Below are 56,857 nucleotides of genomic sequence, written 5' to 3' on the forward strand. Positions count from 1 at the left end.
CAGCGCTGCATCGACTACGCCCGCGGCCGGTTCGACGCGATCGTTCCCGAGGAGGAGCAGCGCAATCTGCCCTACGACAGGGCGCTGGAGCTGGGCTGCGGCACCGGGTTCTTTCTGCTCAACCTCATCCAGTCCGGGGTCGCGCGGCGCGGTTCGGTGACCGATCTGTCGCCGGGCATGGTCAAGGTCGCCACGCGCAACGGGCAGTCGCTTGGCCTGGACATCGACGGCCGCGTCGCCGACGCCGAGGGCATCCCGTACGAGGACAACACGTTCGATCTCGTCGTCGGCCATGCCGTGCTGCACCACATCCCCGACGTCGAGCTGTCGCTGCGCGAGGTCGTCCGCATCCTCAAACCGGGCGGTCGTTTCGTATTCGCCGGCGAGCCGACGACCGTCGGCAACCGCTACGCGCGTGAACTGTCCACGCTGACGTGGCACGCCACCACGAATCTCACCAAGCTGCCTTGGCTGAACGGTTGGCGCCGCCCGCAGGCTGAGCTCGACGAGTCGTCGCGGGCCGCCGCGCTCGAGGCCGTCGTCGACCTGCACACGTTCGATCCCGCCGATCTGGAGCGCATGGCCACCAACGCCGGTGCGGTCGAGGTACGCACGGCGAGTGAGGAATTCACCGCCGCCATGCTGGGCTGGCCCGTTCGCACGTTCGAGGCGGCCGTGCCACCCGGACGACTGGGCTGGGGCTGGGCGAAGTTCGCGTTCAACAGTTGGACCACGCTCAGTTGGGTGGATGCCAACGTGTGGCGCCGCGTGGTTCCCAAGGGCTGGTTCTACAACGTGATGGTCACCGGAGTCAAGCCGTCGTAGCGTTCGACAGCGACGCGGTCGCGTTCCTGCGTTCGGAGGCGGGTAGACACGCGTTGCGGCAGGTCGCCGGCCACCCGCTGACCGGGGCCACGTTGGTGAGCGACATCGCCTCGCTGCGAACACAATTCGGTGACCGCGCCGCGGTGCTCGTCGAGACCGTCCAGCTGCGCCGACGCGCGGCGGCCAAGTTCGACGACCCGTCGGACTGGTTGTTCACCGACGAGGCTCTGCAGCAGGCCACCGCGGCGCCGGTGGCCGCCCACCGGGCTGCCCGGCTGCGTGGTGCACGTGTGCACGACGCGACGTGTTCGATCGGCAGTGAGCTTGTGGCGCTGAGGGATACGGCCGAGCAACTGGTGGGCAGCGACATCGATCCGGTGCGCCTGGCGATGGCTGCCAACAACGTCGGTGGCGTGGACCTGTGCCGCGCCGACGCATTGCGGCCCATCACCCGCGACGCGGTCGTGATACTCGACCCCGCCCGACGCCAGGGTGGGCGGCGCCGGTTCGACCCACGTGCCTACACCCCGGCCCTCGACGCCGTCCTCGAGACGTACCGAGATCGAGACATGGTTGTAAAGTGCGCTCCCGGAATCGATTTCGATCAAGTCGAGCAATTGGGTTTCGCCGGTGAGATTGAAGTGACCTCCTCGGGAGGGGGAGTGCGCGAAGCGTGCCTGTGGTCTTCGGGGCTCACCGAATCCGGCGTACGGCGACGGGCCACCGTGCTCGACCGTGGCGAGCACATCACCGACGTCGAACCCGATGACTGTCCGGTCGCCCCCGCCGGTCGCTGGATCGTCGATCCCGACGGAGCGGTCGTGCGGGCCGGACTCGTGCGGCACTACGCGGCACGGCACGGGTTGTGGCAACTCGATCCCGACATCGCCTACCTGTCCGGTGACCGGCTGCCGGACGGGGTGCGCGGGTTCGAGGTGCTCGAACAGCTCGCCTACCACGAGCGGCGGCTGCGGACGGCGCTCGCAGCCCGGTCGGTGGGCGCGGTCGAGATCCTGGTCCGCGGGGTCGACGTCGACCCCGACGCGCTGAGGGCGCGGCTGCGGCTGCGGGGTCAAGAGCGCCTCGCGGTCGTCATCGCCCGGCTGGGATCCGGGGCGGCCAGTCGGGCAACGGCATTCATTTGTCGGCCGTCCTGGTGACCCGCCAGTAGGCTTGAATCCGATGCGCCGGTGTCCGGCGTGACCTGACCCCTTACGAGGACGACTGAGGATGCGAATTCCCCCTGTGCTGGCGCTGATCGCGGCCGGTCTGCTCGGAGGCTGGGGCGGCTTGCCGACGGCGGCCGCCCAGACCGCATGCGCCGAACTCGGCGGCACGGTTGACCAGGATCAGGTGTGCCAGGTGCATACCGCCAACGCCGCCTACACGCTGGACTACACGTTCCCCGAGGGCTACCCCGATCAGCAGGCCATCACCGGCTACCTGATCCAGACCCGCGATGGCTTCGTGAACGTCTCGGACATGCCCGGTTCCCGTGACCAGCCGTACGTGTTGGACGCCAGGGGAACTGCCTACACGTCCGGCGCCCCCGGACTGCCGCCGCGCACCCAGAGCCTGGTGTTCGAGGTGTATCAGAACGTCGGCGGCGCTCACCCTCAGACCTGGTACAAGGCGTTCAACTACGACCTGCTGACCCGCGCGCCGATCACGTTCGACCGGCTGTTCAAGCCCGGCACCAGGCCGCTCGACGTCATCTTCCCGATCGTGCAGCGCGAACTGCAGAAGCAGTCAGGCGTCGAACAGGCGATACCGCAGTCCGTCGGGTTGGACCCCACGCACTATCAGAACTTCGCGATCACCGATGACTCGGTGATCTTCTTCTTCGGTCAGGGCGAACTGCTCTCCGAAGCGGCCGGAGCGACCCAGGCATCGGTGCCACGCTCCGCGCTGGCGCCGATGCTCGCTTAGGCGGGTGCCGGCGGCTCACACCGTCGTCGAAGCACGCTTCTTGTCGCCAGTGGGATCGTAGGACTCCCAGAACGCAGCGCCGGTGATCCCGAGTTTGAGCGGGTCGAAAACAGGGTCCAGGCCGGCCTTCTGCTGTTTCTCGTAGTCCCACAACGCGGCTAATGCCGGCTGCTGCAGGATGATGATGCCGATGATGTTCAGCCACGCCATCAATCCGACGCCGATGTCACCGAGTGTCCAGGCCTCTGTGGCGGTCGAGGTCGCCCCGATCACCACCGACACCAGGATGAGCGCCTGCAGCAACATTGTGGCGTTCGATCCCACGGTGCCGCGGATAACCGGGACCGGTATCGAATTGGCCTTGCCGAGAATGAACCGCAGGTTCGTCTCGGCCATGTAGTAGTAGGCGACCAACGTGGTGAAGCAGAAGAACGCCAACGAGATCGCGATGAACGAGGCACCGGCACCGCTCCACAGAGAATCGAAGCCGACCTGTGCGAAGGCAGGTCCCACCGCGGCATCGGACGGCAGTAGACCACCGTCTGCGAGCACTGCACCCGTCTCGCTCTCGCCTTCGAAGACACGGTAGGCGCCTGTCGAGAGGATCAGAAAACCCGTGGCCGAGCAGATGAAGAGCGTGTCGACGTAAACCGCGAACGCTTGAACCAGACCCTGCTTGGCCGGGTGGGACACCTCGGCGGCAGCGGCCGCGTGCGGTCCGGTGCCCTGGCCGGCCTCGTTCGAGTAGATCCCGCGTTTGACACCCCACATCACGGCAGACCCGATGATGGCGCCGAAGGCCGAGTCCAGGCCGAATGCGCTGGCGAAGATCATCCGCAGTACCTCGGGGATCTCACTCGCGTTGACCGCGACGATGACGAGGGCGAGGGCGATGTAGACCACCGCCATGAACGGCACGACGATCGACGCGAATGCCGCGATGCGTTTGACGCCGCCGATGATGACGAAGGCCAGCACGATCACCGTGCCGACGCCGACCCACCAGGTCGAGAACCCCCATGCCGAATTCATCGCCACCGCCATCGAATTCGACTGAACACTGGGCAGGAGTAGCCCACAGGCCAGCACAGTGACAGCAGCGAAAACCATCCCGTAGACCTTGAAGAACCCCGCGCCACGCGTATGCGCCAGTGCGCGACTGAGGTAGTAAGCAGGTCCGCCCCGGTACTCACCCGTCAACCGGTCGCGAGTTTTGTAGATCTGGCCAAGCGTGCATTCGATGAACGATGTCGACGCGCCCAGGAAGGCCACTGCCCACATCCAGAACAGCGCGCCAGGACCGCCGAACGCGATCGCGGTGGCGACTCCCGCGATGTTGCCGGTGCCGACCCGACCGGCGAGCGACATGGTGAGCGCCTGAAACGACGACACCCCGGATGGCGACTTCTCGCCTTTGAGCATCAGCCGGATCATCTCCGGCACTTGGCGGACCTGCAGGAACCGCGTCCGAATCGAGAAGTACACGCCCGCGGCCAGGCACAGATACACCAGTGCGCTGCTCCAGACGTAGCCGTTCACGTTGTCCAGGAATTCCGACACAGGTCGGATCCTGGCATGTATCTGACGGTTGACTGTTAAGAATCTGTCAACTCAAAGTTAGATCTTCTGCTCAGGCTGGCGCGAAGCCGTACACCTGGCCGTCGCTCGTGGCGGTGACGACGCGGCGGTCGTGGCCGATCGAGACGCCGACCGGCCAGCCCGTGGCCTCGGGCAGGGGATAGGTGTTGATCGTGCGTCCATCGGCACTGTCGAACACCAGCAATGCCTGGCCGTGTCCGCCCTCGCGGGCCACGGTGTATCCGACGCCGCCCGCGCGGCTCGACGTGGACAGCGGTGTGACGTCGTCGCGCGTCCACACGACTTCGCCGCGGTCGCCCTCGTCTCGCACGGCCAGGAGTTTCGCGTCCGGTCCGCCGCCCGCCACGATCAATCCGTCGGGAGACACGGACGGCGGAGTTTGAGCCAGATAGTCCAGGGGCACCGACCATTTCGCCGAACCGTCGGCGGTGTTGATCGCCCACAACCGTTCGTCACGTCCGTTGACGTAGGCCGTCGCGCCATCCGCGGAAAGCACCGGGCTGGCGAACGGACCCCGGCCCACGGCATCGCTGGTCCACTCGCGCGCCAGCAGCGGCGTCTGACCGGGCCGGTACTTCAGCCCGACCAAAACGGGCGCCTCCGCTCCTGGTTCCCACAACGTGAGCACGATGGTGCTGCTCGCGGCGGAGAACGCCGGTGCGGCCGCCACCGGGCAACGGGACCGCGCCAGCTGGCAGTCGCCAAGGCCGCGCTGCGGATCGGTCGGGTCGACGCCCGACACAAGGTCCAGCGGTGTGCCCTCGACCGTTCCGCGATGCGCGTCGAACACCAGGACCTGACCGAGATGGGTGATCACCAACAGTTGGCCGTCGGTGAGAATCCTCGGCGTCGTCGGCATGCCGATCACCGGCTGGCGCCACCGGATCCACTGGGTGGGCGGGAATGACAGCATCGCGCCCGGCTGGCCGACGTACACGTTGTCGAAGCCGTCGAAAAGCGGGCTCGACCAACCGCCGCCCTGTACCAGACGTGTGCACCAGCGTTGCCGGGCGTTGTTGTCGGCTTCCCAGACCATCAGCGAGCAACCGCCCGCACTCTGCGCGTTGACCGCCAGGTACTGGCCGGAGCCGAGTGCCACCTGCGCGGCCATGTCACCCTTTGCCGACCGGCTCCACTCGAGCCGCAGATTGTCGGCGCCCGGAGTCGTCGTGAAGCTGCTGTTGGCGGCGTCTCCGTACTGCGCCGCCCATCCTGAAGCGGCGTGCGCCTCGACCCAGGAATCGGTGTTCTCACAACCGGCGAGCAGGCCCGTGAGCAGCGCAGCTACCGCCAGCGCAAGGTATCGCCGGATCACGGTGTCCTTTCGTCGGGAAGCCGGACTGGGCCGCATGGATCGACCACGTGAGGGTAACCCGGCGGCCCGGGTGCGCTCGCGTAGGCTTTCCGGCCATGACGACGATGTGGGGCGCACCGATTCACAAACGGTGGCGTGGGTCCCGGCTGCGCGACCCGCGCCAGGCCGACTTTCTCACGATGGCATCGCTGAAGTGGGTCATCGCCAACCGCGCGTTCACCCCGTGGTACCTGGTGCGGTATTGGCGGTTGCTGAAATTCAAGCTGGCCAACCCGCACATCATCACCCGCGGCATGGTGTTCCTCGGTAAAGGCGTGGAGATTCAGTGCACACCGGAGCTGGCTCAGATGGAGATCGGCCGCTGGGTGCACATCGGCGACAAGAACACCATCCGCTGCCACGAGGGTTCGCTGCGGATCGGCGACAAGGTGGTGCTCGGCCGCGACAATGTCATCAACACCTACCTCGACATCGAGCTCGGTGACTCGGCGCTGATGGCCGACTGGTGCTACGTCTGCGACTTCGACCACAAGATGGACGACATCAACGTTCCGATCAAAGACCAAGGCATCGTCAAGAGCCCGGTGCGCATCGGCCCGGACACCTGGATCGCCGCCAAGGTGACGGTGCTGCGGGGCACGACGGTCGGGCGAGGCTGCGTGCTCGGTGCGCACGCGGTGGTCAAGGGCGACATCCCCGATCACTCGATCGCGGTCGGATCGCCCGCCAAGGTCGTCAAGAACCGCAAGCTGGCGTGGGAGACGTCGGCGGCGCAGCGCGCCGAACTCGCTGCGGCGCTGGCCGACATCGAACGCAAGAAGGCGGCGAGCAACTAAGCTCACAGCGGTGCAGCAGTCCGGCCAGACCCCAGAGCCCGACGACGAGCCGGACTACCGCTTCACGCTCGCCAACGAGCGGACATTCCTGGCCTGGCAGCGCACTTCGCTGGGACTGCTCGCGGCCGCGGTGGCGGTCATCCAGTTCGTTCCGGACCTGGGCCTGCCCGGCGCCCGCCACATTCTGGGGTTGGTGCTGACAATGCTGGCGACGGCGACCGCCGCGGTCGGGCTGTGGCGCTGGCGCCAGGTCGATCGCGCGATGCGGGCCGGCACTGCGCTGCCACGCCATCCCACTCCGAGCTATCTCGCGGTGGGATTGTGTGTGATCGGCCTGCTGGTCCTGATCGCCGCGGTGGTGAGGCTGGTCACGAGTTGAGGACTTTCGAGCAGACCGTGCCCGCACAGCGGACGGCGTTGTCCTGGACGCGGACGTCGTTCGCCGTGCTCGGCACCGGGGCCGTGCACATGCTGCACGACATCCAGGACCATCGGGCCGGCTTCGGGTTGGTAGCGGCGGGCGTGGCCGTGGTGATCTCGCTGCTCACCTATCTGATCGGGGTCCGCAGGCAGCGCCTGCTTGGCCGTGACCCGCTGCCGAAACGACTGGCGGCCACCGTTGAGGTGCACGCGGTGACGGCGGCAGTGCTGATTCTCATTGCCGTATCGGTGCTTTCGTTGCCGCTGTAGTCAGCACTCGACACCAAAGGTTTCGCGAAAGGCGGTGCGCCCCGCGTCGGTGACCGTCAGAGCGCGGCCGCGCGGTGCGCGCCTGAGCCAACCGGCCGACAGGCTTCGGTCGAGCACGGCCCGGCCGAGCCGGCCCGACAGGTGATGGCGTTGTTCGGTCCAGTCCACGCAGTAGCGGACGAGTGGTCTTCGGCCCGAAGGCAATTCGATGCCGATGTCGGTGAGAAAGTCCCGTCCGGTCGCGGTGAGGGCGTACTCGACGTCGTGGCCGGGGCTGCTGAGCGCGTCGTGCATATCGCGGTCGGGGTGGTAGTGCCCGTCGCCGCCGACGAGGACCTCCCGGTCGATCAGGCTGCCCATGATCTGCACCCCCAGCCGTCCCGCTATGTGGTCGTAACAGGTTCGCGCGCTGCGCAACCGCGCCGCCCTGGTGCCTTCGCGCAATGAGGTCACCGGACGTGCCGGGGCGAGTCTGCCGAGTTGCTCGAGCAGCGCGCCGACCTCTGGACCGGCCAGCCGGTAGTAACGGTGGCGGCCGTGGGTCTGGACCGAGAGCAGACCGGCATCGGTGAGTTTGTGCAGGTGACTGCTTGCGGTGGGGCGGCTGACGCCTGCCTCGTCGGCGAGGACGCTCGCGGGCAGGGCACGACCGTCGTCAAGGGCAAGCAGCACTTTGCATCTGGCTGGGTCGGCCAGCAGCGCGGCCACTGCCGCGATGTCGATGTCGGCCGCCGACGGTAGTTCGTGCGCCTCATGCACGGCATGCCTCCGTTTCGCGTGTGCGGACCATCGCCGTCACCGCGATCGCGGCAGCCAGCTGGCACAGCCCGCCGAGCAGCAACGCAGCGCGCACGCCTGCGTCGCCGCCGATCGCCGCCATGGTGCTACCCAACACCGCCACACCGACAGTGATACCCAGCAGCCGGGCAAGATTCACCACGCTCGCTGCCATCCCGGACTGCCGCACCGGCGTCGCCTCCATCGCGAGCGCGACGGCCGGACCGGTGGTCAGTGCCAAACCTGCCCCGGCAAGGACGAACGACGTTTCCAGCAGCCAGATCGGCGATGTGGCGCCTGCCGCGGCGTAGAGCAACAGACCGCAGGCCATCAGCACCAAACCCGCAGTCATCGTGGTGCGCGAGCTGGTCCTTCTGGTCAGGCTGGTCGCCGCCGGGATCAGCAGCAGGTAGGTCACCGGCATCGGAAGGAACCAGACCGCGGTCGCCAGCGCACTGAGCCATCGAAGTTGTTGGAAGGCAAAGGTGTTGACGAGCAGCAGCCCGTAGATACCGAACGTCATGACGAATGTCGCGAGCAACGCGGCAACGAGTCGGCGGCTGCCGAACATGTCCAGCGGCAGCATCGGGTTTCGGCTACGGCGTTGGCGCAGGAAGAACCCCGCGACCGCGAGCACCGCCACGATCGCGACCGCAGCGATCCGGTCCGGCGGCCACGCACGTCCTTCGATGAGAGCGACGGTCAGCGAGCCGAGGGCCAGCACCGCGAGCAGTTGTCCCGCCGGGTCGATGTGAGCGGCGGCCGGATCTCGGGATTCCGGCAGGTGACGGTAGCTCAGCAGCAACGCGAGCACGCCGACCGGTGCGTTGAGCCAGAAGATCCAGCGCCAGCCGGCGGTGTCGGCGAGGACACCGCCGAGCAGCGGTCCGATCGCGGTGCTGCTCGCGGCGGCCATCGCCCATGCTGCGGTCGACCTGGCCCGGTCCGCGGGATCAGGGAACGCGGCCGCCGTGATGGCCAAACCCTGCGGCAGCATCATCGCGGCCCCGACGCCCTGAACGGCTCTGGCGGCCAGGAGGAATGGCGTCGTCGCGGCAAGCGCGCACGCCAGGGATGCGGCGACGAAGGTCACCAGGCCGATACGCAGCAGCCGGCGCCTGCCGAATCGGTCACCGAGCGAACCCGCGGCGAGCAACAGTGCGGCGAACGTCACGTTGTAGGCGTCGATCGTCCATTGCGCAGCGGATACCCCGCCGCCGAGCTCGGTCCCGATCGCGGGCAGTGCCAGGTTGACCGCGTTCGCGTCGACGAGGCCGACGAAAAGCCCGAGGTAGGCCGCGATCAGAGTGAGTCTCTGGGAACGCGTGAGTGCCATACCCGCACGCTAGGCGCGGAACGATTCGACGCCGGTCGAAGTGTTTCAGCGGTCGGGCAGTGCGTGCTCGACGATCGGACGACGGGGATGCGGTTCGCGTTCGCGGCGCTTGGCCGCCAGGTACACCTGCGAGGTCTCGGCTGCGACGGTGTGCCAGTCGAAGTCTGCGGTGAGCCGTTCCCGTGCCGCCACCGCGCGCCGTTGTGCCGCGTCGGGGTCGTCGAGAACCGCGCGCACGGCAGCGGCCAATCCGGCCACATCCCGTGGTGCGAACGACATCCCGGTCTGGCCGTCGATCACCGCCTCGCCGAGCCCGCCGACGTTGGAGGTGACGAGCGGGGTTCCGGTCGCCGCTGCCTCGAGTGCGACGATGCCGAACGGCTCGTAGTGACTGGGGAGGACGGCCGCGTCGGCCTCCTGCAGCGCCCGTACCAAATCGTCGTGGCCGAGACGCCCGACGAAGCGAGTAGCCTTGAGCACCTTGTGTTTTCGGGCCTGCTCGATGAGCCACTGCTGCTGTGTGCCGTCGCCGGCGATGGTCAGCGTGGTACCGGGGTGGGCGCGGCGGATCCGGGGAAGCGCCGCGATCGCGTCGTGCACGCCCTTTTCGTACTCCAGCCGACCGACGTAGAGCAGCTGGGCCGGGCCCTGACGGGGTTTCCGTCGCGCGAACGGCCAGAGCTCGGCGTCGATCCCGTTGCGGATCACGCGGATATCGGCGAGGTCGGGGCCGAAGAGCTCGGTGATCTCGTCGTTCATCGAGGCCGAACAGGTTATGAGGGAATCGGATTCACGCACCAGCCACGACTCGACGGCATGCACCTGACGGCTGATCGGGCCGGAGACCCAGCCGGAGTGTCGGCCGGCCTCGGTGGCATGGATCGTGGAAACCAGTGGTACATCGAAGAATTCGGCCAACGCGATGGCGGGGTGGGCGACGAGCCAGTCGTGGGCGTGCACGACATCGGGCAGCCATGGGTTGCCCGAACGGTCCCTGACCGCCAGCCCGGTGCGCACCATGGCGTGGCCCATCGCGAGCGTCCAGGCCATCATGTCGGTGCCGAATTCGAACTCGTGCGGATCCTGCGCGGCCGCGACGACGCGGACGCCCTCGCTGACCACGTCGGTCGACGGGTGGGTGCTCGGGTCTGTGCCGGAGGGGCGGCGGCTGAGCACGACGACCTCATGGCCGTCGGCCGCGAGCGCGGTCGCCAGGTGATGCACGTGACGGCCGAGGCCGCCGACCACAACGGGCGGGTACTCCCATGACACCATCAGGATTTTCACAGTTGCGTGCCTTTGAGCCGGTGCGAGCGACCGCAGAATGCCGGGATTTTGCGGCGTGTCGGTGTACAGACACGGTCGCTCGCGGAGCGGGGGTGGGGAGAGGTGGTCATTATCTCGGCAGCCGCCGGGCGTCGAGGGCGCCGAACAGGCCGTCGGCTTTGTTCCAGCCGTCGGCGAGGCGCTCGGCGTGCTCGCGGCGGCCGGCCGCGAGCGCGTCGGAAATCTCGCGGGTGGCGTGGGCGTGCAGGTGCGCGCGGTAGCGCGCGTAGTCGGCCGCCGAATCCTTGCTGACCATGAACGGCCAGTCGCTGGAAACGGTCAGCAGTGTTTCGCGCAGGATCTGGTCGGCGACGCGGTCACGCGGGGTGGGCGACCCGATCGCGGCGTGCTGCGTCAGGGCTTTGTCGACGGTGCTGAGCGCGCTGTCGACGACTTCGTTGTTGAGTTGCACGAGATCGCTCACCGGCTCGCCGTTCCAGACCTGCCAGTCTTTGCCCGAACCCCATGAGCTGGGCGGCAATTCGACTGGGGCGCCAACGAATCCGTCATCGATGGCATCCGACAGCGTGCCGACCCGCACCCCGGCCTCGGGCAGCGCTCGCAGCACGCGCTCCAGCCAGACCGGGCCCTCGTACCACCAATGGCCGAACAGCTCGGTGTCGAATGCGGCGACCACGTGGGCGGGCCTTCCGATCCGTTCGCTTTCCGCCGTGAGCCGCCTGCGCACGACCTCGACGAAATCGGCGACGTGGTCGTCGACGGCGCGGTCGGCGCGTTGCGGGTCGTAGGGTGCCTTCTCCTCGGAGGGCACATTGCGTCCCGTGACACGTGCGGGTTTGAGCCCCGTCGTGTGGTCGTAGGTGTGGAAATCACGGTAGGCGGCATGGCCCGGATACCCCGACTTCGGTGACCACACGCGATAGCTGACCTGCAGGTCACGGCCGAACGCGATGACATCGGAATCACCGACCGGGCGCCCAAGCGCCGTATCGCCGTGCAGTGACGGACCGTCCACCATGAAATGGCCGACACCCGCTGCGGTATAACCGGTTTCCATGCCCGGCGCATACGCACACTCGGGCGCCCAGATGCCCGTGGGGGTGTGCGCGAAACGCTGCCGGGCGTCGGCCAGCCCCTCTCGCAGTGCGAACTCACGAAGCCGCGGATTGAGCAGCGGCTGGAACGGGTGAGACAACGGGCCGCCGAGGAGTTCGATGGTCTCGGCGTCGATGAGCTCGCGCAGCAGCGGGCTGGCGCCGTGCCGCCAGCGGCCGGTGAAATCCTCGAGTGCGGAACCGGCCTCGTCGTATTCGCGAGCGCCGAACTCCCGCAACGCTTTCGGGTCGCGCAGCGTGGTGGCCTCGAGTGCCCGCAGCTGCCAGTTGGCCAGCCAGTGATGCATGCCGGTCAGGCAGTACGGGTCGTCGAGCTGTGCGGTCACGACCGGCGTCATGCCCAGCGTGATCAAGTGCCTGCGATTCTCGGCGGCCAGCGTGCGCAACACCCGCAGCAGCGGCAGGTAGGCCGCCGCCCATGACTGGTAGAGCCATTCTTCCCCGACCGGCCAGCGGCCGTGATGGGCCAGCCACGGCAGATGCGTGTGTAGTACGAGCGTGAATAATCCGGGGACCGGATCGGGGTTCGACGGCTCGGTCACGGGCGCACCGCGATCGCGACGAGGTCGAGACTGTCGTCGATGTTCCGCTCACCGGCGGGCGTGAGGTCGAAGTCGTCGGTACGCACCGCGGCGACGTCGGCGAGCAGCTGGTCGGGCCACGGCGCATCGGCCACCGCGCGCTGCACCTGTGCCTCGATGATCGAACCGCCGTGGCGCTCGTCCATCACGGTCAGGCCGGCACCGTGAAAGACACCGAGCATCGATTCGAGCGTGAACCCGGCCGTCACCAGCAGTTCGGTCAGCTCGGCGGCGTTGAGTTCGCGCGTGTGGAACGGGTTGAGCGGCGTGTCGCGGCCGGGGGAGAAGGTGATGCGGTTGGGCGTTGAGACCAGGAACACGCCGCCCGGCCGAAGCACGCGGTAGCACTCGGCAACGAATTGCGCTTGGTCCCAAAGGTGTTCGATGACCTGGAAGTTCACCACCACGTCGACCGAGTTGTCGGCGAGCGGCAGCTCGGCGAGGTTTCCGTGGCGGATGTCGACCCGCGGATAGCGGGCCCGGACATGGGCGACCGTTGCCTCGTCGTAGTCGAGACCGATGACATTTCGGGCCACATCGGCGATCAGGTCGGCCCCGTATCCCTCGCCGCATCCCGCTTCCAGGACATCCCGGTCGATGCAGCGGTCAGCCAGCCGTTGGTAGACCACTTCGTGACGACGGAACCAGTAGTTCTCCTCGGCCAGGCCGGGGATGGTTCGCTCGCCGGTCAGGGGTAGGGCGTTCCCCGGGTCGCCCACGAATGCGCTCATTGGAAGGCAGGCTAACCCAGGCTTACCCAAGGTGAAGGTGTTGGTGGCGGATCCACCAACACTTGCCCGTTGTGGCGGTGTGATAGGGGCGCCCGGAATACGAACTTCGACCAGCTATGGTGTTCCTGCGAACCACCAAAAGTTACCGACGGGTAACATGGTGCTAGTAGCTTAGAACGTGATATGGGCCGGTTACCGGCCTCATCGAGGAGGACGAACCAGAGTCATGACGAACATCGTGGTCCTGATCAAACAGGTCCCAGACACTTGGTCGGAGCGCAAGCTTTCCGACGGCGATTTCACCCTCGACCGTGAGGCTGCGGACGCCGTGCTCGACGAGATCAACGAACGTGCCGTTGAAGAGGCACTGTTGATCAAGGAGCGTGAGGGCGGCGACAGCACCGTGACCGTGCTGACCGCCGGTCCGGAGCGTGCCACCGAGGCGATCCGTAAGGCCCTGTCGATGGGTGCCGACAAGGCGGTGCACCTCAAGGACGACGGCCTGCACGGTTCCGATGTCATCCAGACCGCATGGGCGCTGGCCCGCGCGCTGGGCACCATCGAGGGCACCGAGCTGGTCATCGCCGGTAACGAGGCCACCGACGGTGTCGGCGGCGCGGTTCCCGCGGTCATCGCCGAGTACCTGGGCCTGCCCCAGCTCACGCACGTGCGCAAGTTGAACGTCGAGGGCGGCAAGGTCACCGCCGAGCGCGAGACCGACGAGGGTGTGTTCACCCTCGAGGCGTCGCTGCCGGCCGTGGTCAGCGTCAACGAGAAGATCAACGAGCCCCGCTTCCCGTCCTTCAAGGGCATCATGGCCGCCAAGAAGAAGGAAGTCACCGTGCTCACGCTTGCTGAGATCGGCGTGGAGGCCGACGAGGTCGGCGTCGCCAACGCCGGGTCGAAGGTGCTGTCCTCGACCCCGAAGCCGCCCAAGACGGCTGGCGAGAAGGTGACCGACGAAGGCGACGGCGGCACCAAGATCGCCGACTACCTGGTCGCTCAAAAGCTCATCTAGCCCATTCACGAGACGCGAAAGACATAACGAGAACCCATGGCTGAAGTACTTGTGCTCGTCGAGCACGCCGATGGCGCACTGAAAAAGGTCAGCGCCGAACTGCTTACCGCCGCCCGGGTGCTGGGTGAGCCTGCCGCTGTTGTGGTGGGCAAGCCGGGCTCGGCGGCGTCCCTCACCGACGGACTGAAGGCCGCCGGCGCGGCCAAGATCTACGTCGCCGAGTCCGATGACGTCGAGAACTACCTGATCACTCCCGTGGTGGACGTGCTGGCCGGGCTGGCCGAGTCGGCCGCGCCTGCCGGCGTGCTGATCGCCGCCAGCGCGGACGGCAAGGAGATCGCCGGGCGTCTGGCCGCCCGCATCGGTTCGGGCCTGCTGGTCGACGTCGTCGAGGTCAAGGAGGGTGCGGTGGGTGTCCACAGCATCTTCGGTGGCGCGTTCACCGTCGAGGCGCAGGTCACCAGCGACACCCCGGTGATCACCGTGCGTCCGGGCTCGGTTGAGGCCGTCCCGGCCGACGGGGCCGGTGAGGTCGTCAACGTCGAGGTCCCGGCCCAGGCCGAGACGGCGACCAAGATCACCAAGCGCGAGCCCGCCGTGGCCGGCGACCGCCCGGAGCTCACCGAGGCCACGGTCGTGGTCGCCGGTGGCCGCGGTGTCGGCAGCGCCGACAACTTCTCGGTCGTCGAGGAGCTGGCCGACTCGCTCGGTGGTGCCGTCGGTGCCTCGCGCGCCGCGGTTGACTCGGGCTACTACCCGGGCCAGTTCCAGGTCGGCCAGACCGGCAAGACCGTCTCGCCGCAGCTGTACATCGCGTTGGGTATCTCCGGTGCGATCCAGCACCGCGCCGGTATGCAGACGTCGAAGACGATCATCGCGGTGAACAAGGACGAAGAGGCGCCGATCTTCGAGATCGCCGACCTCGGCATCGTCGGTGACCTGTTCAAGGTCACCCCGCAGCTGACCGAGGCCGTCAAGGCTCGCAAGGGCTGACGCGTCACAGCAGTTCGACAAGACCCCGGTGCACCTGGTGCGCCGGGGTTTTGCGTTGTGGCCAACCCTTGGTTTTCGTCGGAAACTACGGACTTTCCGGGGTTCGGCACTCCACCCTCGAGTGCGAGTGTGGTTTCAGGCAACAAACACACCGAGGAAGGCATCCGCACATGAAGATCACAGTTTTCGGCGCTACCGGTCAGATCGGTTCGAAGGTGGTGGAGCTGCTCACCGAGTCCGGCTATGACGTCGTCGCCGCATCGCGGCAATCGGGGGCCGATGTCCTGACCGGTGACGGGCTCAAGGAAGCGCTCGACGGGGCCGAGGTAATCGTCGACGTGGTCAATTCGCCGTCGTTCGCCGACGACCCGGTGATGGACTTCTTCACGACGTCGACCCGCAACCTCGTCGAGGCGGCCAAGGCCACCGGGGTCGGACACTATGTGGCGCTGTCCATCGTGAACGCCGACGAACTGCCCGCGAGCGGCTATATGCGCGCCAAGGTTGCCCAGGAGAAGGCCATCGTCGCCTCGGGGCTGCCCTACACGATCGTGCGGGCCACGCAGTTCCATGAATTCGCCGAAGCGATCACGGGATCGCTCGTCGTCGGCGACGAGGTGCGGGTTCCCGACGCGCGGATCCAGCTCATCGCCGCACCCGAGGTCGCTGCCGAGGTGGCCAGGGCCGCACAGACCGCTGCGATCAACGGCGTGGTGAACATCGGTGGGCCGGAGAAGCTTTCGTTCGCCGAGATGGCTCAGACGGTCCTGGAAAAGCAGGGCGACGACAAGCCCGTCGTCGTGGACCCGAACGCCACCTATTTCGGCACGTCCGTCGACGACAACAGCCTCGTCACCGGTGACGACGGCAAGCTTGCCGGCATTCGCTTCGCGGACTGGATCGCCGCGCGGTGACATGGAGCTCGGCGAGGTAGTCCGCGCGCGCCGGTCGATCCGGAGATTTCTCCCGGACCGGCCGGTGCCGCGCGAGCTGGTCGAGGAGGCGCTCGCGCTCGCGATGCGGGCGCCGTCCAACTCCAATGTGCAGCCTTGGCGGGTGTTCTTCGCGGCAGGGGCTCGGCGGGACCGCCTGGTCAAGGCGCTGTCGGCCGAGGTGCGGGCACGGCGCCCGCAGTCGCTGGGGTTGCCTGCCAGTTTCAACCACCTGCGTGCGGAGCTTGGCGCGCTCGTCTATGGGTCGATGGGTATCGCGCGTGCCGACGCCGCCGCACGCTGGCAGGCACAGCTACGAAACTGGGAATTCTTCGGGGCTCCACTGGCCGGGGCGGTGTGCATGCACCGCGATCTGGGCCCTGCCGACGCGATCGGCGTCGGCATGTTCCTCCAGACGTTTCTGTTGGCGCTGACCGAGCGCGGTATCGGCAGCTGCGTGCAGGTCTCGATTGCGATGTGCCCTGACGTGCTGCACGACGTACTGGAGATTCCCGACGAGTTGACCGTGCTGTGCGGGGTGTCGATCGGCTATCCCGACCCGGACTTCGCCACCAACCACCTCGACATCCCCCGAAATCTGGTTGAGGCGAACGTGGTGTTCCACGACAACTGAGGGTGACGAACCTCACACCGAACAATTCGTCACCTGCCGCTCACAGACACGTCACGCGCGCGATGCCGTCCAGAGACCCGGCTGGGCGACCGTGCTGGCTATGAGCGCTGCATCCGTACTCATCGCCGCTGATCATGCCGACGGCGCGGCGCCCGACGCGCCGCGCTACACCTTGCTGCTGTCCACCGACACCGAGCTCATCGAGGCAGCCCAGCGGCTGCGCCACGACGTCTTCACGTCCGAGCCCGGATTCGCCCTCAGCGGGGCGGTCGACGGCCGGGACGCCGATCGGTTCGACGAGCACTGCGATCACCTGCTGGTGCGCGAAGACAGGACCGGTGAGCTGGTGGGCTGCTACCGCATGTTGCCACCGCCGGGTGCCATCGCCGCAGGCGGTCTGTACACGGCCACCGAGTTCGACGTCCGCGGGCTCGATGCGCTGCGCCCGTCGTTGGTCGAGATGGGCCGCGCGGTCGTACGTGCCGATCACCGAAACGGCGGTGTCGTGCTGTTGATGTGGGCGGGCATCCTGGCCTACCTGGACCGCTCCGGATACGACTATGTGACGGGCTGCGTTTCGGTTCCGGTCGCAGGCAACGCGGACGGACCGCCCGGCACCCAGATCCGCGGGGTTCGTGACTTCGTCCGGCGCAGGCACGCCGCACCGGACGAGTACACGGTGTACCCCTATCGGCCGGTGGTGCTGGACGGAAAGGGGCTCGACGACATCGACCCGCCGTCCCGGACGACGGTGCCCCCACTGATGCGCGGATACCTTCGGCTCGGTGCCCAGGTGTGCGGGGAACCGGCCCACGACCCGGACTTCGGCGTTGGCGACTTCCCGGCCCTGCTGGACAAGCGCAAGGCCGACGTCCGCTACCTCAAGCGCCTGCGTTCGGTCTCGGCGGCAGCCGACATGGCCGACGGCATGACCGGGGAATCGCGATGACCACCGCCGGGTGCGAACACTCGTGGCTGCCCAGGGCCTCGTGTGACGCGAGTTGCGTGCACGCAGGCAGCGCGGACGCCGGCCGCCGGCCGGTGGTGTGGGTCCGTACGACGGTCCGGGTCGCGATGGCGATCCTGCTGGCGCCCGGCGTGCCGCTGCTTGCGGTGCCGATGCCGGGCCGTTCCCACATCCAGCGGTTCTACTGCCGGCTGATGCTGCGCTGCTTCGGCGTGCGAATCTCGGTGTCGGGCGGGCCCATTCGCAATCTTCAAGGCGTGCTCGTGGTCAGCGGGCACGTGTCGTGGCTGGACATCTTCACGATCGGTGCCGTGCTGCCCGGCTCGTTCGTCGCACGCGCCGACCTGGTCGAGTGGCCAGCGGTGGGCCGCCTCGCCCGCATCATGAAGGTGATCCCGATCGACCGCGGCAGCCTGCGCCGGCTGCCCGCCGTGGTGCACACGGTGGCCGAACGCCTGCGGGCCGGCCACACCGTGGTCGCCTTCCCCGAGGGCACCACGTGGTGCGGGCTCGCCTACGGACCGTTCCGGCCGGCGATGTTCCAGGCCGCGATCGACGCCGCCCGCCCGGTGCAGCCGCTGCGACTGAACTATCGGCACCGCGACGGCAGGCCGTCGACCACGCCGGCGTTCGTCGGTGAGGACACCTTGCTTCAATCGATCAAACGCGTCATCACCGCACGTCGCACCGTGTGTCACATCCATGTGGGGTCGCTGCAGCTGCCCGGTGACGACCGGCGGGCACTGGCGGCGCGTTGTGAGGCGGCGGTGCGCAGCGAGCAGTTGCTGCCCAGCGCCCCGGCGCACGTGTTGGCGGCCTGACCCGGCGATCGGGGACGGCCGCAAAACGGCGGCTATTCTGGAGAGGTTATGACCTCTACCTCGACCGCGTCCTCTGGCCGGCAGGTCTACCTCGATCATGCCGCGACGACGCCGATGCACCCAGCCGCCATCGAGGCGATGACGGCTGTCCTGGCGAGCGTCGGCAACGCCTCGTCGCTGCACGGATCGGGCCGGTTGGCCCGCCGCAGGATGGAGGAAGCGCGCGAGGCCCTGGCGCAGCTTCTCGGTGCCCGGCCGTCGGAGGTGATCTTCACCGCAGGCGGTACCGAGAGCGACAACCTCGCGGTCAAGGGCATCTACTGGGCGCGGCGTGACGCCGAACCGGCGCGGCGCCGGATCGTCACGACGTCGGTCGAGCATCACGCCGTGCTCGACGCCGTCCAGTGGCTCGTCGACCACGAGGATGCGGAGGTGACGTGGCTGCCCGTCGATGCCGAAGGAGCCGTCTCGCCTGCCGCCCTGCGTGAGGCGCTTGCCGGTGACGATGTCGCCCTGGTCTCGATCATGTGGGCCAACAACGAGGTCGGCACCATCATGCCCATCGCCGAACTCGCGGCCGTCGCCGCTGAATTCGACGTTCCGATGCACAGCGACGCGATCCAGGCGGTCGGGCAGATCCCGGTTGACTTCGCCGCAAGCGGGCTTGCGGCGATGAGTATCGCCGCGCACAAGTTCGGCGGCCCGATGGGCGTCGGTGCGTTGTTGCTGCGCCGTGACACCGCATGTGTGCCGCTGCTGCACGGTGGTGGCCAGGAACGTGACGTGCGTTCGGGCACACCGGATGTGGCCGGTGCGGTGGCGATGGCCACGGCGGCCAAAGTCGCGATCGCGGGCCTTGCCGACAACAGTGCCCGCATCCAGGCTTTGCGCGATCGCCTGATCGAGGGCGTGTTGTCGACCATCGACGACGCCTACCTCAACGGTGCCCGTGGCGCCGACCGGCTGCCGGGCAACACACACTTCACTTTCCGTGGCTGCGAAGGGGATTCGCTGCTGATGCTGCTCGACGCGAAGGGTGTCGAGTGCTCGACCGGCTCGGCCTGCACCGCCGGGGTGGCGCAGCCGTCGCACGTGCTGATCGCCATGGGCGCCGATGCGGCAAATGCCCGCGGGTCGCTGCGACTGTCGTTGGGGCACACCACTACCGACGCCGACGTCGAGGCCGCGCTGGAAGTGCTGCCCGCGGCGGTCGAGCGGGCCAGGCAGGCGGCGCTCGCGAGTGCGGGAACGGTGAGCTGATGCGGGTTTTGGTCGCGATGAGCGGCGGGGTCGATTCGTCGGTGGCCGCCGCCCGGATGGTCGACGCCGGCCATGAGGTGGTCGGCGTGCACTTGGCGCTGTCGTCGGCGCCCGGCACGCTGCGCACCGGGTCACGAGGCTGCTGCTCGAAGGAGGATGCGGGTGATGCCCGCCGCGTCGCCGACATCCTCGAAATCCCCTTCTATGTCTGGGATTTCGCCGACCGTTTCAAGGACGACGTGATCGACGACTTCATCGAGTCCTATGCGCGCGGTGAGACCCCGAACCCGTGCGTGCGGTGCAACGAGAAGATCAAGTTCTCCGCGCTGGCGGCCAGGGCGCTCGCGCTGGGCTTCGACGCCGTCGCCACCGGACACTACGCACGGCTCTCGGAGGGTCGGCTGCGCCGGGCCGTCGACGCCGACAAGGACCAGTCCTATGTGCTCGGCGTCCTGACCGCCGAGCAGCTGCGGCACGCGCTGTTCCCGATCGGCGACACCCCCAAGCCGCAGATCCGGGCCGAGGCTGCCCGCCGCGGCCTGGCCGTTGCGGAGAAGCCCGACAGTCACGACATCTGCTTCATCCCGTCCGGCGACACCCAGGCGTTCCTCGGCGCGCGAATCGGCGTCCGCCGCGGCTCGGTTGTCGACACGAGTGGGACGGTGCTCGCCGAGCACGACGGTGTCCACGGTTTCACGATCGGCCAGCGCAAGGGTCTCGGAATCGCCGGGCCGGGCGCCGACGGCAGGCCCCGCTATGTCACATCGATCGACGCGGAGAGCGGCACGGTGCGCGTGGGATCCGTCGAGGACCTCGAGGTGCGGGAGCTCGTCGGCGACAAGCCCGTTTTCACCAGCGGGACGCCGTTCACCGGCCCGGTCGAAGGCCAGATCCAGGTGCGCGCGCACGGCGGTATCACCGATGCCGTGGCCGAACTGCGGGACGGCCGGCTCGTGGTCAGCCTGCGCGTGCCGCTGCGCGGTGTGGCGCCCGGGCAGACCATGGTGCTCTACCGGCCGGACCCGGCCGGTGACGAGGTCATCGCCAGCGCGACCATCGCGCGGTGAGCGCGTGAGCATTTTCGCGGCAGCGACCGGAGTCGGGTCCTGGCCGGGCACCACGGCTCGGCAAGCGGCCGAAGTCGTTGTCGGAGAGTTGCATACGCTGTCACATCTGGTGGAGCTTCCGGCTCGCGGGCTCGGCGCGGATCTGATCGGCCGAGCCGGAGCCCTGCTGGTCGACATCGGCATCGACACCGTGCCGCGCGGCTACCGCATCGCGTCGGGCCGCAGCACTGCGCTGCGCCGCGCGGTCAGTCTGCTCGGCGAGGACATCGACGCGTTGGAAGAGGCGTGGGAGCGGGCGGGGCTGCGGGGTAGCGGACGCGCGGTCAAGGTGCAGGCGCCCGGCCCGATCACCCTCGCCGCCCAATTGGAGCTGAGCGGGGGACATCGCGCCATCACCGACCGTGGCGCGTTGCGCGATCTGGCGGCCTCGCTGGCGGAGGGGGTCGCCCTGCACCGGGCCGAGGTGGCCCGCCGGCTCGATACACCGGTCGTGGTGCAGTTCGACGAACCCTCGCTGCCCGCCGCGCTGCAGGGCAGGCTGACCGGCGTCACCAGCCTGACACCGGTGCATCCGGTCGACGAGCCGCTGGCCATGAGCCTGCTCGACGCGTGCGTCGCCGCGGCGGGAGCAGACGTCGCATTGCACAGCTGTGCGGCCGAGCTGCCATGGAAAGCGTTGCTGCGCAGCAGCATTCACGCCATATCCGTCGAGGTGTCGACGCTGGCACCCGGCGATCTCGACGGCGTCGGCGAATTCGTGGACTCGGGCCGCACGGTGTTGCTTGGTGTCGTGCCGGGCAGCGCACCCGAACGTAAGCCGTCGTCGGAGGAGGTCGCGAAGGCAGCGGTGGCGCTGACGGACCGCCTCGGGTTCTCCCGCGCCGTGCTGCGCGACCGGATCGGCATCACGCCGGCATGCGGACTGGCAGGCGCCACCCCGCAGTGGGCACGCACGGCGATCGAGCTCGCGCAGAAGGCCGCTGACGCATTCGCCGAGGATCCCGACGCGATCTGATCCAGAAGCAACCGAAAGGTTGCGCTTCGCGCGGTTCGGTCTTACGCTGAGAAGCAACTGAAAGGTTGCATATGAGTACTGATCGTATCGAGAAGGAAGTCCTGCTGCGTGCGCCCCTGGATCGCGTGTGGCGGGCCATCAGCGACGCCGATGAGTTCGGGCGGTGGTTCGGAGTCCGCTTCGACGGCCCGTTCGTCGCGGGCACATCGGTCACCGGGGTGATCACTCCCACCGAGGTGGACGAGGAGGTCGCCGCCATGCAGGAGCCCTACACCGGCCAGGCCGACACCTGGCAGATCGTCGCCGTCGAGGCACCGCACCGGCTCGCGTTCCGCTGGCATCCCTATGCCGTCGACCAGGATTCCGACTATTCGGCCGAGCCCACCACACTCGTCGAGTTCAGCCTGTCCGAGGCCGCCGACGGGGTGTTGCTGCGCATCGTCGAATCGGGATTTGACGCAATTCCGGCCGAACGCCGGGCCTCTGCCTTCGAAGCCAACAGCGACGGTTGGGCACACCAGACCGAACTGGTGCGCAAGTATCTGGCATTGCACGAGTCGGTGTGACCGCCGTCGACGAACACGCGCCACTCTTTGACGCGCTGGGCGATCCCAACCGATTGCGGATCGTCACCCGACTCTGCGACGGCGGCCCATGCTCGACCGCGCAACTGACCGAGGTCATCGCCGTCTCACGGCAGGCCGCGACCAAGCACCTGCTGTTGATGGAGGCAGTCGGTCTGGTGAGCAGCCATCGTCAAGGCAGAGAACGGATCTGGGAGATCCGGCCCGAACCACTCGCCGAGGCCAGCGACTACCTGACCGCACTGTCCCGCCGCTGGGACCGCGCGATCGACCGGTTGCGTGCCTACGTCGAGGACTAGCGGGGCGCTGTTTGGGTGCGTGCGCGTTTGCGTGCGTGTTGTGAGTGCCCGTTTGTCACGCTGGCGTGGCTGTGGGCGTCGGCCGTCACTCTGGCGTGACATTGGCGGGCGGGCCTTCTCGTGTGCGGGCGTGTTTGTCACGCTAGCGTGGCTGTGGGGTTGGGCCGTCGCTCTGGTGTGACATTGGCGGGTGGGCCGTCTCGTGTGCTGGTGTGTTTGTCACGCTAGCGTGGCTGTGGGCGTCGGCTGTCACTCTGGCGTGACAATCGCGGGCACACCCAGGCAATCGCGGACAGGCAATCGCGGGCCGGCCGCGTTGGACGCTCACCCGGCCATGAACCAGAGCCCCCGCGAAACTACTTGCCGCGCAATTGCCGACGGAGGATCTTGCCCGCCGCCGATTTCGGCACGGCATCGATGAACTCGACTTGCCGCACCTTCTTGTACGGGGCGACCTGGTCGGCGACGAACGCGATCACTTCGTCGCCGGTCAGGTCGGCGTCAGGTTGTTTGACCACAAAGGCTTTCGGCACTTCCTCGCCGGATTCGCTGTCGTGCACGCCGATGACGGCGGCATCGGCGATGCGCGGATGGGTCAGCAGAACCGCTTCGAGTTCGGCGGGCGGCACCTGATAGCCCTTGTACTTGATGAGCTCTTTGAGCCGGTCGACGATGTAGACGCAGCCGGTGGCATCGACTTTGGCGAGATCGCCGGTGTGCAGAAAACCGTCGGCATCGATGGTTTGGCGGGTCGCCTCTTCATTGCCGAGGTAACCGGCCATCACGTTGGGGCCCTTGAACCACAGTTCGCCGGTCTCGCTCAAACCTTCTGCCGGAACGCCGATCTCGGCACCGGTATCCGGATCGACGAGCTTGCTCTCGGCATTGGGCACGGTCCATCCGCATGAGTCGAGTGGTGCCACCGTGCCGATCGTGGCGAGTCCGCCGTCGTGCGGGGTGATGTGGCTGACGGGGCTGAGCTCGCTCATGCCGTAGCCCTGTACGACGTTGCACCCCAATCGTTTTGCCACGGCGTGGCCGAGTTCGGCGTCGAGCGATGCCGCACCTGACATGATGCCCCGCAGGGACGAGAGATCGTACGAGTCGACGAGCGGATGCTTGGCCAATGCGACGGCCACCGGGGGAGCGATGTAGGCGTACGTGCACTTGTGGCCGGCGATGTTGCCGAGGAATTCGGCGAGATCGAACGACGGCATGATGATCAGCCGGGCCCGCGCATGCAGTGCGGCGTTGAGCAGCACGGTCATCCCGTAGATGTGGAAGAACGGCAGCACGGCCAGCAGGCGGTCGTCGGCCTGCATGCCCTGCAGCGGCCGGATCTGGGCCACGTTGGCGGTCAGGTTTCCGTGAGTGAGCATGACGCCCTTGGGATTTGCCGTCGTGCCCGAGCTGTAGGGCAGCACGGCCAGATGTGTCGCCGGGTCGAAACTCACGTCGGGCGCGCGATGTCCGTCGGGCAGGCCCGCGCCGTCGAGGACCACCACCTGGTCCCCGCTCAGACCGGCTCCGCTCGCACCTTCGACGGCCTGCGGCAGCAGCGCGTTGACCGTGATGAGCATTTTCGCCTTGGCATCGGTCAGCTGCTTGGCGATGTCCTTGGCGGTGAACAAGGCGTTCACCGTGGTCGCGGTGGCGCCCGAGCGCAGGATGCCGTGGAAGGCGATCGCGAACGCCGAGCTGTTCGGTGACAGCAGGGCGACCACGTCACCGGGTCCGATGCCGCGCGCCGCGAGCGCACCGGCGAACGCATCGATGCGCTTCACCAGCTCGCCGTACGTGGTCTCGGCGCCGGTCCTGGCGTCGACGAGGGCGATCCGGTCGGCGTCGGCCGCGGTGAGGTCGGCGAATAGATATTCGTAGACGCTCACCGTGGGGATCTGGACATCGGGAAAGGGGCTGGCGAAACTCAAGGGTGCCTCCGGTCAGCGTTCGTCGAGTTGTTTGATGAGCTTCTTCGGTGCGACCAAGCGGAACGAGGCGTCGACGAGTTCACGCACTTCGGCCCAATCGACCTTCGCCGCAGTGAAATCCAGGCCCAGCCACCCGAACGGCCCCATATAGGCGGGGAAGTAGAAGCGGCGGTCCTGTTCGAGCGCTTTGCGGTCGCTGTCGTCGACCTTGACCAGCACTGAGTGCGGGTAGGCAACCATCTCGCCCGGGGTCTCGGTCTTGGCATTACCGCCGTACATGGCGAACATCTTCGGCGCACAGAACACCGGCCGCCCCCACGACACCTTCTCGAACGCCTCCGGGAAAGCCAACGTGATGGCACGCAGCTCAGGCAGCCCGGGATCGTCGTCGCTGAACATGATCGGGTGCGGCATGTCGTCAGAGTAGCGGCATGAAGCAATACCGCAGGTACTAAATTAGGGTAGCCTTACCTCATCACGACTCTGGAGGTGCTCGATGCCCACTACCTGGTTGGATGGCCTGGCCCGGCAAACGCGCCGCGCGACAGGCACCTTTCCCTACCCTCATCAGGCCGCTTTCTTTCTGAACAACCCACTGCGGCGTCTGACCGGCAGTCACGACCGGGCGGCGAGAAGTCTTGAGCTCACCGGGTCGGAGCGGGTCCTGGAACTGGGCCCCGGCCCCGGATACTTCAGCGTGGCGATCGCCCGCAGGCTCACCACCGGCCGCCTTGACTTGTTCGACATCCAACCCGAGATGCTCGACAAGGCCAGACACGCGCTCGACCGCGCCGGCTGCTACAACAACGGGTTCCACGTCGGCGAGGCCGATGCCGGGCTGCCGTTCGACGACGACACCTTCGACGTGGCGTTCCTGGCCGCGGTGATCGGTGAAGTACCCGACAAGCCGGCGTGCCTGCGATCGCTGCATCGCGTCATCAAGCCAGGCGGCCTGTTGGTGTTCCGGGAGGGATTCCCGGACCCAGACCGGCTCAGCGTCAACGAGTTACGCGATCTCGCCGAATCCGAGGATTTCGTCTTCCAGGATGCCGGCGGTGATCGCTGGCATGACATCGTGCGGTTTCGGCGCCTGCCGTTGGCCTGACCCGTCCCGGCCTGTCGCAGGGCTCGGATAGCCTGCCAGAGTGAGCGCGAAGCAAACCGGAGATCCCGAGACGGTGCTGCCCGAACAGCCCGACGCCGATGTGCGGCGACGCTGGCAGGAACTGGCCGACGAGGTGCGTGAGCACCAGTTCCGGTACTACGTCAGAGACGCGCCGATCATCTCCGACGCCGAGTTCGACAAGCTGCTGCGTGAACTGCAGGCCCTCGAGGATTCACATCCCGAGCTGCGCACCCCGGATTCGCCCACGCAGCTCGTGGGTGGCGCCGGGTTCGCCACCGACTTCGCCCCTGCCGAGCATCTGGAGCGAATGTTGTCGCTGGACAACGTCTTCGATTCCGATGAACTGACTGCCTGGGCCGCCCGTATCAGCGGCGAGACCGGGGATGCCGCCCACTACCTGTGCGAGCTGAAGATCGACGGCGTCGCGTTGGCGCTCGTCTACCGGAACGGTCGGCTCGTGCGGGCGGCCACCCGTGGTGACGGCCGCACCGGTGAGGACGTCACCCTCAACGCCCGCACGATCGACGACATCCCCGAGCAGCTCACCGCATCCGACGAGTTCCCGGTGCCGGACGTCCTAGAGGTGCGCGGTGAGGTCTTCTTCCGGGTGTCCGACTTCGAAGACCTCAATGCGGGACTCGTCGCCGAGGGCAAACCACCGTTCGCGAACCCGCGCAACAGTGCCGCCGGCTCACTGCGGCAGAAAAACCCGGCGGTCACCGCGCGGCGCAAGCTGCGGATGATCTGTCACGGGCTCGGCCGTGTGGAGGGCCCCCCGGGGTTTACGTTCAAAACCCTGCACGACGCCTATCTAGCGCTCGGCGCGTGGGGGCTACCGGTCTCCGAGCACACCGTCCGGGTGTCCGGCGTCGCCGAGGTCGCCGAACGGATCGCGTACTGGGGCGAACACCGCCACGACGTCGAACACGAAATCGACGGCCTCGTCGTCAAAGTCGACGAGGTCGCGCTGCAGCGCCGGCTGGGCTCGACCTCGCGGGCGCCCCGCTGGGCCGTGGCCTACAAGTACCCGCCCGAGGAAGCCACCACCAAGCTGCTCGACATCCGGGTCAGCGTGGGGCGCACCGGCCGCGTCACGCCGTTCGCCTACATGGAGCCGGTCAAGGTCGCCGGCTCGACGGTCGGACTCGCCACTCTGCACAACGCCACCGAGGTCAAACGCAAAGGCGTGCTGATCGGGGACACCGTGGTGATCCGCAAAGCCGGCGATGTGATCCCCGAGGTGCTCGGGCCGGTCGTGGACCTGCGCGACGGTTCCGAACACGAGTTCGTCATGCCCACAACGTGTCCCGAGTGCGGGACGGTGCTGGCGCCGGCCAAGGAGGGCGACGCCGACATCCGCTGTCCGAACACGCGCAGCTGCCCGGCACAGTTGCGGGAGCGGGTTTTCCACGTCGCCGGGCGCGGTGCGTTCGATATCGAAGGCCTGGGCTACGAAGCCGCGACCGCGTTGCTGCAGGCCGGTGTCATCGCCGACGAAGGGGACCTGTTCACCCTCACCGCCGACGAACTGCTGCGCACCGAGCTGTTCACCACCAAGGCCGGCGAGTTGTCCGCCAACGGCAAGCGCCTGCTGGCCAATCTCGACAAGGCTAAGGCGCAGCCGCTGTGGCGCGTCCTCGTGGCCCTGTCCATCCGCCACGTCGGACCGACCGCGGCGCGCGCGCTGGCGACCGAGTTCGCGAGCCTGGACGCGATCGTCGAAGCCTCGGAGGAAAGGTTGGCCGGCGTCGAGGGCGTCGGGCCGACGATCGCGGCGGCCGTCGTCGATTGGTTCACCGTCGACTGGCACCGGGCGATCGTCGACAAGTGGCGCGCGGCCGGCGTGCGGATGGCCGACGAGCGCGACGCCAGCGTGGAGCGCACGCTCGAAGGCCTGTCGATCGTGGTCACCGGTTCGTTGCCGGGCTTTTCGCGCGACGAGGCCAAGGAAGCGATCATCAGCCGCGGCGGCAAGGCCGCCAGTTCGGTCTCGAAGAAGACGGCCTACGTGGTCGCCGGGGATGCTCCCGGATCGAAATACGACAAAGCCGTCGAACTCGGCGTGCCGATTCTCGATGAGGACGGATTCCGGCAACTCCTGGCCGAGGGTCCGCCGCCAGCTTCGGAATAGGCCGGGAGTTTCTGTTCTCGCACCGACGGTCGCCGACCCCGCGGCAAAGTTGCTGAAATCGGCGGACGGCGATTGTTCACCGTACCGCCGGTCCGGAAAATTGATGTCGGCGCGCCCAGCAATGGCTGGTTACAATGCCTCCGAGCGATGGAAAGTTCCGGGCTTGTTTGTGCGCAGTGATCAAGTTGCGAGAAGTGGGGTTTGCCGGTGAGGCGCTGGCCACGGTTGGGGGTTCTGCTGTGACGAATTGGCCAGGAGGACAGGGCTACGGAGGCCCCAGCCCGATCGGCGGTTCGGGTGGTCAGGGGGGTGGCAACCCGCCCGGCGGATGGGGTGCCCAGCCGCCGGTCCCGCCGCCCGTGCCGCCGCAGCAACCGCCGCCCCAGCAGTGGTCACCGCAGCAGCCGCCGGCCTGGGGTCAGCCCGGCCAGCAGGGCTGGCCCGGTGGGCCCCAGCAACAGCCGGGACCCCAGTTCGGTTCGCAGTTCGGCGGCTTCGAGCCCGCGCCGGGCGGTCCGCGACGAAACCGCAAGGCCCTCCTGGTCACCATCGGCGCGGGTGTGGCGGTGTTGCTGGTGATCGTGGTGGTCGGCGTGATCGCGTTGACCGGCGGCGGGGGAAGCGGCGGGTCCAGCGACTCCGCAGGCGCGACAGTGCAGGGCTACCTTGAGGCGCTGGCCAAGGGCGACGCGGAAGCGGCGCTGAGTTTCGGGCGCGACCAACCCGCGTCCAAGGAACTGTTGACCGATGAGATCCTCAAGCAGCAGATCGAGAAGATGCCGATTTCGAACATCCGGATCCTGGGTGACGATTCGAAGAGCAGCGATATCGGTTATGCCCAGGTGCACGTGACGGCGAATTTCGGCGACCAGGTCTCCGACTCCACGTTCTCGATGAGAAAAATGGGCGGCAAGTGGAAGCTCGATTCCGCGGCGGCGCGGCTCGACTTTTCGAGCCAGGCGTCAAGCAAAGCAGCGAGCAGCCTGACGGCGTTCGGTAAACCGGTCGGCACATCGGTCGTTTATGTGTTCCCCGGTTACGTCGAATGGGGCTCGAACAACAAGAATCTCGCCGTGGAGGGCAAACCACTGCTGCTGGATTCCTTGACGGGCTACGCCGGCGGCACCTTTCCCACCTTCAAGTTGAGCGATTCGGCGCATCAAGAAATCGTCTCCAGCATCAAGGGTCTGCTGGACGGGTGCGCGCGCTCCCGGCAGCTGTCGCCGCCGGACTGCCCGCAGAGTCTGTACGAGTACGGAGCGGTCGACGGCACGGTGGAGTGGCAGGCGCCGAGCGCCGACGACGCCCAGATTTCGTTCTCCGAGTATTCGATGTCGGCCAGCATCTCGATGTCGGGCAGCTTCGGCTATTCGGTGCAGGGTCGCGACGGCGCCCGGTTGACCGGCACGGAGACCTTCTCGATCTACGGGGACGCCGACCTCAGCCAAACCCCGCCAACAGTCAAGTTGAACTGAGCGTCAGTCAGCGCCATTCGGCGGTCCGACCATGCACCGAAAGTGAACAGATGACGACAGCCGCGCGTGTTCAACCCAACCAGCACGAGATGGCGAACGCCCATCGCATAGTCAACGCGATCGCCCAGGTGTTCTCCAGCAAAGTCGTCGGGCAGGAGAATCTGCGCGAGTCGCTCCTGATCGGCGTGCTCACCGGCGGTCACATTCTGTTGGAAAGCGTTCCGGGGCTCGCCAAGACAACGGCCGCCCGGGTGGTGGCCGATTCGATATCCGGTGGGTTTCAACGTATTCAGTGCACTCCCGACTTGCTGCCGAGCGACATCATCGGGACGCAGATCTACGACTCGTCCTCGGGCCAGTTCGTCACCCAACTCGGCCCGGTGCACACCAACATCGTCCTGCTCGACGAGATCAACCGCTCCAGCGCCAAGACGCAGAGCGCCATGCTCGAGGCGATGGAGGAACGGCAGACGACGATCGCAGGCAAGCTGTACCCGATACCCGAGCCGTTCGTGGTCATCGCCACCCAGAACCCGGTCGACCAGGAGGGCACCTATCCGCTCTCTGAGGCGCAGACCGACCGGTTCATGCTGAAAGAGGTACTGCGGTATCCGACGCCGCAGGAGGAGGCCGAGGTCATCTTCCGTATCGACGCCGGTGTCTACGATCGCGGCGAGAAGCCGAGACCGGTTGTGGGCCTTGAGGATATGCGGCGTCTGCAGAACGTGGTGCGCAGCGTCCACCTGGACCCGGTGCTGGTGCACTACATCACCCAGCTCATCAACGTCACCCGCAACCCGCAGCAGTTCCTGCCACCGCAGATGGCGAAGCTCGTGCAGTACGGCGCGAGTCCGCGGGCCAGCATCGCGTTCAGCCGGGCAGCGCGCGCGCTGGCGGTTCTGCAGGGCCGCAATCATGTTCTCCCGGACGACATCCAGAAGTTGGCCCACCGCGTGCTGCGGCACCGGCTGATCCTCGGTTTCGAAGCCGCGCGGCTCAACGTCACATCCGAGACGATCATCGACGCGGTGTTGCAGTCGGTCCGAGTGCCCTGACCGGACATGGGCAAGTACCTCAATCGTGCCAAGCAGTACTTCGGTACGGACGCCCGGGGCCTGCTGGAGGGCGGTCGGTACGCGCTACTGCACACCAGGACACTGGAACTCGACGACCTGCGGCCCTATGTGGCCGGTGATGACGTCCGCGACATCGACTGGAAGGCATCCGCCCGCGCGGGCTCGGTGCTGATCAAGCGGTTCGTCTCCGAACGCCATCACAAGATCCTGCTCGTCGCCGACGCCGGGCGCAACATGTCGGCCTTGACCCCCGCCGGCGAGGTGAAACGCGAGGTCGCGACCAACGTGATGGGCGCCATCGGCCTGATCGCGACGGGACGCAGCGACGAAGTCGGCATGGTCTACGGGGATTCCAGGGGCTCGGCCAACATCCGTAACCGGCGCGGGGAAACCCATATCGAGAGCATGCTCGAGCATTACTACGGCCACAGTTTCGGCGACGTCGGCCCCACCGACATCGTCAGCCAGCTCGAGTTCGTGGCCCGCGCGCACCGGCGCCGGTTGTTGCTGATCGTCGTCTCCGACGAACCCGATATCAGTCCCCGGCTCGATGAAGTACTCAAACAGCTTGTCGGACAACACGAAATGATCTGGTTGATGGTCACCGACATGCCGGCGGTCGGAGCCGACGACGGCGAGCACGATGGGTTCGACGTGGCCACCGGGCGGTTCGTGCTCAACGGAGCCACCCTCGGGCCGCGCGTCGTTGCCGCCTACCGGGCCGCTGAACAGGCCCGGGTCGCGCAGCTCGACGATTTCCTCGCCTCGCACGAGATCTCGTTCGCGCGAATCGGAAGCAGCGTGGAGATCCGCGACCGGATCGTCGAGATGAACGAGGTGTTCAGCAATGCCGTCCGATGACCTGTTGCGGTTCGTCGGCGGGCCGCTGCCGTTCTCGTTGTGGTGGTTGTGGTTCGGGCTCCTGCTGATCGCACTCGTGATCGCCTGGTGTGTGGGTGTTTACGTGTGGACGATGTCTCCGGCGCGGCTGCGGACCATCCCCGTGATCGGCAGCCTGCACGGCAAGCTGGTGCGGCAGCGATTCGCCCGAACCGTGCGACGCACGAACGAGCAGTTCTTGGCCGGCGGCCTTTCGCCGCAACAGGCCGGCGCCAACGTCAGCCGCACAGTGCGCAGCTTTCTCTTCGTCGCGACCGGAGTGCGCGCCCAGTATCTGCACGCCGGCGACATCGCGACAGGTGAACTCGCTGCCGCAGGCCCACTGTTGCACGCGCTCAACGATGTTCAGTTCAACCGCGGTGCGCGGGCCGACATGGTCGCACTCGGCCGGTCCGCCGAGGAGTTGATCCGGTCATGGACCTGAAATGGTGGCCGGTGATCATCGCCGGCGTGGTGTGCCTGCTGGCCGCCGTCGCCGCCGCCGCATTGCTGCCGATGGCGAAGGTCGAGCGGGTGCTGCGACCGTTGGCGCACGTCGACCGGCTCACACGGCTGCCCGAGTACGCACGGGTGTACCGCATCTACTTCCTGTCGATGATCATCACCGGGGTGCTGTTGTTGGCCACGTTCGCCGCGGCTCTCACCGCGAGCGCCCGTCCGGTCGGCGCGTCGACCACGACGAAGGAATTCGACACCGAGCATCCCGAAGACATCATGCTGTGCGTGGGTGAGCCGGTTACCGACCCGACCACCGCCAACTTCCTCAACTACTACGCGCAGCAGGCGAAGTCATTCGACACCCAGCGGATCGGGCTGACGTCGTCGAGCCTGCGGGTCGTGCCGCTGACCCGCGATCACGAGTATGCCGCCCAGCGGTTCGAGTACTTCGCGAAAATGGCGCGGATCCAACAGGATCTGGACACGAACCGCGACGTATCGGATGCTGATCGCGCCGAATTGCAGACGGGGATCGAGAAGTTCGCCCAGTCGATCACCTACGTGGACTATGCCCGCAGCGTCGAGGACATCCTGGCCTTGTGTCTGACCGGTTTCCCGTCGTTCGAAGGCAAGAGCCAGCACCGCAGATCACTGGTGTACATCGGGTACAGCGCATTCCGGTCGCCCGACGAGCAGCGGGCCCAGCTCTACACCGAGCAGGCGATCAAGGACATGGCGACGAAAGCCGGTGTCCAGATTAACGTCATCTCGCGATCGGATGTGGCCGAGAGTTCACCCGAGGCCAACAATCGGCTGCAGTCCATCTCCGAAGCGACGGGTGGAAAGTTCTCGCTCTACAACCCGGCCGGTACCGCACAGACCGAGGCAGGGGAGGACGCCACCCTGACGCGGCTGCTCGACGAGATCCGCGACAACCCACCGGAAGTCGTGTTGTCCAGCGGGCGAGTGGTGACGAGCGAGTCGTGGGACGCGCCGCGCGATGCGCTTCTCGCCGCGGTGGTGGCAGCGGTGCTGCTCTGCGTGTCGTTGGCGGTGCTGCGTCGATGACCTTCGATCCGATCCTGTCCCCGATGCTGCTGTTCGTCGTCGGCATCGTGTTGATCGTCATCCGGATGTTCGCGTTGTACCGCGTCCTCGTCCGCACCGGGACCGGTCAGTACCGGCGTGTCGTGCTGCGATGGTGCGGGCTCACCCTTGCGGTGCTGATGCTCGTCTTCGCCGCTGCGCGGCCGGGATTCGATCTCGACGACGGCGAACAGCCCGAACAACCGCAGGGCACGTTGGCGGTGGATCCGAACCTCAACGTCTTTTTTCTGGTGGACCGTTCGGTCAACTCTCGGGTGGAGGACTTCGGTGACCGCGAAACTCGGATGACCGGCATCCGCGCCGACATCGAGTCGCTGATCAACGAGTACCCGCGCGCGCGATTCGGCGTGATCTCCTTCGCGTCGAAGGCGGTGCTCGACTGGCCGCTGTCCGACGACTCGTGGAGCCTGAACTCGATGGTGCACGGGATGTCGCCGTACACGTTGGTGGCACCGGACGCAATGTACCAAACCGACCCGACCGCCGCCAGAGACGTTCTGAAACAACAGCTCGAGGCGGCCGCGACCCGCTTCCCGGATTCCAAGAGCCTGGTGTTCTATTTCGGGGAGGGTGGCGGCGGAAGCCGCGTGGACGACGCACCGTTCGACCTGCCCGACGGCGCCGTCACCGGTGGGGCCGTTCTGGGCTACGGCACCCCGGCGGGCGGGCCGATACCGCAGGGCTGGGTCGACGGCACCAAGGTGTACCAGAGTGATCCGGGCACCGGCGCGCCGCTGAACTCCGTTCTCGACGAATCGAAGCTCAAGGAGATCGCCGAGGAGCTCGGGGTTCCGTATTTCCATCGCGAAGCCGGGCAGCCGATCACCGCGGTACTGCCTGCGGTGGATCTGTCCACGTCGTCGGCTGACGACGAAAACGCGGTCAAGGCATCGAAGTTCGTCGAGCGGCGCGAACTGTTCTGGGTGTTCACGATGCTCGCGGCCATCTTGGTGCTCGTCGAGATCGCCTTGACCATCCGCGAGTTCAGGCGGAACCGGATGTCGCGCAAGGACGTAACCGCATGATGCTGAAGCAGGCCCCCGCGGCAGTGGTGAACGAGGCGTTCCGGCGGATCCGCACCGCATTCCGGTCCGGGCCGTCGCGGCTGCGGCTACGGCGGCGGCTGTACCTCTATGCGGCCCCGGTGCTCATCGTGCTGCTCGTGGTCGCCGCGAAGATGATCAGCGTGGTGATCGCGGGCAATTCTGCGATATCGGATTTCGACCGCCACGACATCGACGCGTTGCGTGGGGACATCTCGATCCTGGAGTTCGTCGACGTCATCGACCCGGCCAAGACGTCGTTCGCGACGGGCGACCTCATGGTGCTGGAGGGCAGGCTGGCCGACGCCGAGGCACGGTTTCAAGAATCGCTGTCGCGGACCGACGCCGCGGCGTCGTGCCCGGTGCGGGTGAACCTGGAGTTGGTACAGGAAACGTTGGGCGACATAGCCACCCGCAGCAACGACAGGGCGGCGGCCGAAAAGTGGTACAACACCGCGATCTCGGTCGTGAAGGAAGCCCCGGCACAGTGTTTCGAAGGCAACGACGACGCCAACGAAGATCGGCGCGCCATCCGGGCCGAAGCGCTGCCGCGCCTCGAGCAGAAGCTGAAGAACCTGGACCGGCCACCCCCACCGCCGCCGTCTCCACCGGAGACCATCACGCCGCCACCACCTCCGACCTCGCTGATCCCGACCTCGGCGCCGCCCCTGCCGGGTCTGGGTGGCGGTGGATCTCCGTCGCCGTCGCCCGGGGCGCCACCGTCGCAAGGTGAATCCCCCGGGGGGTCGCCATCGCAGGGTGAAACGCCGGGTGCCCAACCGTCACAAGGGCAGGCACCCGGTGGTCCACCGTCGGCCGGTCAATCACCTGACGGCGCACCGTCGCCGGGACAAGCGCCCGACGGCGCCGGCCAGACCCCCGGGGCAGCGCCACCTCCGGGCCCCGGGCCGAACATGCCGTCCCCGCAGGCGCCCGAGCCCACGATGACGCCCGGTCCCGGACCGAACATGCCGACGCCGCCGACCGCGGCCGGTGGCGATGCCCCGGTCGTCGGTCCTGAAGGGGGTGGCCCGGACGTGCTCAACCCGGTCAGCCCCGACCGGTTGCCGAGTGTCGGGGGTGGCAGCGCACCGGGCCAAAGGCTAGGTGTCGGACGGGGAGAGCCGCTCGACCAGCTGAAGGATCTGCTCGACAACGCCAACGCGCACGGCGAGAACCGGGAGTGATCGGCGCTCAGCGCAGGATGGTCGCCACGATGCCGGCGAGGTAGCCCAACCGCGCGACCTCCGAGGGCCGGAAACCGGGGCCACCGGGCCTGCCGAGCATCACCGCGGTGTCGTGATCGCCCAGCGGTGCGGCGGCCAGTGTGGTGTCCATGTCGCGCCACACCTGCGGCACCCAGTCCGCGGTGGCGTCGAGTGCGGCCGCTGTCCGTAACGGCAGCCACGGTGCGGATTCCGCCTGGGTTTCGGGCGCGCTGTGACTGGCGGCGACGCGCGCCACCCCGTTGCCCGACGAGTGGACGACCGTGCACCAGCCGACGCGCAGGACGCGGGGCGCTTCCTCGGCGAGGACCTGAAGCCGTGCGGGCTTGGTGTGCGCGGCGGCGATGTGGTCGATCAGCTCGAGTTCGCGGTGCGCCTCCAGTAGCCCCGTGTGTGGCCGGATGCTGTCGACGTAGACGCCGGACAGGTTCTCGGCCGCCGTGATGAGGGTGTCGGGCATCGCGCCGGCAGGCAGTTCGACCACCAGATCGTCGATGGCATAACCCGCACCGCGTTCGACGACGTCGAGCGAGAGAATGTCGGCGCCTACCGAGCCGAGCGCGACTGCGAGGGAGCCGAGGCTGCCCGGCCGATCCTCCAGTTGCACGCGCAGCAGATACGAAGGCACGCGCAACACTGTCGCACAGGGCAGGCGCCCGGGCATGACGGGCACCTGCCGCCCGATCCCGGTCTTCACGGCTTGACTAGGCTGCTTTGTCGTGTCGCAGATCTCCCGAGACGAGGTTGCCCACCTCGCGCGCCTGGCCCGGCTGGCGCTGACCGACGACGAGCTGGACAGTTTCGCCGGCCAGTTGGACGCCATCCTGGGCCACGTCAGCCAGATCCAGTCCGTCGATGTCACCGGCGTCGAACCCACCGACAACCCGCTGAAAGACGTCAACGTGAGCCGGCCGGACACCGTCGAGCCGTGCCTGTCGCAGGACGAAGCCCTGGCAGCAGCACCGAATGCGGTCGACGGGCGCTTCGCGGTGCCGCGGATCCTGGGAGAGGCAGAATGACCGAGCTGATTCGTCGCGACGCAGCCACCCTGGCCGCACAGATCGCGACCAAGGAAGTGTCGTCCACGGAAGTCACCCAGGCTCACCTGGATCAGATTTCGGCCACCGACGATCGGTTCAACGCGTTCCTGCACGTGGCCGCCGACGAGGCGCTCGCCGAGGCGGGCCGCATCGACGCCGCTGTCGCGGCCGGCGAACAGCTGCCGTCGCCGCTCGCCGGCGTGCCGTTGGCTCTCAAGGACGTTTTCACCACCACGGACATGCCGACCACGTGTGGGTCGAAGATCCTCGAAGGCTGGCGTTCGCCCTACGACGCCACGGTGACCGCAAAGTTGCGCGCAGCGGGCATCCCGATCCTCGGCAAGACCAACATGGACGAGTTCGCGATGGGCTCGTCGACGGAGAACTCGGCGTACGGCCCGACTCGTAACCCGTGGAACACCGAGCGGGTGCCCGGTGGGTCGGGCGGCGGCAGTGCCGCCGCGCTGGCGGCCTACCAGGCGCCGCTGGCGATCGGCTCCGACACCGGCGGGTCCATCCGCCAACCCGCCGCGCTCACCGCGACCGTCGGCGTCAAGCCGACCTACGGCACGGTGTCGCGCTACGGGTTGATCGCGTGTGCGTCGTCGCTCGATCAGGGCGGACCGTGTGCGCGCACGGTGCTCGACACCGCGCTGCTGCACGCCGTGATCGCCGGCCACGACCCGCGGGATTCCACGTCCGTCGACGCCGCGGTTCCCGATGTGGTCGCGGCGGCCAAGGCCGGCGCCGCGGGCGACCTGAAGGGTGTCCGGGTCGGCGTCGTCAAGCAGTTGCGCGGCGAGGGCTACCAGCCGGGCGTGTTGGAGTCGTTCAACGCCGCCGTCGAGCAGCTCACCGCGCTGGGTGCCGAGGTCACCGAGGTCGATTGCCCGCACTTCGATCACGCGATGGCGGCCTACTACCTGATCCTGCCGTCCGAGGTGTCGAGCAACCTCGCCCGCTTCGACGCCATGCGCTTCGGCCTGCGCGTCGGCGACGACGGCACGCACAGCGCCGAAGAGGTCATGGCGTTGACACGGGCAGCCGGATTCGGTCCGGAAGTCAAGCGCCGCATCATGATTGGCACATACGCGTTGTCGGCCGGCTATTACGACGCCTACTACAACCAGGCGCAGAAGGTGCGCACACTCATCGCGCGCGATCTGGACCGTGCCTACGAGAACGTCGACGTGCTGGTGTCGCCGGCGACACCCACCACGGCATTCGGGCTGGGGGAGAAGGTCGACGATCCGTTGGCCATGTATCTGTTCGACCTGTGCACGCTGCCGCTCAACCTGGCCGGGCACTGTGGCATGTCGGTCCCGTCGGGTCTCTCGCCCGACGACGGCCTGCCGGTCGGATTGCAGATCATGGCACCGGCACTGGCCGACGACCGCCTGTACCGCGTCGGGGCGGCATACGAAGCGGCGCGAGGCCCGCTGCCCAGCGCGCTGTGACCCGTTGACATCTTGACCGCCCCTCCGTGCGGCGTGGCTGCTCCAGTGCGGGCAAGATAGAGCTCATGCGGATAGGAGTTCTCACCGGCGGTGGCGACTGTCCTGGCCTGAACGCGGTGATCCGGGCGGTGGTGCGCACGTGCGACCAGCGGTACGGATCGTCCGTCGTCGGGTTCCTCGACGGTTGGCGCGGTCTCTTGGAGGACCGCCGGATCCAGCTGGCCAACGACGACCGCAACGACCGGCTGCTCGCCAAGGGCGGCACGGTGCTCGGCACCGCCCGGGTGAACCCCGACAAGCTGCGGGCCGGGCTGGACCAGATCAAGCAGACGCTGGAGGACAACGGCATCGACGTCCTCATCCCGATCGGGGGTGAGGGCACGCTCACGGCGGCCCATTGGCTGTCGGAAGAGAACGTTCCGGTGGTCGGCGTGCCGAAGACCATCGACAACGACATCGATTGCACCGACGTGACATTCGGCCACGACACGGCGTTGCAGATCGCCACCGAGGCCATCGACCGATTGCACAGCACCGCCGAGTCGCACCAGCGCGTGATGCTCGTCGAGGTGATGGGCAGGCACGCCGGCTGGATCGCGCTGAACGCCGGTTTGGCGTCCGGCGCGCACATGACGCTCATCCCCGAGCAGCCCTTCGACGTCGAAGAGGTGTGCCGGCTGGTCAAGAAGCGGTTCCAGCACGGTTCGTCACATTTCATCTGCGTGGTCGCCGAAGGTGCCAAGCCTGCCGAGGGCACCATGCAGTTGCGGCAGGGCGGTATGGACGAGTTCGGGCACGAGAAGTTCACCGGCGTCGCACAGCAATTGGCGCTCGAAGTCGAGAAGCGGATCAAAAAGGACGTCCGGGTCACGGTGCTCGGCCACGTCCAGCGCGGTGGCACGCCGACGGCCTACGACCGTGTGCTGGCCACCCGGTTCGGCGTGAACGCCGCCGATGCCGCGCACGCCGGCGAGTACGGGATGATGGTGGCTCTGCGCGGGCAGGACATCGGGCGGGTGTCGCTCGCCGATGCGACCCGCCAACTCAAGCTCGTGCCGCAGAGCCGCTATGACGATGCCGTGGAGTTCTTCGGCTGAATTATCTTGCGCGAGCAGACATGAACTCGCATGAATTGGTGTCAGTAAGTGCGATTCTGTGTCTGCTCGCCGGGATTCACAACGCCTTGAGGTAATTGATCGTCTGGCGCACGCCGATGACATCGGCGTACTTCATGTGCATGTCGAACAGGTTCACTTTGTGCGAGATCTGGCTGCGGTCGGCCGTGCACTCGTGCGGCACGATCACGTGGAAGTTGTACTGGAACGCATCGAGGACCGTGGCGCGTACGCAGCCGCTCGTGGTCATGCCCGTCACGATCGTCGTGTCGCAGCCGGCGTGAATGAGGTAGGACGCCAACGGGGTTCCGAAGAATCCACTCGGTTTGCCGCCCTTGTTGATCACTATCTCGTCAGGCTGTGGGGCGAGTTTGTCGGCGATCACGTCACCGGGCGGTGTTCCCTCGGGTAGCGCGGCCGGCGCGGCGTTGAGTTTCCAGCGGCCACGTTCGGCCGGGAGGGGTTGATGATCTGCCTCCGGATAGGCCTTGGTGAAGAAGATCGGCGCGCCTGCTGCGCGCGCTGCCGTCAACAGCTCGGCAGTGGCATCGACCGCCGGATAGCCGGTTTCACTCCAACCGGTCGAATAGGTCGAGTCGACGAACGCCCGCGTCATATCGATCACCAGCACGGCGGGCCGAGTGCCTGCTGACAGCGGTCGGTCCTCCTTGTCGAACTCGCGCGCGAAACTGGCCAGATCTTCGGCGGGTATCACGCCTTCCCAAGGTTTGGTCTCTGAGTCCATCCCGCGGGTCATTCGTCGCCTCCTGTTGTCTGAACGGCCCGCCCGCGAGTTTGCCGGTGGAAGGCGGCGTGCTTCGTACTGGCGACGCTACTTCATCGGGCGGGTGGTGATGTGACGATATCGGATATGTCGAACATTAACGCCGAGTTGTGCTACTGGTCAATGGCTGGCATGGGCTCTGGTCGCACTATCTGGGAAACGCGTGGAAGTTCTCAGAATTTTGCAGGTAGATCGACTACCAGTTCTCATCATCTGGAAACATAACTGACGGGTCGGCATTTGATTGTTATTGTCCAACAAATAACAACGAAGGGGTGCATCATGGATCTCCGGCTGGCTGACCGAGTGTTTCTGGTAACCGGCGGAACACGCGGTATTGGTCTCGCGACGACTCGACTGTTGCTGGACGAAGGGGCGAGTGTCATGGTCGCTGCCCGCACTCCGGCCTCGATAGCCAAGGCGTCGGCCGATCTCGGAGAACAGACGCGCCTGGGATTCGTTCAGGCCGACCTGCGCGAGGCGAACTCGGGCCGAGTGGTCGTGAAGGCCGCGGTAGACCGGTTCGGGCGGCTCGACGGAGTCGTCAACAACGCGTCAGCGTTCTCGATCGACCACGGCCACCCACAGCGCGCGGATTGGGCTGACCTGTTCGAGTTGAAGCTGCTCGGTTACGAGACCGTGGTGCAGGCCGCGCTGGACAGTTTCGGAGGCGACGGCAGCGTGGTGAACATCTCGGGGATTGCGTCGAAGCGGTACTGGCCCGAATCGCCGCATGTGAGCGCGGTGAACTCGGCTGTCGAGGCGCTGACCCGACACTACGCCGCGGCGCTGGCGGGACGGCGTATCCGCGTCAACACCGTGGTGCCGGGCACGACTGCGACTGATCGATACCGTGGTCGCGTCCATCGGCTGCAACAACGGGACGGGTTGGATGCTGCAGAGGCGAAGCGCGTCGTCGATGCATCAGTACCGCTGGGGCGGCCGGTAGAGCCCGAGGAAATCGCAGCGGCTGTGGTGTTCCTGCTCTCGGAAGTGTCGGCGAGCACGACCGGAGCCACTCTTGTCGTCGATGGTGGGGCCGTGGTCACGCCGTGATGGCTCACCGCCGCGCGTCGAACCATGCCACGGATCGACGCGCGGCCGACGTGTTCAACCCGCGCGCCAAATCTCCAGCAGCTTGTCGAGACTGTTCTCAGCCGAGATGCGGTACGCCGCGTCGCAGAGTTCTGGGCTGCCTGATGTCGCGATGCAATGCACACGAAAGTCGGTGGCATCCCATTCCCGGGTATCACCATTGCCCCCGGCGGTGTATTCCGTGCCGTCTGCCAATTCGACACCGATTCGCGCAGACAGCGGATCGATATGGGGGTCGGGGATGACCACCAATTGTCCGGTGTCTTCGAGCAGACGAATATCGAGATCCGGATGAAACTCGCGTAGGGCTTGCAATGCGATGCCCGGAACGCTCGAAATCGACGTTATGGAGGCTTCATTCTGGGAGCCGTACCGTGCTGCGAATGGTGCGACGGTGATTGTCGACCGGGTTGCCTGACCGGTCAGCGTCGGAAGCTTGCCGAACGCGTCGAATATCGATTGCCCGTACATTGCCACGGGATATCGCTTGAATGTGACCGCGTGTACCGCAGGTGCTCCGGGTTGGCGGGTGATCGGCATCGCAGCACCGAACAGCTCGTAATAGCCGTGCCTTGCAGCCAGGTAGTCGGCGCCGATGCGTAGTCCGGCCTGTGCGGCAAGCGCCGCCGACACACCGGCCTGTACGGCAAGTGCCGGCTGTAATCTCCAGCCGTCTCCGGAAGTCGATACCACCGCGAGCGGCCCACCGGCTGTGGTTGCCGCGAGAGCTATTGCATCGCAAGCGGTCTCGCTGGGCAAGTCGAGCATCAGCGCCAATGTGGCGGCCGCGCTGAGTGGGGCGATGACAGAGGTCACGCGCCATCCCCTGCTCGAAACCTGGGGGAGTAACCGTTCGGCGAGCCGGCAGGCGATCTCGTATCCGCCGACAACGGCCCGGAGCACGGCTTGGCCGGTTGGCATGATGCCGGTGACGTCTGCGGCATGCTCGGCCGCGGCGAGTGCCACCGGCACGACAGTCAGTCCCGGATGGGCGGCGACTTCGAAAGAGTCATCAGTCAGACGGGCGTGCATGAGGTAGGCGTTCGCCGCCACAGCGTTCGGAAGGCAGGCGCCCCTTGGCGATCCGGTGACGGTGCACGGCCCATCTCCGGCGGCCAGCGCCGATGCGACCGCGCGGTGCCTGGGCGTTCTGCTCGACACGAGCATGTCGGTGAGCGCGACCGCGAGACAACCCGCCGCGCGTTCGAGCGTCTCGGGATGTGCGGATTGCGCGACCGTGGACGCCGCATCCCACAACGAGTTCGCCGTATCGGGCTCCATCGGTTCGGTCATCCCTGCGCCTCTGGGCTGAGTTGCGCAGCCCGCTCGTACACGGTGACGATGTGGGTGCAGTCATCTTCGCCGTACCCGGCCGCGACGGCGTGCTGCCAACAATCCTGCACGGCGTCACCCAGTGGGGCGACGGCGCCGAGCTCATGAGCCAGCTCGGTATAGAGCGACACATCTTTGAGCGCGCCGGCGGTCGGAAAGCCGAAATCGTAACGCCCGCTGAGGATATGTCTCGGGAACTTCACCGCGGTGGCGGAATTGCGTCCGGAGCTGGCATTCAGCACGTCGAGCGCGACATCGAGCGGAATCCCGGCCTTGCGCGTGATCACCGTCGCTTCTGCTGTCGCGGCCAGGGCTCCCAGCGACAGCACGTTGTTCGCCACCTTCATCGCCTGCGCCTGGCCCGGCTCGGTACCCACCGTGAAGACCTGTTCACCGATCACGGCGAAAACCTCAGCGCATCGGTCAACGGATTCGGGATCGCCGGAGGCGATCACGGTCAGCCGGCCGTGCTCGGCGCCGGCCGCCCCGCCGCTCACCGGAGCATCGACGAACCGGTAGCCGGCCGCCGAAACGATCTCGGCGGCCCGTCGAGCCGCCGACAGTCCGACCGTGGAGGTGTTGATCACGACAGCGCGGTCCACGGCAGGCGTCGCCGCCAGCGCCTGGACGACTGTGTCGAGAACACTCGCCGACGGAAGGCTCAGAACGACGAACGAAGTGGCTTTCGGGAGTGACTCGACATCGTCGTACACGGTGGCGAATCGATGGCTCTCGAACGGAGCGGTGCGATCCGGCACGGGGTCGGTCAAACAGACCCGCCAACCACGGTCGAGGAAACGCCGTGCCATCGGGGTGGCCATTGTCCCTACTCCGATGAATGCGATGTCGTTCATGTGGGCTCTGCTCTTTCGTCGATCCCGTCAATCGGGTGAGATATGGACGTCCCTCGCGGAATGAGTGCTCACCGAGCCGCGGCACGCCCGCTGTCGAGGAGCCGCTGTGGTTTAGACAATAACGCAGATGTTCGACATTTGATCTTCGTTCGGGCGACTTGGCCCGATCTTGTGTCTTGTCGCAGTCAAAGGATGTCATGACGTCGAAAAACGCTGCAGCTATTGGTACATGCGAACCAATTGTCATTCCACGATATGAGATGCGACATGCAGTGGAATCGGCCGCTCAACGTTGGTTCCCATAGCGTGGGATTGGATCCATTCTCACTAAATGAGATGAAATCCGTCCGAATAGTGAGACAGTCGTTGAAGTGTCCATCAATTAAAAGTTGGACCTTGAACACATTGGCTTGTTGACCTACTGTTGCGTCACAATCCAACCCAGGGCACTGTCGCCCCATAGAAAGGTGTCACCCATGGTCGATGCCACACCCGGTCAAACGGTGTCAGTTCCGAAGGTCGCCTTTGCGAGCTTCATCGGTACGTTGATCGAGTTCTTCGACATGTTCATCTTCAGTACCGCATCGGCACTGGTGTTCAACCATTTGTTCTTTCCCTCGCTGGATCCCCTCTCCGGCACATTGGCCTCATTCGCAGCTTTCGGTGTCGCATTTGTGGTGCGGCCGCTGGGCGGGGTGGTATTCGGTCATTTCGGCGACCGGCTTGGGCGCAAAACCATGTTGGTCACCAGCTTGGTCCTGATGGGCGTCGGGACCGCGACGGTGGGCCTGCTGCCGACGTACGCGCAGATCGGGATATGGGCGCCGGTCCTACTCGTCGGCACGCGGCTGCTCCAAGGGCTGGCGATCGGTGGTGAGTGGAGTGGTGCAGTGCTCATGGCCGTCGAGCATGCGCCGAAAGGGCGGCGCGCTTTCTACGGGAGTTGGCCGCTGTGTGGTGTTCCCGCGGGGTTGGTGCTCGCCGCCGTGGCTTTCTTTCTCGTCGAACTACTGCCGGAGGATGCGATGCTGGCGTGGGGCTGGCGCATTCCGTTCCTGGCGAGTGCCGTTCTGTTGTTGATCGGCCTTTACATTCGAATCCGGATATCGGAATCGCCTGCGTTCCGCGCTGTTCAAGAGGAGCGCCGCGAAGCGCGTTATCCCGCAGTCGAGGTGGTCACCAAAGCCCATCGCGGGATCATCACGGCGATCTTCGCGATGGCCGCCAACAGTGTCGTGTTCTACATGGCGACGGTATTCGCGTTGAGCTACGGCGCCAAACAAGGTTTGTCGCGCGGTGAGATGCTCGTCGCCGTCATGATCGCGGCCCTGGTTCAGATCGTGACGCTGCCCATCGCGGCTGTCTTCGCCGACCGGCTCGGCAGAAGGCCGGTGATGTTGGCCGGTTGCCTGATCGCGATTGCGATGGCGTTCCCATTCTTCTGGTTGCTCGACACGGGGTACTTCGGCGCTGCGGTGATCGCGATGATCATTGCGGTTCCGGTGATTCATTCGATGACGTATGCGCCGATGGCAAGCTTCATATCCGAGCTGTTCGAGACGCGTCTGCGATACAGCGGATCGGCGATCGGTTACCAATTCGGCAGCATGACATGGAGCGCGCCGGTGCCGTTCATCGCGGCTGCGCTGTTCGCCTGGGCCGGTTCGAGCTGGCCGCTCTCCGTCTACATCGTCATCGGCGGCTTGGTGTCGTTCGTCGCGATATATGGCGCACGCGAGTCCTACCGGGACGACATCGTCGATGTCGAGGCGGCAACGCCGACCGGGCATCCGCAAGCTGAATCGGCCGAAGCGTTGTAGGCAGGCCGTTGGCTGCTCAGAACCGGCCGAGCAGGGGACACTAAAATCACGGTCATGACCGTTGCCTCCACCGCTGAACTCGTTGACTACGACGATGTGATCGCGCGCTACGAACCCGTGATGGGCATGGAGGTGCATGTCGAGCTGTCGACGGCCACCAAGATGTTCTGCGGTTGTGCCAACAGGTTCGGCGCCGAGCCCAACACGCTCGTCTGCCCGGTGTGCCTCGGTCTGCCGGGATCGTTGCCGGTGCTCAATCAGGCGGCCGTGGAGTCGGCGATCCGGATCGGCCTGGCGCTGAACTGCCAGATCGCGCCGTGGGGCCGGTTCGCCCGCAAGAACTACTTCTATCCGGACCAGCCCAAGAATTATCAGATCTCGCAGTACGACGAGCCCATCGCGATCAACGGATACCTCGACGTCCCGCTCGACGACGGCACCACGTGGCGCGTCGAGATCGAACGCGCCCACATGGAAGAGGACACCGGCAAGCTGACCCACCTCGGCAGCGACACCGGCCGCATCGCCGGCGCGACGACATCGCTCGCGGACTACAACCGCGCCGGTGTGCCGCTCATCGAGATCGTCACCAAGCCCATCGAGGGGACGGGCGCGCGGGCGCCCGAGATCGCCCGCGCCTACGTGACCGCGTTGCGGGATCTCTTGCGCGCGTTGGGAGTGTCCGACGTCCGCATGGATCAGGGTTCGATGCGTTGCGATTCCAACCTCTCGCTCAAGCCGGTCGGCGCGGCAGAGTTCGGCACCCGCACCGAGACAAAGAACGTCAACTCGCTGCGCAGCGTCGAGGTCGCTGTCCGGTACGAGATGCGCCGTCAGGCAGCGGTTCTCGATGCCGGCGGCAAGGTCACGCAGGAGACGCGGCACTTCCACGAGGACGGCTACACCTCGCCCGGCCGGAGCAAAGAGACCGCCCAGGACTACCGGTACTTCCCCGAGCCCGACCTTGAGCCCGTCGCACCCAGCGCCGAACTCGTCGAGCAGCTGCGTGAGACGATCCCTGAGCTTCCCTGGTTGTCGCGCAAGCGGATTCAGGACGAGTGGGGTATCTCCGACGAGGTGATGCGCGACCTGGTCAACAACGGTGCCATCGACCTCGTCGCGGCGACCGTCGCCCACGGTGCCTCCAGCGAGCAGGCCCGCGCGTGGTGGGGCAACTTCCTGGTGCAGAAGGCCAACGAGGCGGGCGTTGAGCTCGAGGCGCTGGCGATCACGCCGGCTCAGGTGGCGGCGGTGGTCAAGCTCGTCGACGAGGGCAAGCTGTCGAACAAGCTGGCCCGCCAGGTCGTCGAAGGTGTACTGGCCGGCGAGGGTGAGCCCGAGCAGGTGATGACCGATCGGGGCTTGGCGCTCGTGCGCGACGATTCGGTGATCCAGGCCGCCGTCGACGAGGCGCTTGCGGCCAATCCCGATGTGGCCGAGAAGATTCGGGGCGGCAAGGTCCAGGCGGCCGGTGCGATCGTCGGCGCGGTCATGAAAGCCACCAAGGGTTCGGCCGACGCCGCGCGGGTCCGTGAATTGGTGTTGGCCGCCTGCGGCCAGGGCGGGTAACGCCGGTCAGCGGCTCTGGCCGGCGAACATCGTCATCGCGACGACGGCGTACTGCTCGAGCCGCTCGCGCGGGTAGCGCTCCGGGTCGTTGACGGCGAGCCGGCCGAGCATCTCGGCGAACGACAGCATGGTGTGGCCGAGCAGCACGGGATCAAGCTCGGCCAGCCGCGGATCGAGCGCTGAACCGGCTTTCGCGAATTCCTCGGCCTGGGCGATGACCCGGGAGCGGGCATTACGCACGGCGGCGCGGTAGTCACGCGGCGCGTTGTCGGGAACCGTCAGGATCAACCGCCACCGGGTCGGGTTCTCCAGAACCGACCGAAGGAACGCCGAAACCGTCGCGGTGTAGGCGCCGGTGGGTCCGGCTATCGACAGATCCTCGGGTAACGCGGCGCGTACCTGCTCGATTCCGTGCCGGTGCTCGCGGGTCAGCAGCGCCGTGACGAGCTCGGCCCTCGTCCGAAAAGCGGTGTACAGGACTGGTTTGCCGACGCCGGCCGCCTCGGCGACCGCCTCCATGCTCAACTCGTGCAAGGGGCAATCGTCGAGGACTGTCAACGCCGCATCGAGCAGTTGCTGGCGCCGTTGCTCACGCGGTAGCCGCGGCGCATATCTGCGGCGTTGGCGGTCAGGCACCCGGGTAATAGTACGTCATGTCAATTTCGGCCCGCGGGACGATCGTGACACTCTGCATCCAACCTGTCACGACGCGTCCGGCGCGGCCGGTCGCGCGCGGGCCACCGCGGTGAGCTGAAATGTGTTGTGTATCAGGTCTTGTCGGCGTTGGTGCGCGGGAAGCCGCCGCCCTGCGGGAAGAGCGGGAACACGACGTCGTCGAGTTTCTCGGCATCGCCGGCCGTGCGGTTCACCGTCGCGCCCCAGACGTTGCCGTCGGGAGACAGCTGCAATGCCCAGGCATGCCCGCGCACGTTTTCGCGCAGCACCTCGGGATCACCCGTCACCGCACCGGTGTCGGGCGCCAGGCGCACCGCGACGGTTTTCTTGGTGTTGACGAGGTTGACCAGAACGGTGCCGTCGAGCGCTGCGCAGCCGGCGACGCCGGGACGGTCCGGCCACGTCCAGACCGTCGTCACCTTCGAATCCTTGGTCATTCGCTGCAGACGGTCGGCGGTCGGCGTGCGGTCGGTGATGTAGAGCGACCCGTCGGAGGGATCGATGCACATACCGCCACCGGCTCCCATGCCGCTCAGCGCGGTGGTGATCGGTGCCTGATTGACCGTGGTGGGCTGCTCGATGCGCAACACCTTGCCCGCCATCGAGGCGGGATCGCCTGCCTGTGCCGGATTGCCCGCATCGCCGGTCTGCACCAACAGCGTCGTGGGGCTCGTGAAGATCAGTGAGCCGGTGTTGCCGGTCGCGCCCTTCGGAATCCCGGTCAGAATCGGTTTGGGCACGTCGCCGTCGGCGATGCGGACCACGCGGTTGTCGGTGGGGGTGCTGACGTAGGCGTACATCAGCCGGTCCTGTGAGTAGGTCGGTGACAGCACGATGTCCATCAACCCGCCGTCACCCGATGGATCGACCGGGATCACGGTCTTGACCTTCGGTTCGGCGCGCACCGAAACCTCTTTCACCGCACCCGTCAGCCGCTCGGCGACCAGCGCGGACTGGCTGTCGGGCCCCATGATCAAACCGCTCGTGCTGTCCAGGCAGCCCTGCATGACGCCGGGGGCCGGGCATTCCTTGGGGAACGGCTTGGCGGGCAGCGGCGGCGGGGGCGGCGGTGTCGACGTCGGCCCCGGCTGCATCTCGGGTTCGGTGGTGAACGGCTCGGACTGCGCGGCGTCGAACCGGGCGCATCCCACCCCGACCAGCATCGCGGCGCACAGAATGGCGGCCACCCTCGTCATCCGCCGGCGCGATTTCATGTTCGCCAGATTACGGATTGCCCAGCGGTGCGCGCCACGCTGGGACTCGGTGCCGTGGCGGTAGCCGTCCAATACCAGGCGGAAGCGCCGCGGTAAATACCCGGATACCGACGAACTTGCACTTACCCTGGCAGCGTGACCAGTCACTCACAAGACCCGCTAGCTTGGCAGAGACCTGATCATTCAGGGCCAAACGATTCCGCCAGGCCCGCTGCGGCGAGCCTGGTCGACCCCGAAGACGACCTGCCGTCGTCGACGTACGGCGGCGACTTCGAGACCACCGCGATACCGCGCTACGACTCGGCCAAAACCCCGGACCAACCGGCATTCAGCATGGTGGGCGATCCCGAGCCGCTGCCATACATCCAGCCCGGCGGCCGGGCCCCGCTCGGGCCGTTCGCGGCCGAGCCGACCGAGATCGAACCTGACGAGGTCATCGACGACCGCGTCCGAGCCGCCGGACGGCGCGGAACGCAGGACCTCGGCCTGCTGATCCTGCGACTCGCGGTCGGCGGACTGCTTCTCCTGCACGGCCTGCAGAAGGCGTTCGGGTGGTGGGGCGGTCCAGGACTCGACGGGTTCAACACCTCGCTCGACGAGATGGGTTTCAAGTACGCCGACATCGTGACCTATGTGGCGACGGGCGGGCAGATCGCGGCAGGCGTGCTGCTGATCTTGGGCCTGTTCACGCCGGTCGCCGCGGCCGGTGCCCTGGCCTATCTGATCAACGGGGTGCTGGCCGAGGCGATGGCCGCCCACGAGCAAGCCAGACTTTCCGAGTTCCTCACCGACGGACACGAGTACCGACTCATCGTGGTCGTCGCGACGGCCGCGATCATCCTGACCGGCCCGGGACGCTACGGATTCGACGCCGGGCGCGGTTGGGCGCGGCGCCCCTTCGTCGGTTCGTTCGTGGCGCTGCTGCTCGGAATCGGTGCAGGCATCGGCATCTGGGTGCTGCTCAACGGCGGCAACCCGCTGGGCTGACGCCTTCGGTAGTTCAGGCGTACGGGTTCGGCACCCGCCCGCCGCTGACCTCGGCCAGCAGCGGGAGCGTGGCGAACGTGACGCCGGGTAACCGCAGGTCCGATCCGTTCGTCCGATGGGCGATCGCCCATGACGCCCGGTCGAACCGCAGACCCTCGATATCGCTCCATGGCACCGTCTCACTGCCGAGCAGCGACCGCGCGGTCACGGTGTCCGCGTCGGCCACCGTGCGATAGCGAACGATCGCAACAGAGAGCGCGATCGGGATGACCAGCGACGGCGCGAACCACTCGGGCTCGGTGAACACCAGTGCCAACAGGCCGAGTGCGAAAAATCCGACCGCAAAGTGCGCCATGGGGGATATCCGGATGACGACGGGGGCGGTGGCGGATCGTGCACTCACGTTGTCCATCTTTGCACTGGTCGGCTGACGCTTCTGCAGCCCGCCCCGCCGGCCTGGGTGAATTTGACCGCCCCGACGGTGCCGGGAATTTGACCGCCCCGGCGGTGCCGGGAATTTGACCAGTGACCAGTACGGCAGCTACCGTCAACGATTATGCAGACCCCGGGATTGCTCGTAGTAATTGGTTGGCGCGTTGATGCCGCGCTGGCCCTCTGCCGGGCATAGCCAACAGCATCGACGCGCCACCCTCGTACAGCAGCCTGCTGACGGGGGTTTTTTGTTGCCCACAGCGCGCCAGCCATCATTACAACCATCGAAAATTCCGCGAAGAGGACAAAAGAGGACACAGTGAGCGCACCGACAACGCGACCGCCGCAACGGCCGGCCACTGCGCCGGCGAACGGCGCCGCCGCAGCCAAGTCCCCAGCAGGTTCCGACCAGGCCGAGCCCAAGCGGGTCGCACCGCAGCAGCTCACCGGGGCGCAAGCCGTCATCCGGTCGCTGGAAGAACTCGGCGTCGACGTCATCTTCGGCATCCCCGGCGGTGCCGTCCTGCCGGTCTACGACCCGCTGTTCGACTCGCAGAAACTGCGGCACGTGTTGGTGCGCCACGAACAGGGCGCGGGCCACGCCGCGAGCGGATACGCCCACGCCACCGGCAAGGTCGGCGTCATGATGGCGACCTCGGGGCCCGGTGCCACCAATCTGGTGACCCCGCTGGCCGACGCGCAGATGGACTCGATCCCGGTCGTGGCGATCACCGGGCAGGTCGGTCGCGGGCTGATCGGCACCGACGCCTTCCAGGAAGCCGACATCTCCGGCATCACCATGCCGATCACCAAGCACAACTTCCTGGTTCGCGACGGTGACGACATCCCGCAGGTGCTCGCCGAGGCGTTCCACATCGCCCGCAGCGGCAGGCCGGGCGCGGTTCTCGTCGACATCCCGAAGGACATCCTGCAGGGCCAGTGCACGTTCAGTTGGCCGCCGCGGATCGATCTGCCCGGTTACAAGCCGAACACCAAGCCGCACAACCGCCAGATCCGCGAGGCCGCCAAGCTCATCGAACAGGCCCGCAAGCCGGTGCTCTACGTCGGTGGCGGCGTGATCCGCGGCGAGGCCAGCGCAGAGCTGCTGGACCTGGCCGAACTGACCGGCATCCCGGTGGTGACCACGTTGATGGCGCGCGGCGCCTTCCCGGACAGCCATCCGCAGAATCTCGGCATGCCCGGGATGCACGGCACGGTCGCCGCCGTGGCCGCGCTGCAGCGCAGCGACCTGCTGATCGCTTTGGGCACGCGGTTCGACGACCGCGTGACCGGCAAACTCGACTCCTTCGCGCCCGGCGCCAAGGTGATCCATGCCGACATCGATCCCGCCGAGATCGGCAAGAACCGCCATGCCGACGTGCCGATCGTGGGCGATGTCAAGGCCGTCATCTCGGACCTGATCGATTCCCTGCGCAAGACCGGGATCAACGCCGACACACTGAAGCTCGACACCTGGTGGGAGTACCTGTCGGGCATCAAGGCGACCTACCCACTCAGCTACGGTCCGCAGAGCGACGGCAGCCTGTCGCCGGAGTACGTGATCGAGAAGCTGGGCCAGATCGCCGGTCCGGAGGCCGTCTACGTCGCCGGTGTGGGTCAGCACCAGATGTGGGCCGCGCAGTTCATCTCCTACGAGAACCCGAAGACCTGGCTCAACTCGGGCGGCCTTGGCACCATGGGCTTCGCCGTGCCGGCGGCCATGGGCGCGAAGTTCGCGCGGCCCGAGGCCGAGGTCTGGGCGATCGACGGCGACGGCTGCTTCCAGATGACCAATCAGGAACTGGCCACGTGCGCCGTCGAGGGCGCACCCATCAAGGTTGCCCTGATCAACAACGGCAACCTTGGCATGGTGCGGCAATGGCAGACGCTGTTCTACGACGAGCGTTACAGCCAAACCGATCTGGCCACGCACTCGCGGCGGATCCCGGACTTCGTCAAGCTCGCCGAGGCCCTCGGTTGCGTCGGATTGCGTTGCGAGCGAGCCGAAGACGTCGAGGACGTGATCAACCAGGCTCGTGCCATCAACGACCGCCCGGTGGTGATCGACTTCATCGTGGGTGCCGACGCCCAGGTGTGGCCGATGGTCGCGGCGGGCACCAGCAACGACGAGATCATGGCGGCCCGCGACATCCGGCCGCTGTTCGACGATGAAGATGGCGAGGGGCACGCCTGATGAGCGCTCGCGCGAAGAAGAGAGAGTCCTGACATGAGCAACGCAACCCCCACGCACACGTTGTCGGTGCTCGTCGAGGACAAGCCCGGTGTCCTGGCCCGCGTCGCATCACTGTTCTCGCGGCGCGGCTACAACATCCAGTCCCTGGCGGTCGGCGCGACCGAGCAGAAGGACATGTCGCGCATGACGATCGTGGTCAGCGTCGAGGAATCGCCGTTGGAGCAGATCACCAAGCAGCTCAACAAGCTGATCAACGTGATCAAGATCGTCGAGCAAGAGGAAGACAACTCGGTTGCCCGCGAACTCGCGCTGATCAAGGTGCGCGCCGACGCGGGGACCCGGGGGCAGGTCATCGAAGCGGTGAACCTGTTCCGCGCCAAAGTCGTTGATGTTTCGACCGAGTCGCTGACGGTCGAGGCAACGGGCACGCCGGAGAAGCTCGAAGCGCTGCTGAGGGTCCTGGAGCCCTACGGCATCCGGGAGCTCGCGCAGTCCGGTGTGGTGTCGGTGTCCCGCGGTCCGCGCGGCATCGGCACCGTGAAGTAGCGTCAAATGGCTGTATAGCTAGAAAGAAGGAAATTCACGCAATGGCAGTTGAGATGTTCTACGACGACGACGCGGACCTGTCGATCATCCAGGGCCGCAAGGTCGCCGTCATCGGCTATGGCAGCCAGGGGCACGCGCATTCGCTTTCGCTGCGCGACTCGGGCGTCCAGGTGAAGGTCGGTCTCAAAGAGGGGTCGAAGTCCCGCGAGAAGGTCGCCGAGCAGGGCCTGGAGGTCGACACTCCGGCCGAGGTCGCCAAGTGGGCCGATGTGATCATGCTGCTCGCGCCCGACACCGCGCAGGCCGAGATCTTCAAGAACGACATCGAGCCCAACCTGGAGGACGGCAATGCGCTGTTCTTCGGCCACGGCCTCAACATCCACTTCGGCCTGATCAAGGCGCCGGCCAACGTCACCGTCGGCATGGTGGCCCCCAAGGGCCCCGGCCACCTGGTGCGCCGTCAGTTCGTCGACGGCAAGGGCGTGCCGTGCCTGATCGCCATCGACCAGGATCCCAAGGGCGAGGGGCAGGCCCTGGCGCTGTCGTACGCCGCGGCGATCGGTGGCGCGCGCGCAGGCGTCATCAAGACGACGTTCAAGGAAGAGACCGAGACCGACCTGTTCGGTGAGCAGGCCGTCCTGTGCGGTGGCACCGAGGAACTGGTCAAGACCGGTTTCGAGGTCATGGTCGAGGCGGGCTACGCCCCGGAGATGGCCTACTTCGAGGTGCTGCACGAGCTCAAGCTCATCGTCGACCTGATGTACGAGGGTGGCATCGCCCGGATGAACTACTCGGTGTCCGACACCGCGGAGTTCGGCGGCTACCTGTCGGGTCCGCGCGTCATCGACGCCGGTACCAAGGAGCGCATGCGCGACATCCTCAAGGACATCCAGGACGGCACGTTCGTCAAGCGCCTGGTCGCCAACGTCGAGGGCGGCAACAAGGAACTCGAGGACCTGCGCAAGAAGAACGCCGAGCACCCGATCGAGGTCACCGGCAAGAAGCTGCGCGATCTGATGAGCTGGGTCGACCGGCCGATCACCGAAACGGCCTGATCCTCTTACGCCGACTGGCCAGTTATTGCACGCCAAGCTCGAAACAGCGTGCGATAACTGGCCTTTCGCGTTTCAGGAGCTCTCTCGGCGCCGGCTCCTTGTGAGCTGCACGGGGTCGAGGTCGGGGCTCGACCATGTGGCCGCCATGGCCAGACTGTCGGCACGGCCCGAGTGCACGTGGTGGAACGCCGACGCGGCCGCCCGATCGGGGTCATGATCGGCGATTGCCGCCAACAGTTCTTCGTGCTCGCGACACTGCACCCCCGGGTCGCGGTCCTTGGTGAGGTGAAAGAGCCACTGCGTGCGTGCCTCGAGCGGGCGCAACATCGTCTCGAGCAGGGGATTGGCGGCGAGTTCGACGATGACGCCGTGGAACCGGGCGTTGGCGGCCGCGATCGCCGACTTGTCCTTTCGCTTGGTGGCCCGGCGCGCGATATCCAGCTGTACGGCGAGCTTGTCGAGCCCGTGCTGGTCCGCGCGTTCGGCCGCCAACCGGGCGGCCAGCACCTCGAGGCTCTCCCGGACGTCGAAGAGGTCGCGCACGTCGTCGGCGGTGAACGGCGAGACGATGGTGCCCTGGTGTGGCACCGTCACCACCAACCCGTCCTGCTGAAGGCGCTGCAGTGCCTCACGCAACGGAATCCGGGATACCGCGAGCTCGTCGGCAAGGTCACGCTCGATCAGCCGAGTCCCCGGGGCCAGCTCCAATCCCACGATGCGCGCACGGAGTTCGTCATAGGCCCGCTCGCGCAAAGGTTTCCGGCTCGCCTCGGTCGCTGCGACAGTCACCCATCGGCCCTTTCTCTCTACGGCTGTTTTCAGCATAGCCGCGTCCGAGTTAGCGGTATACCAGTAACGCGAAGCTAACGCGGCCGCAATTTCGGGGAAATGGCTCGCCCGCACACTTCTCGTAACGGTATACCGCTATATCGGTAGGCCCTGAACGTAGGAGAAGTTCCATGAAGGTCACCAAACCACCCAGAGTTCTGGCTGTCGCGGCGGCAAGTCTGCTCGCGCTGAGTGCGGCCGCTTGCGGCGCACCGGATTCCGGCTCAGGCAACGACGAGGCATTGTCCGTCGGAGTTTTCCTGCCGGGCTCGATCAACGACACCGGTTTCATGCAGTCGGGCTTTCTGGGTTTCCAGCGCGTACAGGAGAAGTACGGTGATCGTGTCGACGCCAGCTACGTCGAACAGGTCGCGGCCGCTGACTATCAGCAGGCATTGCAGCGCTTCGCATCCCAGAACGACCTGGTGATCTCGGTGGGCGGGCAGACCGACGCGGACGTCCGCAAGGTCGCTCCTCAGTTCCCCGACGTCAAGTTCGTCGAGATCGGCGGTCCTTCGGATGCCGAGCCGATGCCCAACCTCGCCTACTACGACCCCCAGCAGGCCGAGGCCGAGTTCGTGTCCGGCGCGGCGGCTGCCGCATCGTCGAAGAAAGGAACCGTCGGATTCGTCGGAGGCGTTGAGCTGCCCGCGATCGTGAACGCCGCAAACGCGTTCGGCAACGGGGCGAAGTTCGCGCGGCCGGACGTCAAAGTGCTTGCGCCACAGTACGTCGGTGACTTCAACGATCCGGCCAAAGCCAAGCAGGCCGCCGCGACTGCATATGCTGCCGGTGCCGACGTGCTCAGCCAGATCGTCAATCTCGGCAAGCAGGGCATGGAGCAGGCGGCCAAGGAGTCTGGGAACCGGATGAGTGGCGGCCCGATCCCCGGGGACTGCGCGAACTCCACCTACACCGGCTTCGTCCGCACCGACATCGGCACCGAGATCGAATATGCCGTGTCCTCGGTACTCGACGGCACGTGGAAGGCCGAACAGGTTCCCTTCGGGCTCACCTCCGACAAGGGCGGCACCGACTACATCGTGTGCACGGACGAACCCGCCGTTGCCACCGCGGTTTCCGACGCGAAGACGGCCATCGTCTCCGGCTCGGCAAAACCCTACTGACGGCAGGTGTGCTCCGATGACCACCGCCGCAGAGACGACGGCACCAGGTACCACCCCGATGCTCACCATGACCGGTATCGGGAAATCATTCGGCCCGGTACGGGCACTCGACGGTGTCACGCTCACCGTCGAACCGAGCTCCGTGCACTGCATCCTCGGTGAGAACGGCGCGGGCAAATCGACACTGTGCAACAGCATCTACGGCACGGTGTCGCCCGACTCGGGCAACATGACACTCGCCGGCGCAGACTATCGGCCGCGTAATCCGGCTGAGGCGCTTTCGGCCGGCGTCGCCATGGTGCACCAGCACTTTTCGCTGATTCCGACGATGACGGTGGCCGACAATCTGCTTCTCGGCCGTGACGGATTCCGCCCGCCCCGAGGTCGATTGTCGGCCGATCTCAGCCGAATCTCCGACAAATACGGGCTGCGTGTCGACGAGAAGGCCGTCGTCGGCGAGCTGACAGTCGGCGCACGGCAGCGGGTCGAGATCGTCAAAGCCTTGTTGCGCGACCCTCGGTTGATCCTGCTCGACGAGCCGACTGCGGTACTCGATCCCGCCGAGATCGATGCACTCATCGACACGTGCGCGGCACTGACCGCCGATGATAAGTCGGTTGTGCTCATCACTCACAAACTCGGTGAAGTGGCACGCGCCGCCGATGAGGCCACGGTCTTGCGCGCGGGTGCCGTGGTCGGCGGCGGTCGGCTCTCCCAGGTGTCGCTGTCGACTTTGACGGAGCTCATGCTCGGCGATTCGGCACATCTGCAACCCACCCCGCGAGCGAGGACCATCACCGCCGGTGCGGGCGGGGGTCTTTCGGTTCGCGGGCTCAACCTCGACCGTCCCGACGGCAGTGCCGCACTGGCGAACCTCAACCTGACAGTCGAGCGCGGTGAGATCGTCGGAATCGCAGGGGTCGATGGCAACGGTCAATCCGAATTGACTGCCGTGCTGTCGGGTTCGCTCAAGCCCGACAGTGGGCAGGTGCTCGTCGACGGCGAGGACCTCTCGGCTGCCCCGCCGGCCCGCCGAACCCAATCGGGGATGGCGGTGATACCCGAGGACCGGCACGCCGAAGGAATCATCGGCGAACTCACCATCGCCGAGAACATCGCCATGCCCCGGCTCTCGAAGTACCGGAGATGGGGTCTGCTCGACCGGACGCGGATGCGTGCAGACGCTTCCGCTGCCATCGCCGACTACTCGATAAGAGCGTCGGGCCCGGACGCGCAACTGCGCTCACTGTCGGGCGGTAACCAGCAGAAAGTTGTGCTCGCGCGGGAACTGTCGACCGACGGGCTTCGCGTCGTCGTCGCTGCCCAGCCGACCCGCGGGCTCGACGCGGGCGCCGTCGCATTCGTCCTGGACCGCCTCCGTACTGCTGCCGACGACGGCGCCGCAGTACTGATCACCTCAACCGAGATCGACGAACTCCTCGCGGTGTGCGACCGGATCGTCGTGGCCTACCGCGGGTCCCTACACGGCTCGGTGAAAGCCGATTCACCAACCGCAACAAGGGATATCGGTGTTCTCATGATGGGAGTGTCAGCATGACCGTGATGGCCCTCAATCCCCGCCATCCGCTGGTGGTGGCAGTCGCTGCTCTCATTGCCTCCGCGCTCGTCGGGCTTGCTCTCTCGGCAGCTGCGGGAGCCAACCCGTTCG

The 56,857-nt window shown here is 66.7% G+C and carries 56 protein-coding genes (2 of these 56 running past the window's edge); 39 read left to right on the forward strand and 17 right to left on the reverse strand.

Features of this window, described 5'->3' with window-relative positions; translation table 11 throughout:
- The 3 genes from AWC31_RS16605 to AWC31_RS16615 form a co-directional block, all read left to right on the forward strand.
- Positions 1–825, forward strand: the 3' portion of a protein-coding gene (locus AWC31_RS16605) for a class I SAM-dependent methyltransferase (RefSeq protein ID WP_198539016.1). The gene continues 132 nt to the left of window position 1, outside the view; the window shows 825 of its 957 coding nt (coding positions 133–957); its start codon lies beyond the left edge, outside the window; it ends in the stop codon at positions 823–825.
- Positions 783–1,985 (forward strand): THUMP-like domain-containing protein, encoded by a 1,203-nt coding sequence (locus AWC31_RS16610; protein WP_085145495.1) that lies wholly within the window; start codon positions 783–785, stop codon positions 1,983–1,985. The genes AWC31_RS16605 and AWC31_RS16610 overlap by 43 nt, the downstream gene beginning before the upstream one ends.
- Positions 1,986–2,055: 70 nt before the next feature.
- On the forward strand, positions 2,056–2,754 hold the full coding sequence (locus tag AWC31_RS16615; protein ID WP_085145212.1) for an esterase: 699 nt from the start codon (positions 2,056–2,058) through the stop codon (positions 2,752–2,754).
- A gap of 15 nt (positions 2,755–2,769) precedes the next feature.
- Here the strand turns inward: AWC31_RS16615 and AWC31_RS16620 are convergent, their stop codons facing one another.
- Complete coding sequence (locus AWC31_RS16620; RefSeq protein ID WP_085145213.1) at positions 2,770–4,314, reverse strand: alanine/glycine:cation symporter family protein; 1,545 nt, start codon at positions 4,312–4,314, stop codon at positions 2,770–2,772.
- 70 nt (positions 4,315–4,384) lie between these two features.
- Positions 4,385–5,668, reverse strand: a complete 1,284-nt coding sequence (locus tag AWC31_RS16625; protein WP_085145496.1) for a BamB-related PQQ repeat family beta-propellar protein — start codon at positions 5,666–5,668, stop codon at positions 4,385–4,387.
- 95 nt (positions 5,669–5,763) lie between these two features.
- Between AWC31_RS16625 and AWC31_RS16630 the strand changes: the two genes are divergently transcribed.
- The 3 genes from AWC31_RS16630 to AWC31_RS16640 are packed head-to-tail and all read left to right on the forward strand — an operon-like array spanning position 5,764 to position 7,194.
- Positions 5,764–6,504 (forward strand): acyltransferase, encoded by a 741-nt coding sequence (locus AWC31_RS16630; RefSeq protein ID WP_067857302.1) that lies wholly within the window; start codon positions 5,764–5,766, stop codon positions 6,502–6,504.
- 10 nt (positions 6,505–6,514) lie between these two features.
- Positions 6,515–6,883, forward strand: coding sequence for a YidH family protein (locus tag AWC31_RS16635; RefSeq protein WP_085145214.1), 369 nt, complete (start codon positions 6,515–6,517; stop codon positions 6,881–6,883).
- Positions 6,884–6,900: 17 nt separating this feature from the next.
- On the forward strand, positions 6,901–7,194 hold the full coding sequence (locus AWC31_RS16640; protein ID WP_234816882.1) for a DUF202 domain-containing protein: 294 nt from the start codon (positions 6,901–6,903) through the stop codon (positions 7,192–7,194).
- Here the strand turns inward: AWC31_RS16640 and AWC31_RS16645 are convergent, their stop codons facing one another.
- From AWC31_RS16645 to AWC31_RS16665, 5 genes are all read right to left on the reverse strand, one after another.
- Positions 7,195–7,953, reverse strand: coding sequence for an ArsR/SmtB family transcription factor (locus tag AWC31_RS16645; protein WP_085145216.1), 759 nt, complete (start codon positions 7,951–7,953; stop codon positions 7,195–7,197). It abuts the gene before it with no gap.
- Positions 7,946–9,307, reverse strand: coding sequence for an MFS transporter (locus AWC31_RS16650; protein ID WP_085145217.1), 1,362 nt, complete (start codon positions 9,305–9,307; stop codon positions 7,946–7,948). Before AWC31_RS16650 ends, AWC31_RS16645 begins: the two co-directional genes overlap by 8 nt.
- A gap of 45 nt (positions 9,308–9,352) precedes the next feature.
- Positions 9,353–10,594, reverse strand: a complete 1,242-nt coding sequence (locus AWC31_RS16655) for a glycosyltransferase family 4 protein (RefSeq protein ID WP_085145218.1) — start codon at positions 10,592–10,594, stop codon at positions 9,353–9,355.
- A gap of 109 nt (positions 10,595–10,703) precedes the next feature.
- The gene (locus tag AWC31_RS16660) at positions 10,704–12,251 is read right to left on the reverse strand and encodes a 1,4-alpha-glucan branching protein domain-containing protein (RefSeq protein ID WP_085145219.1); all 1,548 of its coding nucleotides are present in this window, start codon (positions 12,249–12,251) and stop codon (positions 10,704–10,706) included.
- Entirely contained in the window at positions 12,248–13,021 is a 774-nt protein-coding gene (locus AWC31_RS16665) for a class I SAM-dependent methyltransferase (protein ID WP_085145220.1), read from the reverse strand. The genes AWC31_RS16660 and AWC31_RS16665 overlap by 4 nt, the downstream gene beginning before the upstream one ends.
- 226 nt (positions 13,022–13,247) lie before the next feature.
- On the opposite strand from AWC31_RS16665, the gene AWC31_RS16670 reads away from it, so the two are divergent.
- From AWC31_RS16670 to AWC31_RS16720, 11 genes are all read left to right on the forward strand, one after another.
- A complete protein-coding gene (locus AWC31_RS16670; protein WP_085145221.1) occupies positions 13,248–14,039 on the forward strand; it encodes an electron transfer flavoprotein subunit beta/FixA family protein in 792 nt (263 codons plus the stop codon).
- A gap of 36 nt (positions 14,040–14,075) precedes the next feature.
- The gene (locus AWC31_RS16675) at positions 14,076–15,032 is read left to right on the forward strand and encodes an electron transfer flavoprotein subunit alpha/FixB family protein (protein ID WP_085145222.1); all 957 of its coding nucleotides are present in this window, start codon (positions 14,076–14,078) and stop codon (positions 15,030–15,032) included.
- A 170-nt stretch (positions 15,033–15,202) separates the two neighbouring features.
- Positions 15,203–15,946, forward strand: a complete 744-nt coding sequence (locus AWC31_RS16680; RefSeq protein WP_085145223.1) for an SDR family oxidoreductase — start codon at positions 15,203–15,205, stop codon at positions 15,944–15,946.
- A 1-nt stretch (position 15,947) separates the two neighbouring features.
- Entirely contained in the window at positions 15,948–16,598 is a 651-nt protein-coding gene (locus AWC31_RS16685) for a nitroreductase (RefSeq protein ID WP_085145224.1), read from the forward strand.
- Between the two features lie 100 nt (positions 16,599–16,698).
- Entirely contained in the window at positions 16,699–17,547 is an 849-nt protein-coding gene (locus tag AWC31_RS16690; protein WP_085145225.1) for a GNAT family N-acetyltransferase, read from the forward strand.
- Positions 17,544–18,386, forward strand: a complete 843-nt coding sequence (locus tag AWC31_RS16695) for a lysophospholipid acyltransferase family protein (RefSeq protein ID WP_085145226.1) — start codon at positions 17,544–17,546, stop codon at positions 18,384–18,386. The genes AWC31_RS16690 and AWC31_RS16695 overlap by 4 nt, the downstream gene beginning before the upstream one ends.
- Positions 18,387–18,434: 48 nt before the next feature.
- Positions 18,435–19,646, forward strand: a complete 1,212-nt coding sequence (locus tag AWC31_RS16700; RefSeq protein WP_085145227.1) for a cysteine desulfurase family protein — start codon at positions 18,435–18,437, stop codon at positions 19,644–19,646.
- Positions 19,646–20,713, forward strand: a complete 1,068-nt coding sequence (gene mnmA, locus AWC31_RS16705; protein ID WP_085145228.1) for a tRNA 2-thiouridine(34) synthase MnmA — start codon at positions 19,646–19,648, stop codon at positions 20,711–20,713. Before AWC31_RS16700 ends, mnmA begins: the two co-directional genes overlap by 1 nt.
- Before the next feature lie 4 nt (positions 20,714–20,717).
- Positions 20,718–21,728, forward strand: a complete 1,011-nt coding sequence (locus AWC31_RS16710) for a uroporphyrinogen decarboxylase/cobalamine-independent methonine synthase family protein (protein ID WP_085145229.1) — start codon at positions 20,718–20,720, stop codon at positions 21,726–21,728.
- Positions 21,729–21,799: 71 nt separating this feature from the next.
- Positions 21,800–22,294 (forward strand): SRPBCC family protein, encoded by a 495-nt coding sequence (locus tag AWC31_RS16715; protein WP_085145230.1) that lies wholly within the window; start codon positions 21,800–21,802, stop codon positions 22,292–22,294.
- Positions 22,291–22,611 (forward strand): ArsR/SmtB family transcription factor, encoded by a 321-nt coding sequence (locus AWC31_RS16720; protein WP_085145231.1) that lies wholly within the window; start codon positions 22,291–22,293, stop codon positions 22,609–22,611. The genes AWC31_RS16715 and AWC31_RS16720 overlap by 4 nt, the downstream gene beginning before the upstream one ends.
- A gap of 356 nt (positions 22,612–22,967) precedes the next feature.
- On the opposite strand, the gene AWC31_RS16725 is transcribed toward AWC31_RS16720, so the two are convergent.
- Entirely contained in the window at positions 22,968–24,542 is a 1,575-nt protein-coding gene (locus AWC31_RS16725; RefSeq protein ID WP_085145232.1) for a 4-coumarate--CoA ligase family protein, read from the reverse strand.
- 12 nt (positions 24,543–24,554) lie between these two features.
- A complete protein-coding gene (locus AWC31_RS16730; protein ID WP_085145233.1) occupies positions 24,555–24,956 on the reverse strand; it encodes an MmcQ/YjbR family DNA-binding protein in 402 nt (133 codons plus the stop codon).
- Positions 24,957–25,053: 97 nt separating this feature from the next.
- Here AWC31_RS16730 and AWC31_RS16735 point away from each other — a divergent pair, with 97 nt between their 5' ends.
- The 9 genes from AWC31_RS16735 (at position 25,054) to AWC31_RS16775 (ending at position 35,025) form a co-directional block, all read left to right on the forward strand.
- A complete protein-coding gene (locus AWC31_RS16735) occupies positions 25,054–25,647 on the forward strand; it encodes a class I SAM-dependent methyltransferase (RefSeq protein ID WP_067853958.1) in 594 nt (197 codons plus the stop codon).
- A 40-nt stretch (positions 25,648–25,687) separates the two neighbouring features.
- Positions 25,688–27,799: an NAD-dependent DNA ligase LigA gene (gene ligA, locus AWC31_RS16740; RefSeq protein WP_085145234.1), complete on the forward strand. Its 2,112-nt coding sequence runs from the start codon at positions 25,688–25,690 to the stop codon at positions 27,797–27,799.
- Between the two features lie 239 nt (positions 27,800–28,038).
- A complete protein-coding gene (locus AWC31_RS16745; RefSeq protein WP_133060178.1) occupies positions 28,039–29,274 on the forward strand; it encodes a DUF4878 domain-containing protein in 1,236 nt (411 codons plus the stop codon).
- Positions 29,275–29,324: 50 nt separating this feature from the next.
- A complete protein-coding gene (locus tag AWC31_RS16750) occupies positions 29,325–30,329 on the forward strand; it encodes an AAA family ATPase (protein WP_085145236.1) in 1,005 nt (334 codons plus the stop codon).
- 6 nt (positions 30,330–30,335) lie between these two features.
- Positions 30,336–31,211 (forward strand): DUF58 domain-containing protein, encoded by an 876-nt coding sequence (locus tag AWC31_RS16755; RefSeq protein WP_085145237.1) that lies wholly within the window; start codon positions 30,336–30,338, stop codon positions 31,209–31,211.
- Positions 31,198–31,674 carry a hypothetical protein gene (locus AWC31_RS16760; RefSeq protein ID WP_085145238.1) on the forward strand — a complete coding sequence of 159 codons (477 nt, stop codon included), beginning with the start codon at positions 31,198–31,200 and terminating at the stop codon, positions 31,672–31,674. The genes AWC31_RS16755 and AWC31_RS16760 overlap by 14 nt, the downstream gene beginning before the upstream one ends.
- Positions 31,665–32,756 (forward strand): vWA domain-containing protein, encoded by a 1,092-nt coding sequence (locus AWC31_RS16765; RefSeq protein ID WP_085145239.1) that lies wholly within the window; start codon positions 31,665–31,667, stop codon positions 32,754–32,756. Before AWC31_RS16760 ends, AWC31_RS16765 begins: the two co-directional genes overlap by 10 nt.
- A complete protein-coding gene (locus AWC31_RS16770) occupies positions 32,753–33,820 on the forward strand; it encodes a vWA domain-containing protein (RefSeq protein ID WP_085145240.1) in 1,068 nt (355 codons plus the stop codon). The genes AWC31_RS16765 and AWC31_RS16770 overlap by 4 nt, the downstream gene beginning before the upstream one ends.
- Complete coding sequence (locus tag AWC31_RS16775; protein ID WP_085145241.1) at positions 33,817–35,025, forward strand: hypothetical protein; 1,209 nt, start codon at positions 33,817–33,819, stop codon at positions 35,023–35,025. The genes AWC31_RS16770 and AWC31_RS16775 overlap by 4 nt, the downstream gene beginning before the upstream one ends.
- A gap of 7 nt (positions 35,026–35,032) precedes the next feature.
- Here AWC31_RS16775 and AWC31_RS16780 read toward each other — a convergent pair whose 3' ends face one another.
- The gene (locus AWC31_RS16780) at positions 35,033–35,701 is read right to left on the reverse strand and encodes an ACT domain-containing protein (RefSeq protein WP_206743957.1); all 669 of its coding nucleotides are present in this window, start codon (positions 35,699–35,701) and stop codon (positions 35,033–35,035) included.
- Between the two features lie 82 nt (positions 35,702–35,783).
- Between AWC31_RS16780 and gatC the strand changes: the two genes are divergently transcribed.
- From gatC to AWC31_RS16795, 3 genes are all read left to right on the forward strand, one after another.
- A complete protein-coding gene (gene gatC / locus AWC31_RS16785) occupies positions 35,784–36,083 on the forward strand; it encodes an Asp-tRNA(Asn)/Glu-tRNA(Gln) amidotransferase subunit GatC (protein WP_067853980.1) in 300 nt (99 codons plus the stop codon).
- On the forward strand, positions 36,080–37,561 hold the full coding sequence (gene gatA / locus AWC31_RS16790) for an Asp-tRNA(Asn)/Glu-tRNA(Gln) amidotransferase subunit GatA (protein WP_085145242.1): 1,482 nt from the start codon (positions 36,080–36,082) through the stop codon (positions 37,559–37,561). The genes gatC and gatA overlap by 4 nt, the downstream gene beginning before the upstream one ends.
- A 65-nt stretch (positions 37,562–37,626) precedes the next feature.
- The gene (locus tag AWC31_RS16795; protein WP_085145243.1) at positions 37,627–38,658 is read left to right on the forward strand and encodes an ATP-dependent 6-phosphofructokinase; all 1,032 of its coding nucleotides are present in this window, start codon (positions 37,627–37,629) and stop codon (positions 38,656–38,658) included.
- A gap of 76 nt (positions 38,659–38,734) precedes the next feature.
- Here the strand turns inward: AWC31_RS16795 and AWC31_RS16800 are convergent, their stop codons facing one another.
- Positions 38,735–39,433, reverse strand: a complete 699-nt coding sequence (locus AWC31_RS16800; RefSeq protein WP_207626367.1) for an isochorismatase family protein — start codon at positions 39,431–39,433, stop codon at positions 38,735–38,737.
- Positions 39,434–39,742: 309 nt separating this feature from the next.
- Between AWC31_RS16800 and AWC31_RS16805 the strand changes: the two genes are divergently transcribed.
- Entirely contained in the window at positions 39,743–40,516 is a 774-nt protein-coding gene (locus AWC31_RS16805) for an SDR family NAD(P)-dependent oxidoreductase (protein WP_085145245.1), read from the forward strand.
- 54 nt (positions 40,517–40,570) lie between these two features.
- Here the strand turns inward: AWC31_RS16805 and AWC31_RS16810 are convergent, their stop codons facing one another.
- Positions 40,571–41,848: an MmgE/PrpD family protein gene (locus tag AWC31_RS16810; protein ID WP_085145246.1), complete on the reverse strand. Its 1,278-nt coding sequence runs from the start codon at positions 41,846–41,848 to the stop codon at positions 40,571–40,573.
- Complete coding sequence (locus AWC31_RS16815; RefSeq protein WP_085145247.1) at positions 41,845–42,741, reverse strand: NAD(P)-dependent oxidoreductase; 897 nt, start codon at positions 42,739–42,741, stop codon at positions 41,845–41,847. The genes AWC31_RS16810 and AWC31_RS16815 overlap by 4 nt, the downstream gene beginning before the upstream one ends.
- Before the next feature lie 476 nt (positions 42,742–43,217).
- On the opposite strand from AWC31_RS16815, the gene AWC31_RS16820 reads away from it, so the two are divergent.
- Both AWC31_RS16820 and gatB read left to right on the forward strand, forming a co-directional pair.
- The gene (locus AWC31_RS16820) at positions 43,218–44,561 is read left to right on the forward strand and encodes an MFS transporter (RefSeq protein ID WP_085145248.1); all 1,344 of its coding nucleotides are present in this window, start codon (positions 43,218–43,220) and stop codon (positions 44,559–44,561) included.
- Positions 44,562–44,615: 54 nt separating this feature from the next.
- Positions 44,616–46,130, forward strand: a complete 1,515-nt coding sequence (gatB, locus tag AWC31_RS16825; RefSeq protein WP_067854003.1) for an Asp-tRNA(Asn)/Glu-tRNA(Gln) amidotransferase subunit GatB — start codon at positions 44,616–44,618, stop codon at positions 46,128–46,130.
- A gap of 6 nt (positions 46,131–46,136) precedes the next feature.
- Here gatB and AWC31_RS16830 read toward each other — a convergent pair whose 3' ends face one another.
- On the reverse strand, positions 46,137–46,766 hold the full coding sequence (locus AWC31_RS16830) for a TetR/AcrR family transcriptional regulator (RefSeq protein WP_067854006.1): 630 nt from the start codon (positions 46,764–46,766) through the stop codon (positions 46,137–46,139).
- Between the two features lie 131 nt (positions 46,767–46,897).
- On the reverse strand, positions 46,898–48,019 hold the full coding sequence (locus AWC31_RS16835) for a PQQ-dependent sugar dehydrogenase (RefSeq protein WP_207626368.1): 1,122 nt from the start codon (positions 48,017–48,019) through the stop codon (positions 46,898–46,900).
- Between the two features lie 135 nt (positions 48,020–48,154).
- Here AWC31_RS16835 and AWC31_RS16840 point away from each other — a divergent pair, with 135 nt between their 5' ends.
- Positions 48,155–49,006, forward strand: a complete 852-nt coding sequence (locus AWC31_RS16840; protein WP_067854009.1) for a DoxX family protein — start codon at positions 48,155–48,157, stop codon at positions 49,004–49,006.
- Positions 49,007–49,019: 13 nt separating this feature from the next.
- On the opposite strand, the gene AWC31_RS16845 is transcribed toward AWC31_RS16840, so the two are convergent.
- On the reverse strand, positions 49,020–49,418 hold the full coding sequence (locus tag AWC31_RS16845) for a PH domain-containing protein (RefSeq protein ID WP_110775115.1): 399 nt from the start codon (positions 49,416–49,418) through the stop codon (positions 49,020–49,022).
- 339 nt (positions 49,419–49,757) lie between these two features.
- On the opposite strand from AWC31_RS16845, the gene AWC31_RS16850 reads away from it, so the two are divergent.
- Genes AWC31_RS16850 through ilvC form a run of 3 tightly spaced genes read left to right on the forward strand, consistent with a single transcriptional unit; the run spans position 49,758 to position 53,233 of the window.
- Positions 49,758–51,632, forward strand: coding sequence for an acetolactate synthase large subunit (locus tag AWC31_RS16850; RefSeq protein ID WP_067854015.1), 1,875 nt, complete (start codon positions 49,758–49,760; stop codon positions 51,630–51,632).
- Between the two features lie 33 nt (positions 51,633–51,665).
- A complete protein-coding gene (ilvN, locus tag AWC31_RS16855) occupies positions 51,666–52,178 on the forward strand; it encodes an acetolactate synthase small subunit (protein ID WP_085145249.1) in 513 nt (170 codons plus the stop codon).
- Positions 52,179–52,219: 41 nt separating this feature from the next.
- Complete coding sequence (gene ilvC, locus AWC31_RS16860; protein ID WP_067854021.1) at positions 52,220–53,233, forward strand: ketol-acid reductoisomerase; 1,014 nt, start codon at positions 52,220–52,222, stop codon at positions 53,231–53,233.
- A 72-nt stretch (positions 53,234–53,305) separates the two neighbouring features.
- Here the strand turns inward: ilvC and AWC31_RS16865 are convergent, their stop codons facing one another.
- A complete protein-coding gene (locus AWC31_RS16865) occupies positions 53,306–54,022 on the reverse strand; it encodes a GntR family transcriptional regulator (protein WP_234816884.1) in 717 nt (238 codons plus the stop codon).
- Positions 54,023–54,192: 170 nt separating this feature from the next.
- On the opposite strand from AWC31_RS16865, the gene AWC31_RS16870 reads away from it, so the two are divergent.
- The 3 genes in view from AWC31_RS16870 to AWC31_RS16880 are tightly spaced (at most 16 nt apart) and all read left to right on the forward strand, a layout consistent with a single transcriptional unit that may run on beyond the window.
- Entirely contained in the window at positions 54,193–55,188 is a 996-nt protein-coding gene (locus tag AWC31_RS16870; RefSeq protein ID WP_085145251.1) for a BMP family ABC transporter substrate-binding protein, read from the forward strand.
- Positions 55,189–55,204: 16 nt separating this feature from the next.
- Entirely contained in the window at positions 55,205–56,746 is a 1,542-nt protein-coding gene (locus tag AWC31_RS16875; RefSeq protein WP_085145252.1) for an ABC transporter ATP-binding protein, read from the forward strand.
- Positions 56,743–56,857, forward strand: the start of a protein-coding gene (locus AWC31_RS16880) for an ABC transporter permease (protein ID WP_085145253.1). It continues 995 nt past the right edge of the window; only the first 115 of its 1,110 coding nucleotides appear in the window; the start codon lies at positions 56,743–56,745; its stop codon lies beyond the right edge, outside the window. Before AWC31_RS16875 ends, AWC31_RS16880 begins: the two co-directional genes overlap by 4 nt.

This window comes from Mycolicibacterium wolinskyi (assembly GCF_002101965.1).
In the GTDB taxonomy this organism is placed as follows: domain Bacteria; phylum Actinomycetota; class Actinomycetes; order Mycobacteriales; family Mycobacteriaceae; genus Mycobacterium; species Mycobacterium wolinskyi.

Excerpts from the sequence above, each read along its gene's own strand:
- AWC31_RS16615 (WP_085145212.1), top strand. The coding sequence starts at position 2,056 with ATGCGAATTCCCCCTGTGCTGGCGCTGATCGCGGCCGGTCTGCTCGGA.
- AWC31_RS16630 (WP_067857302.1), top strand. The coding sequence starts at position 5,764 with ATGACGACGATGTGGGGCGCACCGATTCACAAACGGTGGCGTGGGTCC.
- AWC31_RS16650 (WP_085145217.1), bottom strand. The coding sequence starts at position 9,307 with ATGGCACTCACGCGTTCCCAGAGACTCACTCTGATCGCGGCCTACCTC.
- AWC31_RS16665 (WP_085145220.1), bottom strand. The coding sequence starts at position 13,021 with ATGAGCGCATTCGTGGGCGACCCGGGGAACGCCCTACCCCTGACCGGC.
- AWC31_RS16670 (WP_085145221.1), top strand. The coding sequence starts at position 13,248 with ATGACGAACATCGTGGTCCTGATCAAACAGGTCCCAGACACTTGGTCG.
- AWC31_RS16675 (WP_085145222.1), top strand. The coding sequence starts at position 14,076 with ATGGCTGAAGTACTTGTGCTCGTCGAGCACGCCGATGGCGCACTGAAA.
- AWC31_RS16680 (WP_085145223.1), top strand. The coding sequence starts at position 15,203 with ATGAAGATCACAGTTTTCGGCGCTACCGGTCAGATCGGTTCGAAGGTG.
- AWC31_RS16685 (WP_085145224.1), top strand. The coding sequence starts at position 15,948 with ATGGAGCTCGGCGAGGTAGTCCGCGCGCGCCGGTCGATCCGGAGATTT.
- AWC31_RS16690 (WP_085145225.1), top strand. The coding sequence starts at position 16,699 with ATGAGCGCTGCATCCGTACTCATCGCCGCTGATCATGCCGACGGCGCG.
- AWC31_RS16695 (WP_085145226.1), top strand. The coding sequence starts at position 17,544 with ATGACCACCGCCGGGTGCGAACACTCGTGGCTGCCCAGGGCCTCGTGT.
- AWC31_RS16700 (WP_085145227.1), top strand. The coding sequence starts at position 18,435 with ATGACCTCTACCTCGACCGCGTCCTCTGGCCGGCAGGTCTACCTCGAT.
- mnmA (WP_085145228.1), top strand. The coding sequence starts at position 19,646 with ATGCGGGTTTTGGTCGCGATGAGCGGCGGGGTCGATTCGTCGGTGGCC.
- AWC31_RS16715 (WP_085145230.1), top strand. The coding sequence starts at position 21,800 with ATGAGTACTGATCGTATCGAGAAGGAAGTCCTGCTGCGTGCGCCCCTG.
- AWC31_RS16730 (WP_085145233.1), bottom strand. The coding sequence starts at position 24,956 with ATGCCGCACCCGATCATGTTCAGCGACGACGATCCCGGGCTGCCTGAG.
- AWC31_RS16750 (WP_085145236.1), top strand. The coding sequence starts at position 29,325 with ATGACGACAGCCGCGCGTGTTCAACCCAACCAGCACGAGATGGCGAAC.
- AWC31_RS16755 (WP_085145237.1), top strand. The coding sequence starts at position 30,336 with ATGGGCAAGTACCTCAATCGTGCCAAGCAGTACTTCGGTACGGACGCC.
- AWC31_RS16760 (WP_085145238.1), top strand. The coding sequence starts at position 31,198 with ATGCCGTCCGATGACCTGTTGCGGTTCGTCGGCGGGCCGCTGCCGTTC.
- AWC31_RS16765 (WP_085145239.1), top strand. The coding sequence starts at position 31,665 with ATGGACCTGAAATGGTGGCCGGTGATCATCGCCGGCGTGGTGTGCCTG.
- AWC31_RS16770 (WP_085145240.1), top strand. The coding sequence starts at position 32,753 with ATGACCTTCGATCCGATCCTGTCCCCGATGCTGCTGTTCGTCGTCGGC.
- AWC31_RS16775 (WP_085145241.1), top strand. The coding sequence starts at position 33,817 with ATGATGCTGAAGCAGGCCCCCGCGGCAGTGGTGAACGAGGCGTTCCGG.
- gatA (WP_085145242.1), top strand. The coding sequence starts at position 36,080 with ATGACCGAGCTGATTCGTCGCGACGCAGCCACCCTGGCCGCACAGATC.
- AWC31_RS16795 (WP_085145243.1), top strand. The coding sequence starts at position 37,627 with ATGCGGATAGGAGTTCTCACCGGCGGTGGCGACTGTCCTGGCCTGAAC.
- AWC31_RS16800 (WP_207626367.1), bottom strand. The coding sequence starts at position 39,433 with ATGACCCGCGGGATGGACTCAGAGACCAAACCTTGGGAAGGCGTGATA.
- AWC31_RS16805 (WP_085145245.1), top strand. The coding sequence starts at position 39,743 with ATGGATCTCCGGCTGGCTGACCGAGTGTTTCTGGTAACCGGCGGAACA.
- AWC31_RS16810 (WP_085145246.1), bottom strand. The coding sequence starts at position 41,848 with ATGACCGAACCGATGGAGCCCGATACGGCGAACTCGTTGTGGGATGCG.
- AWC31_RS16815 (WP_085145247.1), bottom strand. The coding sequence starts at position 42,741 with ATGAACGACATCGCATTCATCGGAGTAGGGACAATGGCCACCCCGATG.
- AWC31_RS16820 (WP_085145248.1), top strand. The coding sequence starts at position 43,218 with ATGGTCGATGCCACACCCGGTCAAACGGTGTCAGTTCCGAAGGTCGCC.
- gatB (WP_067854003.1), top strand. The coding sequence starts at position 44,616 with ATGACCGTTGCCTCCACCGCTGAACTCGTTGACTACGACGATGTGATC.
- AWC31_RS16835 (WP_207626368.1), bottom strand. The coding sequence starts at position 48,019 with ATGAAATCGCGCCGGCGGATGACGAGGGTGGCCGCCATTCTGTGCGCC.
- AWC31_RS16845 (WP_110775115.1), bottom strand. The coding sequence starts at position 49,418 with ATGGACAACGTGAGTGCACGATCCGCCACCGCCCCCGTCGTCATCCGG.
- ilvN (WP_085145249.1), top strand. The coding sequence starts at position 51,666 with ATGAGCAACGCAACCCCCACGCACACGTTGTCGGTGCTCGTCGAGGAC.
- ilvC (WP_067854021.1), top strand. The coding sequence starts at position 52,220 with ATGGCAGTTGAGATGTTCTACGACGACGACGCGGACCTGTCGATCATC.
- AWC31_RS16870 (WP_085145251.1), top strand. The coding sequence starts at position 54,193 with ATGAAGGTCACCAAACCACCCAGAGTTCTGGCTGTCGCGGCGGCAAGT.
- AWC31_RS16875 (WP_085145252.1), top strand. The coding sequence starts at position 55,205 with ATGACCACCGCCGCAGAGACGACGGCACCAGGTACCACCCCGATGCTC.